This is a genomic window from Nocardioides lijunqiniae (assembly GCF_015024225.1).
Classification (GTDB): Bacteria; Actinomycetota; Actinomycetes; order Propionibacteriales; family Nocardioidaceae; genus Nocardioides; species Nocardioides lijunqiniae.
Map to the genome: position 1 here is coordinate 111,652 of NZ_JACJGM010000009.1, position 56,249 is coordinate 167,900.

52 protein-coding genes, 1 tRNA gene and 2 pseudogenes (2 of these 55 only partly in view) are annotated in these 56,249 nt (G+C 71.4%); 31 read left to right on the plus strand and 24 right to left on the minus strand.

What is annotated here, in order from left to right:
- The 3 genes from IRQ30_RS08155 to IRQ30_RS08165 all read left to right on the plus strand — a co-directional run.
- Positions 1–550, plus strand: partial view of a response regulator gene (locus tag IRQ30_RS08155; protein ID WP_193612431.1) — the 3' portion only. 2,198 nt of this gene lie to the left of the window's left edge; only the last 550 of its 2,748 coding nucleotides appear in the window; its start codon lies off the left edge, out of view; it ends in the stop codon at positions 548–550.
- Positions 551–579: 29 nt separating this feature from the next.
- A complete protein-coding gene (locus tag IRQ30_RS08160; RefSeq protein ID WP_193612432.1) occupies positions 580–1,386 on the plus strand; it encodes an SGNH/GDSL hydrolase family protein in 807 nt (268 codons plus the stop codon).
- A gap of 31 nt (positions 1,387–1,417) precedes the next feature.
- Positions 1,418–1,493 (plus strand) — tRNA-Gly (locus IRQ30_RS08165).
- A gap of 103 nt (positions 1,494–1,596) precedes the next feature.
- Here IRQ30_RS08165 and IRQ30_RS08170 read toward each other — a convergent pair.
- The 5 genes from IRQ30_RS08170 to IRQ30_RS08190 are packed head-to-tail and all read right to left on the minus strand — an operon-like array spanning position 1,597 to position 8,315.
- Complete coding sequence (locus tag IRQ30_RS08170) at positions 1,597–2,511, minus strand: hydroxymethylglutaryl-CoA lyase (RefSeq protein ID WP_193612433.1); 915 nt, start codon at positions 2,509–2,511, stop codon at positions 1,597–1,599.
- Positions 2,508–3,131, minus strand: coding sequence for an isochorismatase family protein (locus IRQ30_RS08175; RefSeq protein ID WP_338087865.1), 624 nt, complete (start codon positions 3,129–3,131; stop codon positions 2,508–2,510). Before IRQ30_RS08175 ends, IRQ30_RS08170 begins: the two co-directional genes overlap by 4 nt.
- 5 nt (positions 3,132–3,136) lie before the next feature.
- On the minus strand, positions 3,137–5,008 hold the full coding sequence (locus IRQ30_RS08180) for a hydantoinase B/oxoprolinase family protein (protein WP_193612434.1): 1,872 nt from the start codon (positions 5,006–5,008) through the stop codon (positions 3,137–3,139).
- A 1-nt stretch (position 5,009) separates the two neighbouring features.
- The gene (locus IRQ30_RS08185; protein WP_193612435.1) at positions 5,010–7,106 is read right to left on the minus strand and encodes a hydantoinase/oxoprolinase family protein; all 2,097 of its coding nucleotides are present in this window, start codon (positions 7,104–7,106) and stop codon (positions 5,010–5,012) included.
- Between the two features lie 9 nt (positions 7,107–7,115).
- On the minus strand, positions 7,116–8,315 hold the full coding sequence (locus IRQ30_RS08190; protein WP_193608625.1) for a CaiB/BaiF CoA transferase family protein: 1,200 nt from the start codon (positions 8,313–8,315) through the stop codon (positions 7,116–7,118).
- Positions 8,316–8,503: 188 nt separating this feature from the next.
- Here IRQ30_RS08190 and IRQ30_RS08195 point away from each other — a divergent pair, with 188 nt between their 5' ends.
- Positions 8,504–9,181, plus strand: a complete 678-nt coding sequence (locus IRQ30_RS08195) for a GntR family transcriptional regulator (RefSeq protein WP_193612436.1) — start codon at positions 8,504–8,506, stop codon at positions 9,179–9,181.
- A gap of 10 nt (positions 9,182–9,191) precedes the next feature.
- Positions 9,192–9,830, plus strand: coding sequence for a TIGR02453 family protein (locus IRQ30_RS08200; protein WP_193612437.1), 639 nt, complete (start codon positions 9,192–9,194; stop codon positions 9,828–9,830).
- Here the strand turns inward: IRQ30_RS08200 and IRQ30_RS08205 are convergent, their stop codons facing one another.
- The 3 genes from IRQ30_RS08205 to IRQ30_RS08215 form a co-directional block, all read right to left on the minus strand.
- A complete protein-coding gene (locus IRQ30_RS08205; RefSeq protein ID WP_193612438.1) occupies positions 9,831–10,601 on the minus strand; it encodes a hypothetical protein in 771 nt (256 codons plus the stop codon). It abuts the gene before it with no gap.
- Positions 10,598–11,092: a SigE family RNA polymerase sigma factor gene (locus tag IRQ30_RS08210; protein WP_193612439.1), complete on the minus strand. Its 495-nt coding sequence runs from the start codon at positions 11,090–11,092 to the stop codon at positions 10,598–10,600. Before IRQ30_RS08210 ends, IRQ30_RS08205 begins: the two co-directional genes overlap by 4 nt.
- Positions 11,093–11,314: 222 nt before the next feature.
- On the minus strand, positions 11,315–11,767 hold the full coding sequence (locus tag IRQ30_RS08215) for a nuclear transport factor 2 family protein (protein WP_193612440.1): 453 nt from the start codon (positions 11,765–11,767) through the stop codon (positions 11,315–11,317).
- Positions 11,768–11,883: 116 nt separating this feature from the next.
- Here IRQ30_RS08215 and IRQ30_RS08220 point away from each other — a divergent pair, with 116 nt between their 5' ends.
- On the plus strand, positions 11,884–12,735 hold the full coding sequence (locus tag IRQ30_RS08220) for a hypothetical protein (RefSeq protein ID WP_193612441.1): 852 nt from the start codon (positions 11,884–11,886) through the stop codon (positions 12,733–12,735).
- A gap of 238 nt (positions 12,736–12,973) precedes the next feature.
- On the opposite strand, the gene IRQ30_RS08225 is transcribed toward IRQ30_RS08220, so the two are convergent.
- Complete coding sequence (locus tag IRQ30_RS08225) at positions 12,974–13,432, minus strand: RrF2 family transcriptional regulator (RefSeq protein ID WP_193608632.1); 459 nt, start codon at positions 13,430–13,432, stop codon at positions 12,974–12,976.
- A gap of 193 nt (positions 13,433–13,625) precedes the next feature.
- Here IRQ30_RS08225 and IRQ30_RS08230 point away from each other — a divergent pair, with 193 nt between their 5' ends.
- The gene (locus IRQ30_RS08230; protein ID WP_193612442.1) at positions 13,626–15,485 is read left to right on the plus strand and encodes an acyl-CoA dehydrogenase C-terminal domain-containing protein; all 1,860 of its coding nucleotides are present in this window, start codon (positions 13,626–13,628) and stop codon (positions 15,483–15,485) included.
- A gap of 50 nt (positions 15,486–15,535) precedes the next feature.
- On the opposite strand, the gene IRQ30_RS08235 is transcribed toward IRQ30_RS08230, so the two are convergent.
- Positions 15,536–16,429, minus strand: coding sequence for a LysR family transcriptional regulator ArgP (locus tag IRQ30_RS08235; protein ID WP_193612443.1), 894 nt, complete (start codon positions 16,427–16,429; stop codon positions 15,536–15,538).
- Between the two features lie 84 nt (positions 16,430–16,513).
- Here IRQ30_RS08235 and IRQ30_RS08240 point away from each other — a divergent pair, with 84 nt between their 5' ends.
- The 5 genes from IRQ30_RS08240 to IRQ30_RS08260 all read left to right on the plus strand — a co-directional run bounded on the left by IRQ30_RS08240 (position 16,514) and on the right by IRQ30_RS08260 (position 22,290).
- Positions 16,514–17,113 carry a LysE family transporter gene (locus IRQ30_RS08240; RefSeq protein WP_193612444.1) on the plus strand — a complete coding sequence of 200 codons (600 nt, stop codon included), beginning with the start codon at positions 16,514–16,516 and terminating at the stop codon, positions 17,111–17,113.
- A 35-nt stretch (positions 17,114–17,148) separates the two neighbouring features.
- Positions 17,149–17,964 carry a maleylpyruvate isomerase family mycothiol-dependent enzyme gene (locus tag IRQ30_RS08245; protein ID WP_193612445.1) on the plus strand — a complete coding sequence of 272 codons (816 nt, stop codon included), beginning with the start codon at positions 17,149–17,151 and terminating at the stop codon, positions 17,962–17,964.
- On the plus strand, positions 17,961–18,887 hold the full coding sequence (locus IRQ30_RS08250; RefSeq protein ID WP_193612446.1) for an oxidoreductase: 927 nt from the start codon (positions 17,961–17,963) through the stop codon (positions 18,885–18,887). The genes IRQ30_RS08245 and IRQ30_RS08250 overlap by 4 nt, the downstream gene beginning before the upstream one ends.
- 168 nt (positions 18,888–19,055) lie before the next feature.
- Positions 19,056–21,488, plus strand: a complete 2,433-nt coding sequence (locus IRQ30_RS08255; protein WP_193612447.1) for an Ig-like domain-containing protein — start codon at positions 19,056–19,058, stop codon at positions 21,486–21,488.
- Between the two features lie 88 nt (positions 21,489–21,576).
- Positions 21,577–22,290, plus strand: a complete 714-nt coding sequence (locus IRQ30_RS08260; protein WP_193612448.1) for a hypothetical protein — start codon at positions 21,577–21,579, stop codon at positions 22,288–22,290.
- Here the strand turns inward: IRQ30_RS08260 and IRQ30_RS08265 are convergent.
- Entirely contained in the window at positions 22,287–23,885 is a 1,599-nt protein-coding gene (locus IRQ30_RS08265) for a PQQ-like beta-propeller repeat protein (RefSeq protein WP_193612449.1), read from the minus strand. The two genes, IRQ30_RS08260 and IRQ30_RS08265, sit on opposite strands and share 4 nt — an antisense overlap.
- A gap of 284 nt (positions 23,886–24,169) precedes the next feature.
- On the opposite strand from IRQ30_RS08265, the gene pgm reads away from it, so the two are divergent.
- The gene (gene pgm / locus IRQ30_RS08270) at positions 24,170–25,816 is read left to right on the plus strand and encodes a phosphoglucomutase (alpha-D-glucose-1,6-bisphosphate-dependent) (RefSeq protein WP_193612450.1); all 1,647 of its coding nucleotides are present in this window, start codon (positions 24,170–24,172) and stop codon (positions 25,814–25,816) included.
- Between the two features lie 349 nt (positions 25,817–26,165).
- Positions 26,166–27,986 carry an AAA family ATPase gene (locus IRQ30_RS08275; protein WP_193612451.1) on the plus strand — a complete coding sequence of 607 codons (1,821 nt, stop codon included), beginning with the start codon at positions 26,166–26,168 and terminating at the stop codon, positions 27,984–27,986.
- A 210-nt stretch (positions 27,987–28,196) separates the two neighbouring features.
- Here IRQ30_RS08275 and IRQ30_RS08280 read toward each other — a convergent pair whose 3' ends face one another.
- Positions 28,197–29,078 (minus strand): hypothetical protein, encoded by an 882-nt coding sequence (locus IRQ30_RS08280; protein ID WP_193612452.1) that lies wholly within the window; start codon positions 29,076–29,078, stop codon positions 28,197–28,199.
- Positions 29,079–29,421: 343 nt separating this feature from the next.
- Between IRQ30_RS08280 and IRQ30_RS23305 the strand changes: the two are divergent.
- A pseudogene (locus IRQ30_RS23305) lies at positions 29,422–29,761 on the plus strand (integrase core domain-containing protein); the annotation flags it as partial.
- Between the two features lie 145 nt (positions 29,762–29,906).
- Here the strand turns inward: IRQ30_RS23305 and IRQ30_RS08290 are convergent.
- Positions 29,907–30,185 carry a hypothetical protein gene (locus IRQ30_RS08290; protein ID WP_193612495.1) on the minus strand — a complete coding sequence of 93 codons (279 nt, stop codon included), beginning with the start codon at positions 30,183–30,185 and terminating at the stop codon, positions 29,907–29,909.
- A 181-nt stretch (positions 30,186–30,366) separates the two neighbouring features.
- On the opposite strand from IRQ30_RS08290, the gene IRQ30_RS08295 reads away from it, so the two are divergent.
- The 7 genes from IRQ30_RS08295 (at position 30,367) to IRQ30_RS08325 (ending at position 39,168) form a co-directional block, all read left to right on the plus strand.
- Positions 30,367–30,924, plus strand: coding sequence for a GIY-YIG nuclease family protein (locus tag IRQ30_RS08295; protein ID WP_193612454.1), 558 nt, complete (start codon positions 30,367–30,369; stop codon positions 30,922–30,924).
- Positions 30,925–31,088: 164 nt separating this feature from the next.
- Positions 31,089–32,381 (plus strand): SpoIIE family protein phosphatase, encoded by a 1,293-nt coding sequence (locus IRQ30_RS08300; protein ID WP_193612455.1) that lies wholly within the window; start codon positions 31,089–31,091, stop codon positions 32,379–32,381.
- Positions 32,382–32,478: 97 nt separating this feature from the next.
- Positions 32,479–33,459 (plus strand): SDR family oxidoreductase, encoded by a 981-nt coding sequence (locus tag IRQ30_RS08305; RefSeq protein WP_193612456.1) that lies wholly within the window; start codon positions 32,479–32,481, stop codon positions 33,457–33,459.
- A gap of 2 nt (positions 33,460–33,461) precedes the next feature.
- Positions 33,462–34,301, plus strand: a complete 840-nt coding sequence (locus IRQ30_RS08310; RefSeq protein ID WP_193612457.1) for a helix-turn-helix transcriptional regulator — start codon at positions 33,462–33,464, stop codon at positions 34,299–34,301.
- A gap of 106 nt (positions 34,302–34,407) precedes the next feature.
- A complete protein-coding gene (locus IRQ30_RS08315) occupies positions 34,408–36,591 on the plus strand; it encodes an MMPL family transporter (protein ID WP_193612458.1) in 2,184 nt (727 codons plus the stop codon).
- Between the two features lie 143 nt (positions 36,592–36,734).
- Positions 36,735–38,216, plus strand: coding sequence for an ATP-binding protein (locus IRQ30_RS08320; protein WP_193612459.1), 1,482 nt, complete (start codon positions 36,735–36,737; stop codon positions 38,214–38,216).
- Between the two features lie 34 nt (positions 38,217–38,250).
- Positions 38,251–39,168, plus strand: coding sequence for a TIGR01777 family oxidoreductase (locus IRQ30_RS08325; protein WP_193612460.1), 918 nt, complete (start codon positions 38,251–38,253; stop codon positions 39,166–39,168).
- Here IRQ30_RS08325 and IRQ30_RS08330 read toward each other — a convergent pair.
- From IRQ30_RS08330 to IRQ30_RS23310, 3 genes are all read right to left on the minus strand, one after another.
- Positions 39,150–39,968 (minus strand): endonuclease/exonuclease/phosphatase family protein, encoded by an 819-nt coding sequence (locus IRQ30_RS08330; protein ID WP_193612461.1) that lies wholly within the window; start codon positions 39,966–39,968, stop codon positions 39,150–39,152. The genes IRQ30_RS08325 and IRQ30_RS08330 overlap by 19 nt on opposite strands.
- 89 nt (positions 39,969–40,057) lie before the next feature.
- Positions 40,058–40,582, minus strand: coding sequence for an MmyB family transcriptional regulator (locus IRQ30_RS08335; protein WP_338089620.1), 525 nt, complete (start codon positions 40,580–40,582; stop codon positions 40,058–40,060).
- Positions 40,579–40,797, minus strand: coding sequence for a helix-turn-helix domain-containing protein (locus tag IRQ30_RS23310; protein ID WP_338089621.1), 219 nt, complete (start codon positions 40,795–40,797; stop codon positions 40,579–40,581). The genes IRQ30_RS08335 and IRQ30_RS23310 overlap by 4 nt, the downstream gene beginning before the upstream one ends.
- A gap of 101 nt (positions 40,798–40,898) precedes the next feature.
- Here IRQ30_RS23310 and IRQ30_RS08340 point away from each other — a divergent pair, with 101 nt between their 5' ends.
- Positions 40,899–41,771, plus strand: coding sequence for an aldo/keto reductase family oxidoreductase (locus tag IRQ30_RS08340; protein ID WP_193612462.1), 873 nt, complete (start codon positions 40,899–40,901; stop codon positions 41,769–41,771).
- Between the two features lie 24 nt (positions 41,772–41,795).
- Here the strand turns inward: IRQ30_RS08340 and IRQ30_RS08345 are convergent, their stop codons facing one another.
- Positions 41,796–42,527 carry a DinB family protein gene (locus tag IRQ30_RS08345; RefSeq protein WP_193612463.1) on the minus strand — a complete coding sequence of 244 codons (732 nt, stop codon included), beginning with the start codon at positions 42,525–42,527 and terminating at the stop codon, positions 41,796–41,798.
- 32 nt (positions 42,528–42,559) lie between these two features.
- Positions 42,560–43,273 (minus strand): DUF72 domain-containing protein, encoded by a 714-nt coding sequence (locus IRQ30_RS08350; RefSeq protein ID WP_193612464.1) that lies wholly within the window; start codon positions 43,271–43,273, stop codon positions 42,560–42,562.
- Positions 43,274–43,648: 375 nt separating this feature from the next.
- Between IRQ30_RS08350 and IRQ30_RS08355 the strand changes: the two genes are divergently transcribed.
- Complete coding sequence (locus IRQ30_RS08355; protein WP_193612465.1) at positions 43,649–44,296, plus strand: GIY-YIG nuclease family protein; 648 nt, start codon at positions 43,649–43,651, stop codon at positions 44,294–44,296.
- 153 nt (positions 44,297–44,449) lie between these two features.
- Positions 44,450–44,899: a hypothetical protein gene (locus tag IRQ30_RS08360; protein ID WP_193612466.1), complete on the plus strand. Its 450-nt coding sequence runs from the start codon at positions 44,450–44,452 to the stop codon at positions 44,897–44,899.
- Between the two features lie 85 nt (positions 44,900–44,984).
- Here the strand turns inward: IRQ30_RS08360 and IRQ30_RS08365 are convergent, their stop codons facing one another.
- The 4 genes and pseudogenes from IRQ30_RS08365 to IRQ30_RS08380 form a co-directional block, all read right to left on the minus strand.
- Positions 44,985–46,283, minus strand: coding sequence for an HNH endonuclease (locus IRQ30_RS08365; protein WP_193612467.1), 1,299 nt, complete (start codon positions 46,281–46,283; stop codon positions 44,985–44,987).
- Positions 46,284–46,399: 116 nt separating this feature from the next.
- Positions 46,400–47,521 carry an N-acetylglucosamine-6-phosphate deacetylase gene (gene nagA, locus IRQ30_RS08370; protein WP_193612468.1) on the minus strand — a complete coding sequence of 374 codons (1,122 nt, stop codon included), beginning with the start codon at positions 47,519–47,521 and terminating at the stop codon, positions 46,400–46,402.
- Positions 47,522–47,526: 5 nt separating this feature from the next.
- A pseudogene (locus IRQ30_RS08375) lies at positions 47,527–48,777 on the minus strand (PTS transporter subunit EIIC); the annotation flags it as partial.
- Positions 48,774–49,556 carry a GntR family transcriptional regulator gene (locus IRQ30_RS08380; protein WP_338089622.1) on the minus strand — a complete coding sequence of 261 codons (783 nt, stop codon included), beginning with the start codon at positions 49,554–49,556 and terminating at the stop codon, positions 48,774–48,776. The pseudogene IRQ30_RS08375 and the gene IRQ30_RS08380, both read right to left, overlap by 4 nt.
- A 104-nt stretch (positions 49,557–49,660) precedes the next feature.
- On the opposite strand from IRQ30_RS08380, the gene IRQ30_RS08385 reads away from it, so the two are divergent.
- From IRQ30_RS08385 to IRQ30_RS08400, 4 genes are read left to right on the plus strand one after another with little or no spacing between them, the layout of a single operon-like run.
- Positions 49,661–50,698, plus strand: a complete 1,038-nt coding sequence (locus IRQ30_RS08385) for an SIS domain-containing protein (RefSeq protein WP_193612470.1) — start codon at positions 49,661–49,663, stop codon at positions 50,696–50,698.
- Between the two features lie 31 nt (positions 50,699–50,729).
- Positions 50,730–50,963, plus strand: coding sequence for a PTS sugar transporter subunit IIB (locus IRQ30_RS08390; RefSeq protein ID WP_193612471.1), 234 nt, complete (start codon positions 50,730–50,732; stop codon positions 50,961–50,963).
- Positions 50,960–51,409, plus strand: a complete 450-nt coding sequence (locus IRQ30_RS08395) for a glucose PTS transporter subunit IIA (protein ID WP_193612472.1) — start codon at positions 50,960–50,962, stop codon at positions 51,407–51,409. Before IRQ30_RS08390 ends, IRQ30_RS08395 begins: the two co-directional genes overlap by 4 nt.
- Positions 51,406–52,041 carry an HAD-IA family hydrolase gene (locus IRQ30_RS08400; RefSeq protein ID WP_193612473.1) on the plus strand — a complete coding sequence of 212 codons (636 nt, stop codon included), beginning with the start codon at positions 51,406–51,408 and terminating at the stop codon, positions 52,039–52,041. The genes IRQ30_RS08395 and IRQ30_RS08400 overlap by 4 nt, the downstream gene beginning before the upstream one ends.
- A 4-nt stretch (positions 52,042–52,045) precedes the next feature.
- On the opposite strand, the gene IRQ30_RS08405 is transcribed toward IRQ30_RS08400, so the two are convergent.
- Together IRQ30_RS08405 and IRQ30_RS08410 are read right to left on the minus strand one after the other, a co-directional pair.
- Entirely contained in the window at positions 52,046–53,290 is a 1,245-nt protein-coding gene (locus IRQ30_RS08405) for a fatty acid desaturase family protein (protein ID WP_193612474.1), read from the minus strand.
- Positions 53,291–53,322: 32 nt separating this feature from the next.
- Positions 53,323–54,441: a ferredoxin reductase gene (locus IRQ30_RS08410; protein ID WP_193612475.1), complete on the minus strand. Its 1,119-nt coding sequence runs from the start codon at positions 54,439–54,441 to the stop codon at positions 53,323–53,325.
- 85 nt (positions 54,442–54,526) lie between these two features.
- Here IRQ30_RS08410 and IRQ30_RS08415 point away from each other — a divergent pair, with 85 nt between their 5' ends.
- Together IRQ30_RS08415 and IRQ30_RS08420 are read left to right on the plus strand one after the other, a co-directional pair.
- Positions 54,527–55,696, plus strand: a complete 1,170-nt coding sequence (locus IRQ30_RS08415; protein ID WP_193612476.1) for a PucR family transcriptional regulator — start codon at positions 54,527–54,529, stop codon at positions 55,694–55,696.
- A 50-nt stretch (positions 55,697–55,746) separates the two neighbouring features.
- A protein-coding gene (locus tag IRQ30_RS08420; RefSeq protein ID WP_193612477.1) for an SGNH/GDSL hydrolase family protein crosses the window boundary here: on the plus strand, positions 55,747–56,249 show its 5' portion. 502 nt of this gene lie beyond the right edge of the window; only the first 503 of its 1,005 coding nucleotides appear in the window; it begins with the start codon at positions 55,747–55,749; its stop codon lies off the right edge, out of view.

Genomic DNA, 56,249 nt, shown 5'->3' on the forward strand with positions numbered 1-56,249 from the left:
CGAGCTGCCGGCCGCCCGCCAGCCCCGCATCGTGGCGATGACCGCCAACGCGATGGTCGACGACCGCGACGCGAGCCTGGAGGCGGGGATGGACGACCACCTCGCCAAGCCCGTGCGCGCCGAGGACCTGGTCGCGGTGCTCGCCCGGGTACGCCGCGGCGCGGCCCCCGAGCCGGAGCCGCCGGCCGCTCCGGAGCCGACGCCGACGACGGGACCGGCGGTCGACCCCGCCGCCCTCGACACGCTCACCCAGCACCTCGGCGCGGCCGCCGACGACTTCCGCGAGTCGCTGGTGCACGCGTGGCGCCGCGAGTCGCGCCACCAGCTCGAGCTGCTCGACGTCGCCGCGACCGAGGGCGACCGCGCCGCGGTCGCCGCCATCCTCCACAGCCTGCGCTCCTCCAGCGCGGCCCTCGGCGCGGTGGCGCTCGCGGCGCAGTGCCAGTCGGTCGAGGACACCCTGCGCGCCGACGACCCGCTCGACCTGGTCGCGGCCGCCTCGCGCGTCCACCACGAGGTGGATCGGGCCGACGAGGCCTTCGGGGCCTGAGCGCCCACCCGCCGGGCAGGATGGGCGTCATGTCCCCGTCGTCCTTCCACCGCTACGTCGCCCTCGGCGACTCCTTCACCGAGGGGTACGGCGACCCCGACCCGGACCGCCCCAACGGGCTGCGCGGCTGGGCCGACCGGGTCGCCGAGGTCCTGGGCTCCCGGCAGGACGCGCGGGGCGAGGACTTCGGCTACGCCAACCTCGCGATCCGCGGCCGCAAGATGGACGCGGTGCTCGCCGAGCAGCTCGGCCCGGCGCTCGCGCTGGAGCCCGACCTCGTGACCGTCTACGCCGGCGCCAACGACATCCTGCGCCCCAGGGTCGACCTCGACGCGCTGGTCGCGCGCTACGACGCCGCGCTCGGCGACCTCGCCGCCACGGGCGCCCGGCTGCTGGTCTTCACGGCCTTCGACCCGGGCGGCTCGGCGACGTACAAGATGCTGCGCGGGCGCTTCGCGCTCTACAACGAGCTGGTGCGCGAGAGCGCCGACCGGCACGGCGCCGACATCGTCGACTTCTGGCGGCTGCGCGAGTACCGCGACTGGCGGCTGTGGGACGACGACCGCATGCACATGGGGCCGGCCGGCCACCAGCGCATGGCCATCGAGGTCCTCGACGTGCTGGGCGTCGAGCACGACCTGCAGCCCCTGTCGCTGCGGGAGCTGACGGTGCTCGCGCGCCGCGAGCAGCTGCGCGAGCACGCCGCCTGGGTCCGCACCTCCGCGGCGCCCTGGGTGCACCGCCGCCTCACCGGCCGCTCGTCGGGCGACACCGTCGAGCCACGCCACCCGACCCTCGGGCGGGTGGTCGCACCGGAGCGGCAGCCCTCGATATAGGCTGGCCCGCGATCCGGTCCGCCGGGTCAGTGCGGACGTAGCTCAGTTGGTAGAGCGCGACCTTCCCAAGGTCGATGTCGCGAGTTCGAGTCTCGTCGTCCGCTCCACAGCCGCCGTTGGTTGAGGAGGTCGCGCAGCGACCGTCTCGAAACCCGGTGAGCCGCACGACAGCCTCGGTTGAGGGGTTTCGAGACAGGACGTCGTCCTTCCTCAACCCCCGGTGGGGAACCCGCCGGCACGGAGCAGGGCGCCGGGCAGCCGCTTGCCGAGGCGGTCCTCGAGCCAGGTGACGGTGTCGACGGTGGTGGCCAGGTCGAGGCCGGTCTCGATGCCGGAGCGGGCGAAGAGGTAGGCGAGGTCCTCGGTCGCGACGTTCCCGGTCGCGTTGGGTGCGAACGGGCAGCCGCCCGCGCCGCCGATGCTCGCGTCGAGGGTCGTGACGCCGGCCGCGACGGCCGCGACGGCGTTGGCGACGCCGGTGTGGCGGGTGTCGTGCAGGTGCACGCGCAGCGGCAGGTCGGCCCCGGCGACCTGGCGAGCCAGGGCGAAGCGCTCGGTGAGGTCGCGCGGGACGGCGACGCCGATCGTGTCGGCCAGCGCCAGCTCGTCGGGGCCGGTGTCGACGACCCGGCTGACGACCTCGCGCAGCCGCGCGAGCGGCACCTCCCCCTCGAAGGGGCAGCCGAACGACGCCGCCACGGTCACGGTCGCGAAGACACCCGCCTCGCGGGCCTGCCCCACGAGCGACGCGGCGGTGACGCAGGCCTCGGCGGTGCTCATGCCCTGGTTGCGCCGGCAGAACGTGTCGGAGGCGACCACGACGACGTCGATCTCGTCGACCCCGCCGGCCAGGGCGCGGTCGAGCCCGCGCTGGTTCATCACCAGGCCGGCGTAGCGCACGCCGTCGGGGCGCGGCAGCGCCGCCATGAGCTCGTCGGCGTCCGCCATCTGCGGCACCCGCGACGGGTTCACGAAGCTGGTCACCTCGATGCGCCGGGCGCCCGCGCGCACCGCCCGCTCGACGAGCTCGAGCTTGTCGGCGGTGGAGAGCACCGTCGCCTCGTTCTGCAGCCCGTCGCGCGGCGACATCTCCACGATCTCGACGCGGGTGGGGCCGGTGCTCATCGCTGCTCCTGCAGGTAGGTGAGGGCGGACGCCTCGTCGACCACCTCGGCGTACTTGGCGGCGAGGTCGAAGAGGTTCGCCTCGTGCGGTCCCGGGTCGCGGTCGCCCACGGCGTCGGCGACGACGAGCGGGACGAAGCCGTGCTGGATGGCGTCGACCGCGCTCGCGCGCACGCACCCGCTGGTGCTGACGCCGACGATGACGACCGTGTCGACGCCCATCGCCTGCAGCGTCGGCGCGAGCGTGGTGCCGAAGAACGCCGAGGCGTACTGCTTGACCACCACGACCTCGTCGGCGCGGGGCGCGACGGGCTCCATCAGCTCGCCCATCGGCCCGTCGCCCACGAGGCTCGCGAGCGCCGGCACCTTGCGGAAGAAGACGCCGCCGTCGAGGCCCCCGGGCCCGAACGAGACCCGCGTGTGGATCACCGGCACGCCCGCCGCGCGCGCCGCCTCGACCACGCGGCCCGCGGAGTGCAGGCAGGCGTCGTCGGGCAGGCAGAGCGGGCTGTCGGCGTCGAAGTACGCGCGCATCAGGTCGATGGCGAGCACCACCGGGGTGGTGCCCGGCTGGAGCGCGGCGCCGAACGCCGCGCCCAGCCGGGGATCGGGGTGGGACACGGGCGTCACCTGACGATCGGGGGCCGCGGAGCGGGAAGCCCGGTCTCCTCCAGGCTCTTCTCCAGGATGGTCTCCAGCGAGGGTCCCATGTCGAACGTCGGCAGCGGCGAGGGCCGGTCGCGGCCCAGCTCCTCGCGCAGCGCCGTCGTCGCGTCGGCGTCGACCGTGCCGGCCTCGTCGCAGACCACGCCGTAGCGGCGCGAGCCCTCGGCGCTCACCAGCCCGCGGCGCACCTCCAGCGAGACCAGCTCGGGGTCGCGGGCCAGCGGGTCGCCCCAGCCGCCCCCGCCCCAGGTGACGAAGTGCAGGAGGTCGCCGGGCTGCACGGGCACGTCGTGCACCTTGCTGCCGAGCACCTCGCTGGTCCCGTCGGCCCGGTCGAGCCACTTGCGGCTGCGCGCGCCCGGCTCGCCGCCGTTGACGCCCCACGGGTAGGTCAGCCAGCGGTCGTCATGGATGGCGATCGTGCCGGCCTCGAGGAACCGGTAGGCGACCTCCACGGCGTTGCCGCCGCGGTGCAGGCCGGCGCCCCCGGTGTCCGTGACCGTCTCCCAGCGCTCGACGCGCAGCGGGTAGTAGGACTCGAGGTACTCGCAGGGGATGTTGACGAACGACGGCCACAGCGAGTGCCCGTCGGGCCCGTCGCCGATCGGGCGGCCGGGGATGCCGCCGAAGCCGATCGAGTAGAGCTGGAACCACTCGCCCTTGCGGTCGCCCTCGCCGTAGTTGCCGGAGTACATGAAGTGCGGCGAGGAGGAGAAGCCGGCGGCGTTGAGCAGGTCCGGGTTGGTCTGGCCGAGCAGCCCGCCGAAGAGGTCGAAGACCCGCCCGATGCCGTGGTTGCGCGCGTTGAGCGCGGCGGGGTACGTCGGCTTCCAGAACGAGTCGTCCGGGATCTCGACGTCCACGAGCGGGTAGAAGCCGTCGTTCCACAGGATCTGCGGGTCGGCGACGGTGATCATGTAGATCCCGAAGAACATTCGGACGAGGTTCTCGTTGATGTAGTAGTTGATCGGCCCCTGGGCCTGCGGACTGCTGCCGGTGAAGTCGAGCAGCACCTTGTCGCCGGTGCGGGTCAGGCTGAGCTTGAGCTCGTACGGCCCGTAGCCGAGGCCGTCGTCGCAGATGTAGTCGGTGAACTCCAGCGTCCGGCCCTCCTCGAACACCATCGCGAGGAGCACCTTCATCGCCCGGTAGTTGCGCTCGAGGAGCGCGTCGAGCGCGGAGTTGTAGGTGTCGACGCCGAAGCGCGCGCACAGCTCCTGCACCCGGCGGGCGGCGGTGCGGCAGGCCGCGACGATGCCGTTGAGGTCGGCGCGGTTCCAGTCGGGCTTGCGGACCTGGTTGAGGATGATCCGCAGCGCGTCGTCGTCGAGCACGCCGGCCTTGTAGAGCCGGAACGGCGGGATGACCACGCCCTCCTCGAAGATCGTGCGCGCGTCGGTCGGCATGGAGGCCGGGCTCTTGCCGCCCACGTCGGACATGTGCCCGAACATCGCCGACCAGCCGACGATGCGGCCCTCGAAGAAGATCGGGATGACCACGAGCCAGTCGTTGGCGTGGCTGATCGCGGCGCCGCACGAGTAGGGGTCGGACGTCAGCAGGACGTCACCCTCCTCGATCGTCCCGTCGAAGTTGTCGAGGAAGTCGGGGATGGACAGCCCGAACTGGCCGACCATCATCTTGCCCTCGTGGTTGGCGATCAGCGGGAACTCGTCGTGCTGCTCGCGGATCCCCGGTGACAGCGCGGTGCGGAACAGCACCTCGTCCATCTCGTAGCGCGCGTTGCGCAGCGCGTTCTCGACGAGGTCGAGGGTGACCACGTCGACGTCGACCGAGCGCATCGGCTCGGTGTTGGTCTCGATGAGCCGAGCCATGTCAGTTCTCCTTGCGGTCGTCGTGGCCGGGGGTGGGCGGGTCGGTGGGGCGGATGAGCAGGCTGCCGCTGGGGTGGACGGTGGCCGCGTGACCGGGCAGGACGAGCGTGGTGGAGTCCATCTCGGTGACGATCGCGGGACCGGCGACGACGTCGCCCGCGCGCAGGCGGGCCCGGTCGTAGATGCCGGCCTCGACCTCGGCGCCCTCGACCCACACGGCGCTGCGCTCGACGAGGGCGGCGGCGGGGTCCCCGTCGCCGTCCTCGAGCACGGGCGCCGCGACCTCGGGGCGGGGCCCGTTGGCGGTGGCCCGCACGGTGACGAGCTCGTGCTCGTTGTCCAGGACGAAGGAGAAGAGCCGCTCGTGCTCGACGTCGAACGCCGCACGCAGCGCGGCGATGCCGGCGCCGCTGCCGTCGAAGGAGTCGATGTCGATCGTCACCGGGATCTCGAAGCCCTGCCCGTGGTAGCGCAGGTCGGCGGAGTAGACGAGGCGCTGGTCGGCCTCGGCCACGCCCTCCTTGGCGAGCGTCTCGCGCGAGGCGGCACCGAGCTCCTGGAGGATCTCCAGCAGGCTGTCGTCGCTGAGCTCGTCGAAGCGGCGCACGAGGGTGCGCACCGACTCGTCGCGCAGGTTGGTGGTCGCGTCGCCGTAGGCGCACAGCACGCCGGGCGACGGCGGGATGATCACCGGCCAGGCCCCCGTCAGCCTGCCCAGCGCGTTGGCGTGCAGCGGCCCGGCGCCACCGAAGGCGACCAGCGCGAAGTCGCGCGGGTCGAAGCCCTGCTGGACCGAGACCAGGCGCAGCGCGCCGAACATGTTCTCGTTGACGATGTCGATCATCCCCGCGGCGGCGGCCTCCACCGAGCCGAGGGCGGTGGCGTCGGCGATCGACTTCACCGCGGCGCGCGCGGCCTCGCGGTCGAGCGTGATCTCGCCGCCGGCGAGGTCGGTCGGGAGGTAGCCGAGCACCACGTTGGCGTCGGTCACCGTGGGCTCGGTGCCGCCGGCGGCGTACGCCGCGGGGCCGGGCGACGCGCCCGCCGACTGGGGACCGACGCGCAGCGCCTGGGTCAGCTCGGGCACGTGGGCGATGGAGCCGCCGCCGGCCCCGACGGTGCGGACGTCGACGGAGGTGGCGCGGACCTTGAGGTCGCCCACCGTCGTCTCGCGTCCGACCCGCGGGGTCAGGTCCTGCACCAGGGCGACGTCCGTGGACGTGCCGCCCATGTCGAAGGTGAGGAAGTCGCGGAAGCCCGCTTGCTCGGCGACCCACGTGGCGCCGGTGACGCCGCCGGCCGGGCCGGAGAGCAGCAGGTTGACCGGGTTGTCGGAGGCGACGCCGGCGGAGACGAGGCCGCCGTCGCTGCGCAGGATGCAGAGCTTGCCGTCGACGCCGGCGTCGACGAGCTGCGACTCCAGGTTGGCGACGTACTTCTTGACCTGGGGCTGCACCGCGGCGTTGGCGACGGTGGTGATGGTGCGCTCGTACTCGCGCAGCTCCGGCAGCACCGACGACGACAGCGACACCGCGATGCCGGGCAGCAGCTCGGCGGCGATCTCGCCGACGCGGCGCTCGTGGTCGGGGTTGGCGTAGGCGTTGATGAGGCTGATGCTCAGCGCCTCGATGCCCTGGGTCGCGAGCACGCCCAGCTTGCGGCGTACGTCGTCCTCGTCGAGCTCGGTGACCACGGACCCGTCGGCGCCGATGCGGCCGACCACCTCGACGGTGTCCTCGAGCGCGGCGAGCGGCTCGGGCTTGGGCCAGATGATCCAGCCGGCCAGGCCGCCGGGCACGAAGGAGCGGGCGATCTGGAGCACCTGGCGGAAGCCGTCGGTGGTCACCAGGCCGACGCGGGCGCCCTTGCCCTCGAGGATCGCGTTGGTGGCGACCGTCGTGCCGTGGAAGACCTCCGAGATCTCGTCCATGGTGACGCCGGCGGCGGCGCAGGCGCGCTCGATGCCGCGCAGCACCCCGACGGACTGGTCCTCGGGGGTGGAGGAGGTCTTGGCGCGGTGGGTCTCGCCGGTCTCCTCGTCGATCAGGAGGATGTCGGTGAACGTGCCACCCACATCGACGCCGAGTCGGTAGGTCATGGTGCCTCCTCAGATCACGCCGGCCGAGCGCAACGACGACAGCATGTCGTCGTCGAGTCCCAGCAGGCCGCGGTAGATGTGGTCGTTGTGCTCGCCGAGCTCGGGTCCGACGTGGCGGACCCGACCGGGGCTCTCCGAGAGCTTGGGGGCGACGTTGTGCATCGCGAACTCGCCCAGGTCGGGGTGCGCGAGGCGCACGATGGCCTCGCGGGCGGCGAAGTGGGCGTCCTCGAACATGTCCTTGGCCCGGAAGATCCGGCCCGCGGGCACGCCCTGGGCGTGCAGCCGCTCGAGCAGGTCGTCCGCGGCGATGGTCGAGCTCCACTGGGCGATGACGCCGTCGAGCTGCTCCATCCACTGGCCGCGGGCGCTGTGGGTCGCGTAGCGCTCGTCCTCTGCCAGCTCGGGCTGCTCCATCGCGGCGACGAGCCGTTTGAAGACGGTGTCCTGGTTGGCCGCGATCAGCACCATCTCGCCGTCGGAGGTGGGGTAGACGTTGCTCGGCGAGACGTTCGGCAGCGTGGTGCCGGTGCGCTCGCGCTGGTAGCCGGCGACCTGCCACTCGGGCACCAGCGACTCCATCATCGCCAGCACCGCCTCGTAGATCGCGGAGTCCACGACCTGGCCGCGACCGGTGCGGCCGCGCTGGTGCAGGGCGACCAGGGTGCCGAGGCAGGCGAAGACGGCGGCGAGCGAGTCGCCCAGCGAGATGCCGGCCCGGGCGGGGGCGCGGTCGGGGTCGCCGGTGACGTAGCGGATGCCGCCCATCGCCTCACCGATGGAGCCGTAGCCGGCCCGCGAGGCGTAGGGCCCGGTCTGGCCGAAGCCGGTGACGCGGGTGATCACGAGGCCGGGGTTGGTCTCCCACAGGGTCTCGGGCGCCATGCCCCACCGCTCGAGCGTGCCCGGGCGGAAGTTCTCGATCAGCACGTCGGCCTCGGCGATGATCCGGCGGACCAGGTCCTGGCCGGCCTCGGTGCGCAGGTCGGCGGTCACCGAGAGCTTGTTGCGCGCGACGACCGGCCACCACAGCGACGTGCCGTAGGGCTTCTCGCGGCCCCACTGCCGCATCGGGTCGCCCTTGCCGGGGTCCTCGACCTTGATCACCTCCGCCCCGAAGTCGCCGAGCAGCTGGCCGCAGAAGGGGCCGGCCAGCAGCTGGCCGAGCTCGACGACCCGCAGGTCGTCCAGGGGAAGGGGCTGGTCCATGAAGGTCCTGTCTCGTGGGGGACGCGTCGTTGCATACAACTGTGAGGTGGGCTGGGTCACACCCCGCTCCACTTCGCCGAACCTAGGCCTGACCGTGCGCCGTGGTCAATGGTCTGTCTCAGAAGTTGCATACAATTAACTTCCGGGTCGGCGCTGTTGCGCCCCCGCGCTGATAGCCTCCCCGCACCATGACCGAGACCTCCCCGGCCGCCGAGGCGGGCACCGGCGCCGCCGCGGACCACGCGTACCGGCTGGTGCGCGAGCAGATCCTGTCCGGTCAGCGCGTCGGCGGTGAGTGGCTGCGCGAGGGCGACCTGGCCGACCACCTCGGCGTGAGCCGCACCCCCGTGCGCGAGGCGCTGCGCCGCCTCACCGCCGAGGGACTGGTGCGCTACGAGCGCAACCGCGGCGTGCAGGTGCAGGCCTGGAACGCCTCGGACCTCGACGAGATCTTCAGCCTGCGCTCGGTGCTCGAGCCGTGGGGCTGCCGGCTCGCGGCGACCAGCGGCCTGGCCGACCTGACCACGCTCGACGCCCTGGCTCACGAGATGGACGCGTGCGTCGCCGGCCGCTCCCCCGACCTCGACCGGCTGACCGAGCTCAACAACCGCTTCCACCGACTGGTGCTGGAGGGCTCGGGCAACTCGCGGCTGCCCGGGCTGATCGCGTCGGTCGTGCAGGTGCCGCTGGTGTGGCGCACGTTCTCCCGCTACCCGCCGGAGGCCCTGGCGCGCAGCCTGGCCCACCACCACGAGCTGGTCGCCGCGCTCACCGCCGGCGACGCCGACTGGGCCGAGTCGGTGATGTGCAGCCACGTGCGGGCCGCGTGGTCGTCCATCCGCGAGGGCGTGCAGGCCACGTCGTAGCCTCGTCGGCGTGGAGTTCACCGGTTTCCCCGTCGCGGCGTTCGACTTCTACGACGACCTGGAGGTCGACAACACCAAGTCCTACTGGGCCGCCCACAAGGGCGTCTACGAGGAGGCGGTCCTCGCGCCGATGAAGGCGCTGACCGCGGCGCTCGAGCCGGAGTTCGGCGCGGTCAAGATCTTCCGGCCCTACCGCGACGTGCGCTTCGCGAAGGACAAGACGCCCTACAAGACCCACCAGGGCGCGTTCGTCGCGTCGGGTCCGGCCACCGGCTGGTACGTCGAGATCGCGCCGCGGGGCATGCGGGTCGGCGCCGGCTTCTACGAGGCGTCCGGGCCGCGCCTGACCGCCGTACGCGAGGCGGTGGCGGACGACAAGACCGGGCCGGCGCTGAGGCGGACGCTCACCAAGCTGGAGAAGGCGGGCTTCGAGATCACCGGCCAGCAGCTCAAGACCACCCCGCGCGGCTACGACGCCGGTCACCCTCGCATCGACCTGCTGCGCCACAGGACGCTGACCGCGGGGAAGTCGTACGGCTTCGCCGACTTCATCCACACCGCCGAGCTGCTCGAGCACGTGCGCGAGGACTGGCGCGCGCTCAAGCCACTGGTCTCGTGGCTCGAGCGCGCGTTCGCCCGCGCCGACTGATCAGTCGAACCAGATGCCGCTCAGCGCCGCCTGCTTGAGCTGCGCCACGGTGAACGGCGGCTCGTCGGCGAGCAGCTCGGAGCCCTTGCTGGACGCCGCGTTGTGCGACACGACCATGACGTCCCAGCCGTCGGCCGTGTAGACGGTCACGAAGCGGGAGGAGACGCCGCCGTCGACGGCCGGGCCGGTGTTGACGTAGGTCGCGACCCAGGAGCCGTCCGGCCCGGGCACGCAGCCGCCGAGGCCACCGGTCCGGCAGCGCTTGCGCGGCCCACCGGCCGTGCCGATCTGCTCCCCCGTGTCGACGCTGTAGGGCAGGGAGTACTCCGCCGGGGTGATCCCGACGCGCACGCCGAAGCCGTTCCACCGGAAGTCGACGATCGGCGCCTCGTCGACGACCTCCTTCGCGGGCAGCTCGGTGACCTGCCCCGGGAACAGCTCGGCGAACGTCGCCGGCACCTGAGCCTGGGTCACCGCGAGCGGGCGGCGGGTCGGGGCGGTGGGCGTCGTGGGGTCGGGCGTGGGCGTCGGGGTGGGGTCCGAGGCGGCCGCGCCGCCGCGGGGCGAGGCGCCGCCGTCCAGGACCTGGGGAACCACCGCCACGCCGGCGGCGACCAGCCCCACCACGGCCGCGGCGGTGATCCCGCCACCGACCCGGCGGCGGCGGCGCAGGCGACGACCTCGCGCCGTACCGCCGGCGACGAGGCGGTCCACGTCGGGCTCGAGCCGCGACGCGGCCCGCTGCAGGGTGCTCGTGCTGTCGTCGTTCATGTGGTGCTCCTGTCCCGCGCACGGGCGAGCGCCCGCATGCTCCGGTTCTTCACGGCACCGGGAGTGATCCCGAGGTGGTGCGCGACCTCGTCGACGCCGAGGTCCTCGACGTACCTGAGGACGAGCACCGCGCGGTCGACGGCCGACAGCCCGCCGAGCAGCTCCTGCAGGTCCAGCCGCAGGTCCGCCCCGTCGCTCGCGTCGGCGAGCGGCGCGTCCGGCAGGTCGGCGTACGGCACCTCGCCGCTGCTGCGCCGCCGGCGCCCGCTGATGAACGTGCGCGTCAGCGTGGTCTGGGCGTACGCCGCCGGGTTGTCGATGCGACCGCCGAGCGGTCGCCGCCACCGGTCGTAGACCTTGGCCAGCGTCTCCTGGACGAGGTCCTCGGCGGTGTGGGCGTCGCCGCACAGCAGGTACGCCGAGCGGTACAGCTGCGCCGCACGCGACCGTGCGAACTCCTCGAACCCCGCGTGATCCGCGTCGCTGGCCATGTCACTCCTGGTCGGGCCCACGGTGGGCCCTCACCCTCTCCGACGCACAGGTCGGTCGCCAGGTCACACTCGACCTAGCGTTGCCTGGCCGCGTGAGTTTCACCGGGTACCCGGTGAAACTCATGCTTCCCGCATGAAGCTTCGTGCAGGAAGCGTGAGTTTCGCGACGGCGGTGTGACGGATGGGGCGAGCTGAGCGCCTCGCCACCGGGCGTCAGGCACGTCAGGCCTTCGTGAAGCTCGCCATCGTGCGGTCGGGCTCCCAGAACGCCTTCATGGAGGCGACCGTGCCGTCGTCGTGGACGACGTAGACCATGATCAGGTCGGTGGTGGTGTGGCTGCCGTCGGGGAACGCCGTGCGGATGGAGCCGATGTTGGCGCAGGTGTTGCTGCCGGGGTTGGCGAAGGAGTCGGTGATCGTGAACTCGAAGGTCGCGATCGGCGCGATCGCCTGCTCCCAGAACGCCCGGATCCCGTCGTGGCCGCGGTGCCCCTTGCCCTCGGGGTCGAACATCGACGGCCCCACCGGGTCCTCGAGCACGGCGTCGGCCGCGTAGACCGTCAGCCACTCCTCGAGGTCGCCCTTCGCCACGGCGGAGTAGGACCGCTGCGAGGCCGCGCGGGCGGGGTGGGGGTCGTTCGGGGCGTTCCAGATGATGGCGTCCGACGTGATCATGGGGGCATCGTAGGCGCGAACTGGAACACGTTCTAGTGTCCGACCTTCCGCCGCCCGCCCCACGGGCGTCACGTGCGGTTCACCTCGTGATCGCCGCGCCCGGTCACCCTGGCGGCATGGCCAAGCGCTCGGCATACCTGCACGTCGGCCTCGACGACCGCTCCGGCGACATCCTCGAGCCAGCCCTCCAGCGGCACGCGCACGCGCTCGCCGCGCTCGGCGTGCACGCGCCGGCCGCCTCCACCGACGAGATGTTCCGCGCCGCCCTCGAGGTCATGCGCTGCCACCGCACCTGGGGCTACCGCCGCGAGGAGGTCGAGGGCGCCTGGGCCAAGATCTGCCGCCGCGGCCTGCGCGGCACCGGCACCCTGGTCTTCTCCCAGCCGATGCTCGCCGACGCGACGACCGAGCAGATCGAGCTGCTGCTCGACGGCCTGCGCGGCTTCAAGCGCCACGTGGTGCTGACCGTCGCCGCCCCGGACACCTGGACGCCCGGCGACCTCGACCTGGGCCCGCTGCTGGACCGCTGGACCAAGGCCGTGGGCCGCCCCGAGCGCGTGCACGTGATCGTGTCGCCGCCCGTACGCCGCCCGGCGACCACCTGGAAGGCCTTCGGCAAGGTCGTCGGCTTCGGGACGGCGTCGCTGTCGCTGGACGGCGTCGAGGCCGCCACCGTCGCGCGCCCCCCGCGCCTGGTCTCCACCGAGCGTCACGAGGCGCTGCGCGACCTCGGCCGCCGCTGGGCCGGCCAGATCGTCAGCCGCGACCTCGACGTCCGCGGCGACCTGGCCGACCTGGTCCCCGAGGTCACGCCCGCCCCGGACCCGATCACCCTGATCGCCCCCACCGACCAGGCCCTCGCCGACGCCCTGCGACAGGTCGAGCGCCTCGAGCGCCGCAACCGCACCCTCGAGACGCAGGTCGGCGAGCTCCGTCAGCCCCGACGACGCTGGGGCCGCAGCGCCTGATCCGGTGGTTGAGGTGCGAGCGAAGCGAGCCTCGAAACCACCCACCGGTGGTCGAGCAGCGAGCGCCAGCGAGCGTCCGTCGAGACCCCGTCCGTCGAACGGCTCGCTCTCCGCGTCCCCTGCGTCGGCGTGCACCTCACTGGATTTCGACGCGCTCGCGCGACTTCGTTCCTCAGTCGCGTCGCTTGCTCAATCTCCCTGACCCCACGCCGCGCGTTCGTTCCTCACGCACGGCTGGTCAGTGAGGCTGCCAGGCGTCTTCGTCGGCGGTGCGGGAGGTGACGGCCTTGGGGAGCTTCTGGTCGGCGAGCTGCTGGATCGAGACCTGCTCGAAGACGTCGCGCAGCGAGCGGCGGGCGGCGATCCAGACGTGCTGGAGCACCTCGGCGGACTCGTTGTAGCTGACCGCCTCGGGACGCAGGCCGTAGACGGAGACCAGCGGGCCGTCGACGGCGCGGATCACGTCGGCGACCGAGACGTCGTTGGCCGGGCGGCCCATGCGCCAGCCGCCGGACTGGCCGCGCTGCGACATCACGATGCCGGCGCGACGGAGGTCGGCGAGGATGGCCTGGAGGAACCCGTGCGGGATCTCCTGGAGCTTGCCGAGCTCCTCGGCGCTGACCGCGCGCCCGTCGGCGCGCTGGGACATCTCGATCAGCGCTCGCAGGGCGTAGTCGGACTTGGCGGAGACGCGCATAGGGCGAGTGTGTCAGATATCCCTATCCGATCACTGCACCTACTGCCCCTCGACGGCCCGGGAGACGCCCGTCACCCGCACAGGCGCTCGCTTGCGCCACCCCGGCGCGCTGCCTATCATTATGTTACCGGTCAGTAGCGAACGCTGCCCTGCCCAGGGCCGGGCACCCCGAGATCACAGAAATGGTGGGCCAGTGAGCCACTACAAGAGCAACCTGCGCGACATCGAGTTCAACCTGTTCGAGGTCCTCGGCCGCGACGAGGTCCTGGGTCAGGGCCCGTTCGCCGAGCTCGACGGCGAGACCGCCCGCTCGATCCTCGTCGAGGTCGAGCGCCTCTCGCGCGAGGACCTCGCGGCGTCGTACGAGGACAGCGACCGCACGCCGCCGGTGTTCGACCCCGCGACCGGCACGGCCGACCTGCCCGAGTCGTTCAAGAAGAGCTACCAGGCCTGGATGGACGCCGAGTGGTGGCGCCTGCAGCTCATGGAGGAGCTCGGCGGCCAGCCCGCCCCCTCCAGCCTGCTCTGGGCCCTCGGCGAGATGGTGCTGGGCGCCAACGCGCCGGTGTGGATGTACGCCGCCGGCGCGCCCTTCGCCAACATCGTCTACCGCAACGGCAACGAGCGGGACAAGAAGATCGCGCAGTTCATGGTCGACCGGCAGTGGGGCTGCACCATGGTCCTCACCGAGCCCGACGCCGGCTCCGACGTCGGCGCCGGCCGCGCCAAGGCCACGCTCAACGACGACGGCTCCTGGAACATCGAGGGCGTCAAGCGCTTCATCACCTCGGCCGAGCACGACATGAGCGAGAACATCATGCACCTCGTGCTGGCCCGCCCCGTCGGCATCGACGGCGTCGGCGGCCCGGGCACCAAGGGGCTCAGCCTGTTCCTCGTGCCGAAGTTCCACTTCGACCACGAGACCGGCGAGCTGACCGGCGAGCGCAACGGCGCCTACGTCACCAACGTCGAGCACAAGATGGGCATCAAGGTCTCCAACACCTGCGAGGTCACGTTCGGCGACCCCGCCACCCACGGCGGCGAGCCCGCCAAGGGCTGGCTGCTCGGCGAGGTGCACAACGGCATCGCGCAGATGTTCCAGGTCATCGAGAACGCCCGGATGATGGTGGGCAGCAAGGCCATCGCCACGCTCTCCACCGGCTACCTCAACGCCCTCGACTACGCCAAGGAGCGCCGCCAGGGCGCCGACCTGACGCAGTCGGGCGACAAGACGGCCCCGCGCGTCACGATCACGCACCACCCCGACGTGCGCCGCTCGCTGATGACGCAGAAGGCGTTCGCCGAGGCGATGCGCTCGCTGGTGCTCTACACCGCCACCTGGCAGGACGAGGTGATGACGGCCGAGCACGCCGGCGAGCGAGACGAGCTGGCCGAGAAGGTCAACGACCTGCTGCTCCCGATCGTCAAGGGCTACGGCTCGGAGCGCTCGTGGGTCCTGCTGGGCACCGAGTCGCTGCAGACCTTCGGCGGCTCGGGCTTCCTGCAGGACTACCCCGTCGAGCAGTACGTGCGCGACGCCAAGATCGACACCCTCTACGAGGGCACGACCGCGATCCAGGGCCAGGACTTCTTCTTCCGCAAGATCGTCAAGGACCAGGGCAAGGCGCTGGGCCACCTGGCCGCCGAGATCCAGTCGTTCATCGACTCCGAGGCCGGCAACGGCCGCCTCAAGGTCGAGCGCGCGCTGCTCGCCACGGCCCTCGAGGACGCCAACGCCATCGTCGGTCACATGATCAACGACCTGATGTCGGCCGAGGGCGAGATCCGCAACATCTACAAGGTGGGCCTCAACACCACCCGTCTGCTGATGGCCCTCGGCGACGTCGTGTGCGGCTGGCTGCTGCTCAAGGGCGCCGAGGTGGCGCTCGAGAAGCTCGCCGGCGATCCGGGCAAGGACAAGGCGTTCTACGAGGGCAAGGTTGCGGCCGCGCAGTTCTTCGCGCAGACCAACCTGCCCCGCCTGACCGCCGAGCGCGCCATCGCCGAGAGCATCGACCTCTCGCTCATGGACCTGGACGAGTCCAGCTTCTGACCCACCTCCACTGATCCACCTCCACTGGCCCGCCAGGAGCTCCTGGCGGGTCAGTGGTGATTTCGGCGCAGCCCGCTCGCCGCGGCGGCGCGGACGGCGTCGGTGAGCCGGGCGAGCGCCGGGCTGTCGAGGCGCCACCGCTGCCAGTACAGCGGTACGTCGAGACGGCTGCGGGCCGACAGGGCCACGACGCGGCCTGCGGCCAGGTCGGGCGCCGACTGCGGCTCGGGGAGCATCCCCCAGCCGAGGCCGAGCCGGATCGCCTCGCGGAAGTCCGCCGAGGTCGGGACCCGGTGGACCACCGGCGGCGAGGCCGGCCCGCCGGTGCGCTCGACCAGGTGGTCGTGCTGCAGGGCGTCCTTCTCGTTGAACACCACGACCGGCATGGCGGCCCAGTCGAAGGAGCGCCCGCGCCGCCACCGCTCGGCGAACTCCGGCGACGCCACCGGCCGGTAGCGCAGCACGCCCAGCTGCTCGGACACGCAGCCCTGCACGGCCCTCGGCTCGGAGGTGACCACCGCGAGCACGTCGCCGGTGCGCAGCAGGTCCGCGGTGTGGGCCTGGTCGTCGACGTGCAGGGTGAGCATCGCGCCGGGCCACGTGGCCACCTCCCCCAGCACCGGGCGGAACCACGTGGCCAGCGAGTCGGCGTTGACCGCCACGGGGAGCGAGAGCCGCTCGCGGGCGCCCTCGTCGAGCGCGTCGCGCGCCTCGTCGTACAGGAGCCTCGTCTGGCGCGCGAGCCGCAGCAGCGCCTCTCCCGCCGCGGTGGGACGGCACGGCGTCGTGCGCTGCACCAGCACCTGGCCGGCCGCCGACTCCAGTGCCCGGATGCGCTGGCTGATCGCGCTGGGCGTCACGTGCAGGTGGCGGGCGGCGGCGTCGAACGTGCCCTGCTCGACGATCGCGACCAGGGCGGCCAGCTGGGCGGGGTGCGGCTCCATGAACCGATGCTGTCATAAGTGTTGCTAATGATCCGTGAGTTTCTTTCGCTGGCCTGAAGCCGCCCGACCACCTAGCGTCGTCGTGTGCTCGACTCCGCCGTCGCCGGCCTCGCCACCGGCCTGACCCTCATCATCGCCATCGGCGCGCAGAACGCGTTCGTGCTGCGCCAGGGCCTCGTGCGCGAGCACGTCGGACCGGTGGTCGCCGTCTGCGCGATCTCCGACCTGGTGCTGATCCTCGCCGGGGTGAGCGGCATCGGCAGCGTCGTCGAGGAGGCCTCGTGGGTGCTCGACGTGGTGACGTGGCTCGGCGTCGCCTTCCTCACCTGGTACGGCGTGAAGTCGCTGCAGCGCGCCCGGCGCCCGCAGACGCTGGCGGCGGCCCGGGCCGGCGCCCCGACGCTGCGGCGAGCGGTCGTCACCGCGGTGGCCCTCACCTGGCTCAACCCCCACGTCTACCTCGACACCGTGCTGCTGCTCGGCTCGATCGCGACCGCCGAGGGCGACGGCCGCTGGTGGTTCGCCCTGGGCGCCTGCACCGCGAGCGTGCTGTGGTTCACCTCGCTGGGCTACGGCTCCCGCTTCGCCGAGCGCCTGTTCTCCACCCCGCGGGCGTGGCGGGTGCTCGACGTCGTCATCGGCCTCACGATGCTCGCGATCGCGCTGCGCCTCGCCCTGGGCTGACCCGGCTGCGGGCGGCGTTCACTAGGCTGCGGCCCATGACCGACCAGGAACGTCTTGCCGGGTACGTCGAGGTGTGGTGGGAGGCCGTCCACGACCTCACCGCCGTGCTCGAGTCGCTGAGCCCCGAGGAGTGGGACCTCCCGACCGACCTGCCCGGCTGGGACGTCCGCGCGGTCGCCGCGCACGTCGCCCACCTCGAGGGCATCCTCGCCGGCGCCCCGGAGGAGACCGCCGAGGTCGGTGAGCCGGCCCACGTCACCGGGATGATGGGCCTCTACACCGAGATCGGCGTGGTCAACCGTCGCGACGCCGATCCCGACGCCCTCATCAACGAGATCCGCGAGGCCGCCACCACCCGCCACACCGCGCTCCTGCTCGACCCGCCCACCGACGGACAGGCCAAGCCGCCCGTGATCTTCGGCGGCGTCCCGTGGAGCTGGGAGACGCTCCTGCGCAACCGGCCGCTCGACGTGTGGATGCACGAGCAGGACGTACGCCGCGCGGTCGGCCGCCCCGGCGGCATGGACGGCGCGCCGGCCCGCCACACTGCGGAGTACCTCGCCGAGAGCATGGGCTACGTCCTGGCCAAGAAGGCCGCCGCGCCCGCCGGGTCCACGCTGGTGCTGGAGATGACCGGCAGCGAGCCGTTCGCGTTCGCCGTCAACGACGCCGGCCGCGGGGAGCGGCTGCCCGAGCCGCCCGCAACCCCCACCGCCTGCCTGCGCATGGACCGCGCGAGCTTCGTGGTCCTGGCCGGGGGCCGCCGGCCCGCCGAGGTCGGCGCGGTCGAGGTGCTCGGCGACACCGAGCTCGGCAGCCGCGTCGTCGGCGCGATGGCGACGACGCCATGAGCGCCTGGCGGCTCGACGACATCCCCGACCAGACCGGCCGCACCGTCCTGGTCACCGGCACGACGGTCGGCGGGCTGGGCCACCACACCGCCCTCGAGCTGGCCCGCCGCGGCGCCCGGGTGATCCTCTCGGGGCGCTCGGAGAGCAAGCTCGACGAGACCGAGAAGGAGGTCCGGGGCGAGGTGCCCGACGCGCTGCTCGAGCGGCTCACCGTCGACCTCTCCGACCTGTCGTCGGTGCGCGCGGCGGGCGAGCGCGCGCAGGACTTCGGGCCGATCGACGTACTGGTCAACAACGCCGGCGTCATGGGCACGCCCCACTCCCGCACCGCCGACGGCCTCGAGCTGCAGCTGGCCACCAACCACTTCGGGCCGTTCCTGCTCACCGGGCTGCTGCTGCCGCAGCTCGTCGCGAGCGGTGACGCCCGGGTGGTGAGCGTGGCCTCGGTGTTCCACCGCTTCGCCAAGGGCGCGCCCCTGGGCGACCCGCACCGGCAGGAGGGCCGCTACTCCAAGTGGCCGACGTACGGCGCCACCAAGCTGGCCAACCTGCTGTTCGCCTACGAGCTCGAGCGCCGCGCCTGTCAGGCCGAGCTGCCGCTGCACGCCTACGCCGCCCACCCGGGCTTCGCCGGCACGCACCTGGCGGCCAACGGCCAGTACGGACGCTCCTCGGGCGGCATCGCCACGATCCTGGACGCGACGATCCGCGCGGTCTCGCAGTCGGCGGCGGCCGGCGCCTGGCCGAGCCTGATGGCGGCGACCGCCGACCTGCCCGGCGGCACCTACGTCGGCCCGAGCGGTCTCGGGGAGATGGCCGGCGCGCCGCAGGTGGTCACGAGCAGCAAGGCGTCGCGCGACCTGGCATCGCAGCGGCGACTGTGGGAGATCAGCGAGGAGACGACGGGCATCTCCTACCCCTGAACGAGATCGCCTCAGGGTGTGGTGAACCCCTGCGGGACGGCCCGGGCAGCACCTAGCATGCCCGTGTCAGGCCCGACTCCTCGATGGCGTGGGCACCCCACCTCGTCGATGGAGCCGTTCGTGATGATTGCTTGGGGACGTCGGCACCTGCGTGTCAGTCGTCGTAGCGTGGTGCGTGCCTGCGTGGTGGTCGTCGCGCTGCTCGCCAGCGCGCTGGCGCTGCCGCCCGCGTCGGCTCAGGTGCCTCGGTCCCAGACCTTCACCCTGTCGGGGGCGACGTTCTCCGACGGCGGGACCGCGACGGGATCGTTCGTGCTGCGCGCGGCCAGCGAGTCCGACTCCGCCAGCACGATCGAGAGGTTCGACGTCACGGTGTCGGGAGGCTCCTTCGACGCGACGAACTACTCCTCGACCGCAGGTGACGCCGGGTACTGGACGCTGAGCAGGGGGGAGCTTCAGGTCAGCCTGTACAAGGCCGGGTCCTCGCGCACGCTCCGGTTCGCCGGAGCCGGCCTCGACGGCACGTCAGGCACCCGCACGGTTCCGCTGTCGGTCGCCTCCGCCTCCGGCAACGTCGAGTGCTACAACTGCTCGCCGTACCGCAGGTTCACGGCGGGAGAGCTGCAGGCCGCTCCCACCGCCCTCGTCGCGCAGTCGCTCGCGTTCACGTCCACGCCGCCCACCGCGCCGGGCCTCGGGTCGACCTACAGCCCCACGGCCACCGGGACGGGCCCGTCAGGTCCGGTCACGTTCTCGGTGGGCGCGGCATCGACTCCGGGGACGTGCACGATCTCCTCGGACGTGGTCACCTTCAGCCAGGCCGGGACCTGCGTCGTCGCAGCCGACAGGGCCGGCGACGCCGACTTCGCGGCCGCGCCGACGATCACCCAGTCGATCGTCGTCCCGGACACACAGACCATCGCCTTCCCCACCCTGCCGTCGCCCGTGCGGGGCGGGGACGAGCACGCGCTCACGGCCACGAGCTCCTCCGGTCTCCCGGTCAGCTACTCGGTGGCGTCGGGCACGACGAACGACGCCTGCCGCATCAGCGACGACGGCACGGCCGTCGTGTTCCGCGACAGCGGCACGTGCGCCGTCGCGGCCGATCAGCCCGGGAGCGCCACCGTCCGGCCGGCTCCGCGGGTGGTGAGGTCCACGACCGTCGACGCGAGTCGGCCGTCGGTGGCCCTGACGGCACCCCCGGGCCCGCTCTCGGGCACGTTCCCCGTGACCGTGACGTTCTCGGAGGCGGTAGCCGGACTGAGTGCCTCGGACTTCGTCGTCACCAACGGCATCGCGACCGACGTGGCCGGATCCGGTGACACGTACACGGTCGACCTCTCCGCCCTCACCTTCGGCGACGTCACCATCGGCCTGCCGGCCGCCTCCACCAACGACGTCGCAGGCAACCCCAACACCGCCGCCGACCCCCTGACCCGCACCGTGGTCAGGCCCACGTTCACGACCGGGCCGGACGCGACCATCAGCGGCACCCCCGTCGCCGGCGGCACGCTCACCGCCGCTCCGACCGACCTCGCGGCCACGACCCCAGCCGCAGCATCGTTCGCCTACGCGTGGGCAGCAGACGGCGAGCCCGTCCCGGGCGCCCGCGGGGCGACGCTGACCCTCACGGGAGCCGAGGTCGGCACGAGCATCACCGTGACCGTCACCGCGAAGCGGGACGACTACGTCGATGCCGCCGACACCTCCGACCCGACCGCGCCGGTGCTGGAGGCGTCGTTCGGCACCGGACCCACCGCGACAGTCACCGGGACCGCCCAGGTGGGTCAGACCCTGAGTGCCGGGACCGGGGCACCGGTCCCGGACCCCGAGTCCTACCGCTTCGCCTGGTACGCCGACGGCACCCCCGTCGCCGGTGCGACGTCGGCCACGCTGCTCCTGACCCCCGCCCATCGAGGCCGTCGGATCACGGTCGCCGTGACCGCGGTGCGGGCCGGGTACGCCGACGCCACCAGCACCTCGGCGCCCACCGCGGTGGTCGCGACCGACCGGGCTCCCGCGCTGCAGCTGCGACTGACCGTGCCGACGGGCTCACGAGACGCCGCCACGACGCCGGACGGCGAGCCCACCGTCCGCCGCGGAGCGAGCATCACCCTGCGCTGGACCTCCAGCGACGCCCAGCGCCTCACCGCCACCGGTGAGCTCGCCGACCTCCTCCGCGCCCGCTACGGCGACCGGCCCCTCCCCGCCACGGGAGCGCTCCGGGTGCGCATGGACCGGGCCGGGGCCCACCGCTACCGGCTGCGCGCGACCAACGAGACCGGCAACACCACCGCCACGGCCGGGGTCGTCGCGGTCCGCCGACCCACCCGCCTGACCGTCGAGGCCCCCGCCACCGCGCGCCCAGGCAGGACGATCCGGGTCCGGGTCACCGGCCTGGGCTACCGCGAGCGGTTCTACGTCACCCTCAGCGACGGCCGCACCACCACGCGGGTCCGCACCGGACGAGCCGACACCCACGGCAACCTCGTCCGACGCATCACCCTCCCCCGCACCCTCGACCGCGCGACGAGGGTCACGGTGAGGGTCACCGGACGCTCCACCAGGCGCACCGGGGCCACGGTCGTCCGACTGCCCTGACCTCGATCCCTGACCCCTGACCAAAGTCGCAGCGCCTCCGACCAGCGGTCGATGCGCCGACCCCGGGGCGCGACCTAGCGTCGTACCCATGCCCACCGACGCGCCCCTGCAGACCTGGGAGCTGCGTGTCGCCGGCCGCGCCCACCGCGTGGAGGTGCGTGGCTCGGTGTCGCGCCGCATCCAGTGGTGGGTCGACGGCGACCTCGTCCTGGACAAGAAGAGCGCCGACGACAAGCCGCGCCTGACCGCCCCCGACCGGCCCGAGCTCGGCGCGCTGTCGCTGCGCTTCAGCGGCCTGGGCAAGCCGCGCCGGGCCACCGTGACCCCGCAGGGGCAGCTGACCGGCATCGACCTGGACCCCGAGGAGGGCTCGCCGGCGGCGGCGCACGAGGACCGCGTGCGCGCCCACCCGCGCCGCTACGCGCTGGTGCAGACGGCGGGCGGCGTGGCCGCGGTCGTCGTACCGATCCTGGTGACGATCCTGCTCGCGCGGCTCGCGTTCTCCATCGACTGGCCCGACCTGGGGCTGCCGAGCATCCCCTGGCCCAACCTGCCGTCGCTGCCGTCGGTCCCGCTGCCCGACCTGCCGAGCCTGCCCAGCATCAGCCTGCCCGGGTGGCTGGAGTGGGTCCTGGACCGGGGCAACTACGTCTGGCCGGTGATCATCGCCTTCGTCGTCGCCCGCGGCGAGATCGCCCGGCGCCGCAAGCAGGACGAGCTGCGCGCCCAGGCCCGCGCCGAGGCGCAGGAGCTCGAGCAGGGCCGCGACCAGGACCGCGACCGCGACGAGGGGTCGGCCTAGCTGCGGTCGCGCACGCGCACGAGGCCGGCCAGCGTGGCGACGTACGCCGAGCCGTCGGGGGCCAGCGTCACCGCGGAGTAGTGGTTGTTGAACATCGAGCCGATGCCGACGCGTACCGACCAGACCGTGCGGCCGGTGCGGGCGTCGAGGGCGGTGAAGTACCACGCGTTGACGCCCAGCAGGCTGGAGCGCTTGGTGTAGGCGTAGACGAGTCCGGTCTCGAGCGAGACCTTGGCGACCGACGTGGGGGCGATCGCCTCCGACGTCCAGGCCTCCTCGCACTTGCCGCCGGCCACGTCGACCCGCGCGAACCCGCCTTCCGGCGTGAAGCCGAGCAGGGTGCTGAGCGGGTTGCGGTAGCCGTGGTTGTTCTCGACGATCACCCCGTCGCCCACGGATACCAGCGAGTTGTCGGTGGCGCTCGCGCCGTCGGCGAACACCGCGCGCTGGCAGACCAGGTCGCCGTCGGCGGTGTCGTAGACCTGCACCCGCATGCGCGGCTCGGCGTTGTCGGTGATGGCGACCAGCCCGCCGGGCAGGATCGTCGGCGTCGTGCCGCTGCCGCGGCTGAGCTGGCCGGGCTTGGTCCGGGTGCCGCGGTCGTACGGCGTGCGCCAGCGCACCGTGGGGCGACGCGCGCCGTCGACGCCGAGCCGGTAAAGCGCGTCGACGGTCACCGCGTAGACGCCGCCGTCGCGCCCGACGGCCAGCGAGTTGGCGATCTCCTCGCCGAGCTGGCGCACGGTGGCGCGGCCGGTGCCGTTGTCGACGAAGCCCACCCGGCCGTCCTCGGTCGCGTACCAGATCTTGCCCTCCCAGTCGGGCATCAGCGCGATCAGGCAGTCGTCCTCGGGCACCTGCTTGGTGAGGTCGTGCGTCGCCTGCACGGTCAGGTCGGGCTCGCCGTCGCCGTCGGCGGTGGTCAGCACCACGACGGTCCGATCGGTCGTGGCGACGACCGCGCGGTCCTGGTCGTCGAGGAAGAAGTAGGAGCCCCCGCAGAGGTCCTCCCACGGCCGCTGGCCGTTGCCGTTGTCGCGGCGGGCCGGCAGCTCGAAGGTGTCCTGCGGCCGCATCGACTCGGGGTCGATGACGTGGAGCACCGGCCCGGAGTAGCTCCCGCACAGCGCCACGAGCCGCTGCCGGGTGTCGAACGCGAGCGTGGCGCACTCCTTCACGCCGTACCAGGCGGTGTCGACCTCGGGGGACTCGCCGAGCGGCCCCGGACCGGCGTACGCATCGGAGGCCCAGCCGTCGTTGTGCATCGAGCTGCTCCCGTTGGCCGCGAGCCGCGGGTGCTGCGGGACGTCGAGCTCGATGGGGTTCGGCAGCGCGGGACGCCCGATGTAGCGCGGCGTCGTCATCGCCCCGATCCCCGGCGGCACGGGGAGATACCCGTCAGGGATGAGCACCACCACCCCGACCAGCGCCAGCACCGCCCCCGTCCAGATGGCCACGACCCGTCGCGAAGGCCGCAACCAGTCCCGCACCCGCGGGTGGAACAACGCGCCGAGCGCGAGCAACAGGAGCAGCGGCCCAAGCGCCCACACCAGCACCGCCACCGAGACCAGGAAGGCAGACCGCTTGAACCTCACCGCGACAGATGGGGCTGATGGGACATAAGTGAATAGTAGGGCCGCCGTTGGTTGAGGAGGGACGAAGTCCCGTCTCGAAACCAACCCTCACGGTGGTTGAGGTGCGAGGAGCGCCAGCGACGAGCCTCGAAACCACCCCGCCGCTACGGCACGTCGCAGCGCGAGCGCACGCCACGATCCCCGCACCCCAACCGGTGGTCGAGCAGCGAGCGCACGTCGAGACCCCCGCACCCAAGCGCCAACCGCAGGGCCCCAGCACGGCACGAGCAGGCATGATGTGCGCCATGGCCGACTCTCGCGCGGGCACGCCCGCCCAGCCGCAGGACCTCGTCGACGTCGCGCACCTCGTGACGGCGTACTACACCGAGGTCCCGGACCCCGACGACGTCGACCAGCAGGTCGCCTTCGGGACGAGCGGCCACCGCGGGACCAGCCTGCGGACCAGCTTCAACGAGACCCACATCCTCGCGACGACGCAGGCGATCTGCGACTACCGCAAGGACCAGGGCTACACCGGCCCGCTGTTCATCGGCCGCGACACCCACGGCCTGTCCGAGCCGGCGTGGGCGACCGCGCTGGAGGTGCTGGCGGCCAACGACGTCACCGTCCTGGTCGACGCCGACGACCGCTACACGCCGACCCCGGCCGTCAGCCACGCGATCATCCGCGCCAACCGTGGCAAGCCGCTGGACCAGCCCGCCGGCCTCGCCGACGGCATCGTGGTGACCCCGTCGCACAACCCGCCGAGCGACGGTGGCTTCAAGTACAACCCGCCGCACGGCGGCCCCGCCGACTCCGACGCGACCGCGGTCATCGCCAAGCGCGCCAACGAGCTGATCGCGGCCGGCCTCGACGGCGTACGCCGGATCCCGTTCGCCCGCGCCCGCGCCGCCGCGTCGTCGTACGACTTCCTCGGCACCTACGTCGACGACCTCCCGCAGGTCGTCGACCTCGCGGCGATCCGCGACGCCGGCGTACGCATCGGCGCCGACCCGCTCGGCGGTGCGAGCGTCGACTACTGGGGCGCGATCGCCGACCGGCACGGCCTCGACCTGACCGTGGTCAACCCGCTGGTCGACCCCACCTGGCGCTTCATGACGCTCGACTGGGACGAGAAGATCCGCATGGACTGCTCCTCCCCCAACGCGATGGCCTCGCTGATCGCGCGCAAGGACGAGTACGACATCGCGACCGGCAACGACGCCGACTCCGACCGTCACGGCATCGTCACCCCCGACGCCGGCCTAATGAACCCCAACCACTTCCTGGCCGTCGCGATCGGCTACCTCTTCGGCGGCGCCCGCCCCGGCTGGCCCGACAGCGCCCGCATCGGCAAGACGCTGGTGTCCTCCTCGATGATCGACCGCGTCGCCGCCTCCCTCGGCAAGCCGATGGTGGAGGTGCCGGTCGGCTTCAAGTGGTTCGTGCCCGGCCTGATCGACGGCTCGTTCGGCTTCGGCGGCGAGGAGTCGGCGGGCGCGTCGTTCCTGCGCACCGACGGCGGCCCCTGGACGACCGACAAGGACGGCATCATCCTGGCCCTGCTGGCCTCCGAGATCCTGGCCCGCACGGACCGCAGCCCCAGCCAGCACTACGCCGACCTGGTCTCCCAGCACGGCGACCCGGCGTACGCCCGCATCGACGCCCCCGCCGACCGCGCGCAGAAGGCCAAGCTCGCCGCCCTCGCCCCCGATGACGTCACCGCCACCTCACTGGCCGGCGAGGAGATCACCGCCAAGCTCACCGAGGCCCCCGGCAACGGCGCCAAGATCGGCGGCCTCAAGGTGACTACCGAGTCCGCGTGGTTCGCCGCGCGGCCTTCAGGCACCGAGGACGTCTACAAGATCTACGCCGAGTCGTTTCAAGGCCCTGAGCACCTCGCGCGCGTCCAGGAGGAGGCGCGAGAGGTCGTGTCCGCGGCGCTGGGCTGAGCCGGGCCCCCGAATCTTTGGGCGTGGGGCCGTCCAGTGAAGGCGGGCTTACGTTTGCCTCAACTGGGCGCCCGTACCGCCCAGAATAGGCCACAGCTTGACCTGTAGTGACCAGTCCTCATCTCGGGCGTCCCGGCATGCCCGTTCTGGCGGCGGATCGGCTGAGACGCGGCGTCGTGCGCGTACTCACAACGCGCAACTGCCGACATCAGTAAGTTCCATCAGGCAGTATCAGTCCCGAAGGTCGGGCCGCAGCACGCGTGGGGAGTTGGAAAGAGTGCGGGTAGTTAGAGTTGCTTTTCAGGGATACAAGCGATTAGTTGACACCTCGTGCAGTACCGCAGGAAAGATGATCGCGTTCCTCGGGCCCAATGAGGCTGGCAAGACCACAGTGCTGAAGGCTCTTGACTGGTACTCGCACGGCGGAGCTCTACCCGCTACTAGCGTCAACAAGTCGAATCCACCTTCCGACGGGACGGCCGTAGTCTCTGTGGATTACTGGCTAGAGGCTGAAGACCTTAAAGCTCTGGACGGGCTAGAACTCGCCCAAAAACCGGAGTTCTATCTCCGGTCGCGAACAGCTTCTGGCGGTCAGACAGGACGCTTGAAGCCTATGGTCCATCGAAAGGCCACCGCCTTTGACAAGATGAAGGGACGCTTCGTAGAAGCAGTGTCGCAGGAGGGGGACCCGCCAGACGAGGACGAATCCGAGCCACATCTCGCCAACTGGTCCGCCACCGTGTTGGAGGCGCTCGCCGATCCCAACGCCGGTTGGTCACAGGATTGGGATACTGACTTTGAGGCCGCGCTTTCAAGACTTGATGGCACCGGCCAAGAGGAGTTGGGTGATGACCTGCGGCGGACCCGAGTTCTGCTTCAGAGCGGCACGCCGGACGTAGCCGCACGCGCCGTCCTTCGAGAGCGGCTGCCTGAGTTTGCGATGTTCACTGAGAGCGACCGCGACCTGCAGTCTTCCTATGAACTGTCGGACGACGCGGTGCGCGCGAACCCGCCCAAGGCTCTGGCCAACCTAGCGTGGGTCGCCGAGCTTGATTTGGAAGACCTTTGGCGGGCAATCCAGTCGGACGATGCACGCGACGCGCGAACGAAGGAACGTCGAGCAAACGAACGGCTAAGCGCGCGGCTGAGCTCCCGCTGGAGCCAACGAGAACTAGATGTCGAGTTCAACGTTGACGGCACGCGACTCGAGATTCAAGTTTTCGAGAAGTCCGACGATGGTGCAGTGTCGCCCATCAGCGAGAGAAGTGACGGGCTGCAGACGTTTGTCGCCTTGGTTGCGTTCCTGGCCCGACATGACTTCACTGTGCCGCCCGTTCTCCTCGTGGACGAAGCGGAGACACACCTCCACTACGACGCGCAAGCTGATCTTGTCGAGGTGCTCACGCGGGACATAAGCGCGACGCAGGTTTTCTACACGACGCACTCGCCAGGATGTCTACCCCGTGACCTTGGTACGGGAATAAGGCTCGTGCGACCTTCCGTCAGTCGATCCGACGAGAGCAAACTCCGGAACGACTTCTGGACGAGTGATAGCCCCGGCTTCTCGCCCCTGCTCTTTGCCATGGGGGCCGGCGCGGCTGCGTTCTCCGCGTTTCGCAAGGCGGTGCTAACTGAAGGTGCTTCGGACATGATCTTGCTGCCCAGCCTCCTCAGGCTCGCAACGGGCGAATCAGACTTGGAATTTCAGGTGGCACCCGGGATTGCGAACTATCACGGGACGGGCCTCGAGCTCGAAGAGATTGCGGCCCGTGTCGTCTACCTTGTCGACGGCGACAAGGGCGGCGACGATCACCGAGCGCGACTAGTGGGCATGGGAATCCCGGACGAGCGCATCAAGCAGTTCCCGCAACCGACTGCGGTTGAAGATTACGTGCATCCGGATCGATACCTTGGGCTTGTGAACGATCTCCTCGCCGTGGCAGGCAACGAAGAGCCGATCCGCTTGGAGGAGTTGGATCGCAGCGTGTCAATCGGCAAGGCTGTTGAGACATGGTGCGAGGGCCGCGGGATCCGTTCCCCGGGAAAGACCGTCATAGCCGCACAACTGGTAGACGACCCTTCCACCTTGGTCCTCGCAGACGGAGCCAAGCCCAAGTTGGCATCGCTCCACGGCGAGTTGATGAAGGCTCTCAATCGCAAGTCAACGTAGGACGAAAACGGTCTCGCGAAGACCTCGCCGGGCGCCGATAGCCAAGGTCAAGGGACGCGAGCCGGCGGAACGTCGCCGCCAAGTCACAGTCACTCCGCCGCGTAGCGGGCAGCGCGATCACCCATTGACGTTCGACGAATCGCGTTCTGCGCAACCTACGGTCCGCTGCCGCTAGTGTTCGCGCGCCCGGGCCCGAAAAGGACGAGCGGCCTATGCCCTTTGCGAGCTCCTTGGAGTCGAACGTCGCAGAAGGGCGGGCAACAGACCGAGCACCACTCCAGCAAGGAGCAGGGACAAGTCAAGGACTGGCTGAATCCAGATCCGCTTCTGCGGATCGTCCAGTCGGTAGGTGATGTCTTCGCCGTCTAGGTCGTTCCCCGCTGCGCTCCCAAGACCGGTTCCGAGGCGCCAGGAACGGACGCCGGCGCTGCCGCCAGTTGGTTCGGGGAACGACTCGGAGAGTTCGACGGCGGCTGGAAGCTGCAGCTTGACCTCGACCGGGTGCCTCAGCATGTAGGTCAGTCCCTGCTCAGCCATGTCAGCGTCCGGCATCCACGAAGAGTCGAAGCGTAGGCCACCCTGCGCCCGTCCAAAACCAAACCTTTCCCAAACCGTGTCGTGGAATCGAACTCGTAGGTCGAAGGTGAGCTGCTGCATCTTCCCGACTGCCGGGACCTTGCAAATGAGCGCAACGGTTCCGTCATGCACCCTGTGAAAAACTGGATGCGCAACCTTTACATCCTTACCGTCGTACCAGGACGCACAGTTCAGTCCATTCGGCATGACGTCGCTACTCTTCGTGCCCCATTGAGCACCTTTCGGAAGGATTGCGACAATCGTCAAGGGCTTATCGATATTGATCTCATACAGAGGCCCGCCGCTCATCAATAGCAACGTAGCACGCATGTCCACCTCCGCCTCGGGGGCAAAGTCAATCGCCCAACGGATCTCAGGCGCAGTCGTATACGGACTCAGCATTCGATATTGCATTGCGACCGTCGTATTGATGTCGGCGTAGATCCCCAACTTCATCCGGTTGAGCGATTGGTCGTCAATCCTAGGATCGGACGCCTCAACGGTACGAACGGCCATCGTGATGCATACGAAGCACAGGGCGAGGACACAACCCGCCGCGAGCGGCCCCTGCCGCAAAAACCAGCGCAAGACTCTGCTCGAGCGAACCTTGGCCATTAGGCCGCGTCCGCCGGCACCTAGCTCCGATCTCGTCCACCGCCCGAGGCGCAGGGTAGCTGTCGAACAGCGACGAAGCGCTTTCAGGACGGAGGTGAAAGGCACCCGCGGGATACTACCGGCGTCTCACACCCTTCATGCTCGGATTCGAAGTGTTGGGTAAGTAATCCAAAACCGAACGTGTCGCCTAGGGCGCATGGATCCGTTCGTGTCGACATGGAGAGCCGTTTGCGCACATCGATTGGACGAGCAAGGCGCCAGCTGCGCCGCGTTCCTCTACCGCGCCATTGCCTACTCGCTGGGCACGGCATCAACCGCATTGAGCGGTGATCACCTACAACGCCTACAAACGATCCCTGCGCCATGTCCGGGCCGAGCACGGCATGAGACCGAAGTTCATCGAGCCTTGCTGCCCCGGACAGGACGGCAAGGTGGAGAGGCGCGACCGGACCGTCGCGACCGAGTGGGCTTACCGCCAAGTCTTCACCAGGCGACAAACGCAAGGCGCCCTTCCTCTCTGGATCGAGCACTCCAACACTCGACGCCACGGCGCACTCGAAGGACACGCACCGATCAGCCGCGTGTCCCAAGTGTCGGCCCGTTACAGCCAACGATGTTGCGAGCCTCCGAACCCCAAGTGTCCGCTCGAGCCTCGATCCGAGCGCAGGCGGCCGCGTCATTCCGCCGCAAGACGGGCTTATCCGCCGGTTCATCGGCGGGATCGCACTGCTACCAGTCGCCTCGACGAATGCGCTGATCCATCAGGATCGCCCACGTGTAAGCCGAACCCTGGCTCCTTTTGAGTTCGCTTGGTTTCGCGGCAGGCATCGATCGCGTCGCGTTTTCAAAGTTGGTTCGCGAGAGCGACCTATTGATCTCCCGTCCGTCCCTCTCGACCCGAAGGTAGTTCCCAGGCACGCGATAGGTGAACGGCAGGCCGGTGGACGTCGAGAAGGGCTCTCCTGCGCTTCGTCGAATGCGGTCCCAGATGTCGTCGAGCTCAGCCATCAAGCCAGTGTGGTGGGCCAGCCCCGACTTCGCCAGGGTGTCATGTCAGCGCGGCTGCGCCACTTTGCCGCAGGTGCCTCGCGCGCCTGCTGATTGCTTGCTGTACCGGCAGAGCGGGTCAGTCTAGCGTCGACCACGCGATCTGAAGACGCCCGAGGGTCTGGTGCGATAGACACACCTTGTGGTCGACGAAGATCAACTTTCAAAGCAGCAGCGAGCCAAGTCGGGATTCATTCGTGCTTACGGCATGTTCTGGTCACGCGACGAAGTTGACTGGTGGGGTGAACACGGCTCGCTAGAACTGCTCGGCCGAGTCAACAAGAACCGCGGCGCCCTACAGGTCGCAAACTTTTGGGACCAACGTGGCATCTATGTGCTCTACAACGACCATGGGCCGTACTACGTGGGCAAGACCTTCGAGCAAGCACTTGGCGTGAGGCTACGGCAGCATCAAAAGGACACCAGTCCGCACCGCGAACGTTGGAACCGGTTCTCGTGGTTCGGCTGGCGTCGAGTATTGAAGGGCACCGATGCCACCGGTTTTCAGCGTCTTGGTCAAGTGCCCGCCGGCGTACTCACCGACTCACGCAGTTCAGTAGCGGATATAGAAGCCCTCCTCATCGAGGCGCTGGGCACACGTTGGGTTGGGAATGCTCGCAGCGAGTCCTTCGCCGCAGCTGTTAGGTGGGAACAGGTGTTCTGGGGCGAGCACGCCGAGTATCTAGCGAAGATTCGCTAACAGCCACGCCCTCTCGCCGCCCATAGGCGTGCCACTGCGCAAAGCTCGGCCAAGGGGACGGCCCGCAGGCCGGGACTTCGTGGCAAGGATCGCGTGGCAAGACGTCGAATAGAGGGCGTTCGCGCCACACCCTGGCGCGACGGGACCTGCCCTATGCTTCGGAGGTGGCGCAGGGGGAGCTGAACGTCGGCCGACTCTTGCAGGCGGCTGAGGTCGCCTCGCCCGTGCGGGCTGCCGAGGAGGTGGCCCACGAGCTGGCGCTCGCCTTCGGGGCGACCGAGGTGTCGTTCCTAATCACCGACGCGTCCGGCAGGGCACTCGTCCGCCTGGCTCACATTCCCTCGGTCGGGGCGCGCTTCGGGGGCAGCCCGGACGACGACGAACGTCGGCATGACGAGGACTCAGCGACCCTGGTGGCCCTCGACGGCGGACCGGATGAGCAGGCGCTGCGGACGCAGACGGTGCAGGTGATTGGGCCCGAGGTCGCCACGACGCCGCCCGGCCGTCACCGGCTCCTCGCGCCGGTGACCGAGCGAGGCGAGTCCATCGGGCTGCTGGAGCTGTTCCTGCCGGAGAAGCCGGCCGACGAGACCGTGGCCGAGATCGCGCGGGTGGCTCACCTGCTGGCGTTCGTGGTGATCGCCAACCGGCGGCACACGGACCTGTACGAGTGGGGCCAGCGCACGGAGAACTACAGCCTGTCCGCGGAGATCCAGCAGCGTCTGCTGCCGGCCGCACGCACCTGCGAGGCGGCAGCCTTCACGCTCGCCGGGTGGCTCGAGCCGGCAGCGACGATCGGCGGCGACACGTTCGACTACAGCCTGGCGCGCGACTTCCTGCACCTGTCGCTCACGGACGCCATGGGGCACGGGGTCGAGGCCGCCCTGACCGCGAGCATGTGCCTGGCGGGTCTGCGTGGTGGCCGCCGAAGCGGGATGTCGCTCGTGGAGCAGGCCGAGTCGACCAACGCGGCGCTGTGCGATTACCCGCGGGGCACCGGCGAGGACTTCGTGACCGGGATCGTCGGACGACTCGCGCTGAAGAGCGGGGCGCTGGATCTGCTCAACGCCGGACACGTCGCGCCTTATCTCCTGCGCGACGGCGCGCTGACCTCTCTCGAGCTGCGCGTGGACCTGGCGCTCGGGATGTTCGAGGACACGACGTACGGCAGCACGCGCGTGCAGCTGCGACCCGGGGACCGGCTCGTCCTGCTCACCGACGGGATGCTCGACCGCAACGACATGGACGTCGCCGTCCATCGCGCGATCCTCGAGAGCCACGAGCTTCATCCGCGCGAGGTCGTGCGCGCGCTCGCCGACAGCGCCCTGGAGGCCACGGGCGGCACGCTGCGAGACGACGCGACCGTGCTCTGCCTGGACTGGCACGGGGAGCACCAGGGGTCGCGCGAGGTCGAGTTCGGCGCTGAGCCGGGTCGCGCCAGCGACCGGCTCGTCTGAGCCAGCACGAAGGGGGGATCGGCAGACCCTGAATAGCGCGGTGGATCTGCGCGACTGTGGAGGCACCAGTCCACCGTGGACCACTAGGAGTGACAACATGCCTCGCACCCAAATCGACCTCACCGTCCCGAGCCTGGCCGGCAAGCGCGCGGTCCTGTCCGGGGGCAGCGACGGCATCGGCCTCGAGATAGCCAAGCGCCTCGCCGCCGCCGGCGCGGAGCTCCTCCTGCCGGTGCGCAACCAGGGCAAGGGACAGGCGGCCGCCGCCGAGATCCGCGCCGCCGCACCCGGCGCGACCGTGCTCCTGCACGCGCTCGACCTGTCCTCGCTTGACTCCGTCGCCGCCCTCGGCGCGACGCTGCGCGCCGAGGGGGCGCCGATCCACCTCCTCATTAACAACGCCGGGGTGATGACGCCTCCGGAGCGACAGACGACCGCCGACGGCTACGAGCTGCAGATGGGCACCAACCACCTCGGCCACGTCGCGCTGGTCGCTCACCTGATGCCGCTGCTGCGGGCCGGGCGGGCCCGCATCACCTCCCAGATCAGCATCGCCGCCGCCAGTGGGAGCATCAACTGGGACGACCTGAACTGGGAACGCTCCTACCACGGCGGGAACGCCTACCGGCAGTCGAAGATCGCGTTCGGGCTCTTCGGCCTCGAGCTCGATCGCCGGAGCAAGGCATTGGGCTGGGGCATCACCAGCAACCTCTCCCACCCCGGCGTCGCCCCGACCAGCCTGCTCGCCGCCCGGGCCGAGCTCGGCCGCGACCGGGACACCGTCGGCGTACGCGTGATCCGCGCCCTCTCCAAGCGGGGTCTCCTCGCCGGCACCGTCCAGAGCGCCGCCCTTCCCGCGCTTCTCGCCGCCACCTCGCCTGACGCTGAGGGCGGTCTCCTCTACGGCCCACGAGGGTTCCAGCACCTGGGCGGAGCGCCCGCGGAGCAGCCGCTGTACAAGCCTCTGCGCGACGAGGAGGAGGCCAAGCGCATCTGGCTGGCCTCCGAGAAGCTCGCCGGAGTCAGCTTCGCGGACGCCGCGGGCGACCTTCCGTCGGTCGCCGGAGCAGGAGACTGATCATGATCGACCGGACGCAGCTGGCGGAGTTCCTGCGTCGTCGCCGTGAGGCACTGCAGCCCGAGGACGTCGGGATGCCGCGGGGACAGCGACGTCGAACCAGCGGCCTGCGGCGCGAGGAGGTCGCCGTGCTGTGCCACATGTCGACCGACTACTACTCACGCCTCGAGCAGGAGCGCGGCCCTCAGCCCTCCGAGCAGATGATCGCCTCGATCGCCCAAGGGCTTCACCTGACCGTCCCCGAGCGCGACCACCTCTTCCGCCTCGCCGGGCACCAGCCACCTGCCCGCGGACCCAGCAGCGAGCACGTCAGCCCGGGACTGCTGCGGATCCTCGACCGCCTCACGGACACCCCGGCCGAGATCGTGACCGAGCTGGGCGAGACGCTGCGCCAGACCCCGCCCCGGGTCGCCCTGGTCGGTGACTGGACCCGCTTCACCGGTCCCGCCCGGAGCAACGGCTTCCGGTGGTTCGCCGACCCGAGCACCCGCGACATCTACGTCGCCGAGGACCACGAGTTCCTCTCCCGTATGTACGCCGCCGGGCTGCGCGGGATCGCCGCCGTGCGCGGCCCGGGGTCGCGCGCAGTCGAGCTGGCCTACCTCCTGCTCGAGCAGAGCGAGGAGTTCCGCGCCCTGTGGGCCGACCACGAGATCGGGCTCGAGCCCGACGAGGTCAAGCGCTTCCAGCACCCCGAGGTCGGCCGGCTCGACCTCAACTGCCAGGTCCTGCTCGACCCCCACCAGTCGCACCGGCTCCTGGTCTACACCGCCGATCCCGGCACCCCGAGCTACGACAAGCTCCAGATGCTCACCGTCATCGGCGCCCAGGTCATGTCCTGACCGTGCCCCGCTCCTGACCCTGCCTCACTCCTGACCCGCCCTCCGGCGCGGCACGGCCTTGCCGTGCCGCGCCCTCCCCTGCCCTGACCAGCCCTGAGGACCGACCATGACCCGCTTGCTCTATCGACTCGGCCTGCGCACCGCGGGCCACCCGTGGCGCACCATCGCCGTCTGGCTGGGTGTCGCCGTCGTGGCGTTCCTGGCCGCCGGTGCCGTCGGCGGTACGCCGCAGGACGACTTCAACATCGACCGGGCCGCGGCCCAGACCGGTGTGGAGCAGCTGCGCGAGCACTTCCCCGAGTCCGCGGTGGCGGGCAGCTCGGCGCTGGTCGTGGTCCACGACCGAGCCGGCGACGCCGTGGACGACACGGCCGTCGCCGACCTCACGTCCCGTCTGTCCGAGCTCGACCACGCCACCTCGGTCAGCGCACCTCGCTGGTCGGCGGACCGGGACACCGCCGTGCTGACGGTGGTGTTCGACGTCCCCGTCACCCATCCCGACCTGACCGGCGGCGCCGGTGTCGAGGCGATGGAGGAGGCGGCAGCAGAGGTCGTCGGCGACGAGCTGCAGGTCGAGCTCGGTGGTGAGCTGCCGAACGCCGGCCCGGGCGAGGTGGAGGGCACCGGCGAGATCGCCGGGGTGGTGGTCGCGCTCATCCTGATGACCCTCGTGCTCGGCACCGTCGTGACTGCCGGTCTGCCGCTCCTCGTCGCCCTGGTCGGGCTCGCCGTCTCGGTGGCGGGGGTGACGCTGCTCGCCGGCGTGATGAGCGTGAGCACGTCCGCGCCCACCGTGGCGCTCATGGTGGGCCTCGGTGTGGGCATCGACTACGCCCTGCTGCTGATCACGCGCTTCCTGGAGCACCTGCGCAACGACGGCGTGACGGTCCCCGAGGCCGCCGGACGGGCCACTGCGACGGCGGGCCGCTCGGTCGTGTTCGCCTCGGCGATCGTGCTCGTCTCGCTCATGGGGCTGCCGCTGGCCGGGCTGCCGATCTACTCCTCGCTCGGACTCGCGACCGGCATCGCCGTGGTCGCCGTGGCTGCGACCGCGCTGACCCTCGTGCCGGCGCTGTGCGGCCTCTTCGGTCGGCGTCTCCTCCCGAAGCGGGAGCGCAGGGGGCTGCCGCCGCGCCGGACGCGACCGCGGCGCGAGCCTCTCGCAGCCCGTTGGGCGATGGGCGTCGGACGCCGACCGATGGTGTGGACCCTCGCCGCGACGCTGTTCCTGATCACCCTGGCCGCACCCACCCTCGCGATGCGGACCTGGCCCCGCGACGTCTCCGACAGTCCCGCCGAGTCCACGACCCGCCAGGCCTACGACATCATCGCCGCCGAGCTCGGCCCGGGCGCGAACGGGCCGTTGACGGTCGTGGTGGACCGGGCGGCGATCGGCGACGCCGGCGTCGCAGCCGCGACAGCGCAGCTGGCCGAGACCGACGGCATCGCCGCGGTGGGCGAGCCGTTGGTGTCGCCCGACGGCGAGGTGGCCGTCATCCAGGCAGAGCCCGCCTTCGGCCCCTCCGACGCCCGCACCCCTGACCTGGTCGAGCAGCTGCGAGACGACCTGGACGCCGCCGAGGTGACCGGCAGCACCGCCTTGTTCTCCGACATCTCGGGGCTGATGGCCGAGCGGATCTGGCTCGTGGTGGGCTTCGTCATCCTGCTGTCAGTCCTCCTCCTCGCCGCCATGTTCCGCTCGGTGGTCGTCCCGGTGAAGGCGGCGGTCCTCAACCTGTTGTCGATCGGGGCCGCCTACGGCGTCGTGACCGCGGTCTTCCAGTGGGGCTGGGGTGCGGGGCTGCTCGGGTTCGAGGAGACCGTGCCCGTGTCCAGCTTCCTCCCGATCCTGATGTTCGCGGTCCTCTTCGGGCTGTCCATGGACTACGAGGTCTTCCTGCTCTCCCGGATCCGTGAGGACTGGCTGCAGACCGGCGACGCGCGGGGCAGCGTCGTACGCGGCCTCGCCGCCACCGGGCGCGTCATCTCGACCGCCGCCGCCGTCATGGTCGCCGTCTTCCTGGGCTTCGCCACCGAGTCCGACCTCGTCGTCCAGCAGCTCGGTGTGGGGATGGCGGTGGCCATCCTGCTCGACGCCACCGTCGTCCGGATGGTGCTCGTGCCGGCCACCATGACCATGCTCGGTCACCGCAGCTGGTGGCTCCCGCGCTGGCTCGATCGGCTGCTGCCGGCTATCGAGGCGGAGAGCGGCGAGCGGCCCTGGGAGCGCGTCGTGGGCCGTGGGGCGGACGCGGCGCGGGACGAGACAGGCGTCTCTGTCCGGGGCTGACCCGGCCTGGCTCTGCCCCACGGGGCGTCAGAGGGCCGGGCTGACCTGCACGTTTGCGGTGAAGCGCGACGCGCGGCGCCCCGTTTCCCCTACGCTGTGCCTCGACCATCTGTGGGCGCATTTCTGAGGCGTGAGGGGTTCCGGTGCAGGGCTCCTCCGACGGCTCGGACCTGTGGAACCTCACCCTCCAGCACTCCCCCATCGGGATGGCGCTGGTCGCGCCCGACGGGCGCCTGCTGCGCGTGAACCCGGCGATGGGCGACATGCTCGGCTACGACGCCGAGCAGCTGGCCCAGGGCGGCTTCCAGGAGATCACCCACCCCAACGACCTCGCCGGCGACCTGGCGATGGTGCAGCGCTGCCTGGACGGCGACATCGACTCCTTCCGCCTGCGCAAGCGCTACCTGCACCGCGACGGCCACGTCGTGTGGGGCGACCTGTCGGCGGCGCTGGTGCGCGGGACGGACGGGCGCCCGCTGCACTTCATCTCCCAGATCCTCGACGTCACCGAGGCGGAGGAGCAGCGGGCGCGGCTCACGAGCACCAACGCCGAGCTCGAGCGGGAGCGCCAGGCCCTCGAGGCGATCTTCGAGACGGTGGGCGTGGGGCTGCTGCTGATCGGCCGCGACGGTCGCTACGAGCGGATGAACCGCCGCCACCACGAGACGATGCGGCAGCCCTTCCCCGACGGCCACGACGGCGTCGCGGGCCAGCTCGGGCACGTCTACCGACTCGACGGCCAGACGTTGATGACCCGCGATGAGATGCCGTCGTACCGGGCCGCCCAGGGCGAGGAGTTCGACGACTACGCCTACTGGGTCGGCGACGACCCGCTCACCCGGTCGGCGTACTCGACGTCGGCGCGGCAGGTGCGCAGCGCGTCGGGCGAGAAGCTGGGCGCCGCGCTGGCCTACCAGGACATCACCGACCTGATGCGGGCGATGCAGGTGAAGGACGAGTTCGTGTCGTCGGTGTCCCACGAGCTGCGGACGCCGCTCACCTCGGTGCTCGGCTACCTCGAGATCATCGGCGGCCGCGAGGACCTGCCGGCCGACGTCGCCGCCCAGCTGCGCGTCGTACGGCGCAACGCCTCGCGCCTCGAGACGCTGGTCTCCGACCTGCTGCACGTCGGCGAGCTCGGCGAGGGCCAGCTGCCGCTGCACCGCGACGCGGTGGACCTGGCGGCGCTGGTACGGCACGCGGTCGAGGCGGCGCGGGCGCTGGCCGCCAACGCCGACGTGACGCTCGAGCTCGACGCCCCCGAGCACCTCGGCGCCCTGCTCGACGAGCAGCGCGTGCGCCAGGTCGTGGACAACCTGCTGTCGAACGCCGTGAAGTACAGCCGGCCCGGCGGATCGGTCCACGTCACGCTGCGCCGGGTCGAGGAGACCGTGGAGCTCGAGGTGCGCGACACCGGCATCGGCATCGCGCCGGCGGAGGCCGCGCAGGTCTTCGAGCGGTTCTTCCGCGGCGGCGAGGCTCTCCAGAACCAGATCCCCGGCACCGGCCTGGGGCTCAACATCGTCAGCTCGATCGTCGCCGCCCACGGCGGTGAGGTGACGCTGGACAGCGAGGTCGGCCGGGGCAGCACGTTCCGGGTGACCCTGCCGCACCGGGACGGCTGACCCTCCACCGCGGCGATGGCCTACCTTCGCCACCATGAAGGTCGTCATCGCCGGAGGCTCCGGCGCGCTGGGACGGCGGCTCTGCGCCCACCTCGGGGCCGCCGGCCACGAGGTCGTGGTCCTGACCCGACGCGTGCGGCCGGGCCCCTTCCGCCAGGTCGAGTGGGACGGACGCAGGGTCGGCGCCTGGTCCGCCGAGCTCGCGGGCAGCGCGGTGATCAACCTCGCCGGCGAGCTGGTCGACCGCCGGCCCACCCCTGCGAACGTCGACCTGCTGACCCGGTCGCGGGTGGAGCCCACGCGCGCGCTGGTGGAGGCAAGTGCGTCCCTCGCCGATCCGGTGCCGGTGTGGGTGCAGGCGAGCACGCTGGCGATCTACGGCGACGCCGGCGACCGGGTCCTGGACGAGTCCGCCCCGCCGGCGAGCGAGCCACCGCAGATGACGAGCGTCGCGACGGCGTGGGAGGCAGCCGCGGTTGGAGCGAACGCCCGGCGGATGACCGTGCTGCGCACGGGCATCGTCCTGGACAACGACACCCCGGCCCTCGACCGGCTGCTGTCGCTCGCTCGTTGGGGCCTCGGCGGTCGCGTGGGGACGGGCGACCAGTGGGTGAGCTGGATCCACGTGGAGGACTGGCTCGCCGTCGTACGGCGCCTCCTCGACCCCGACGGCGAGCTGTCCGGGGTCGTCCACGCGACCGGGCCGCGCCCGGTGCGCAATACGGACCTGATGGCAGCCCTGCGGCACAGCCTCCACCGGCCCGCGGCGCCCCCGACACCGGCCGCGTTGGTCCGTCTCGGCGCCGTGCTGCTGCGGACCGATCCGGCGCTCGCGCTCACCGGTCGGCGTGCGGTGCCGTCCCGGCTGCTCGATGCGGGCTTCGACTTCCGCTTCCCCGACCTCGACGAGGCGCTCGCCGATCTGCTGGACCGTCAGCGCCGCGGCGTCTGAAGGACGCTCAGGTCGGCGACCACGCCGGCGTGGTCGCTGGCCCACACGTCGTCCTGGGGCGTGTCGAGGAGCAGCTCGCAGGAGTCGACCCGCAGGGTCGGGCCGTGCGGTCCGCAGCGCACCCAGACGTAGTCGATGCGCCGCCCCGTCTCCAACGGCCAGGTGCCGCTCGTGACGAGGGGGTTGGCGGGGCAGAAGGTGTGACCCGGCTCGCCGGGGTGGGCGGTCGCCCAGACGTCGCGGTAGGCGACGCTGGTGCCGCCCAGGGACTGAAGACCCGCCCAGAACCTCATGCTGGCTGACTCGGGCGTCGCGTCGAAGTCGCTGGCGAGCACGACGTGGCCGCCACGTTGGCGCACCAGCTCCTCGAGCCGGGTCGCCATCCCCACCGCCTGGAGCTCGCGCTCGCGCTCGTGGCCCAACCGGAACGACGGCTTCGGACTGGCGAACCACAGGGCGCCGTACGGCGACGGCGCCTCGACCCTCGCGGCCAGCAGCGAGCCGGGGAACTCCCGCGAGTCGACGCGTTCGGTGACCAGGAAGTCCTGCTCGACCACCTCGACGAGCGGCCACCGGCTGGCCAGGGACATGCCGGTCCCGTCGCTCTCGCGGCGCCACTGGTGGGCGACGTGCAGGTCATGGCCGAGCAGGTCGACGACCTGGTCGTAGTGGTCGGTGACCACGGTCTCCTGGAGCGCGACCAGGTCAGGTCGGAGCCCGGTCAACGTCTCGCGCAGGACCTCCCGGCGGGCGTCCCAGTCGCCGTGGCGCGCCCAGACGTTCATGGTCACGACTCGCATGCGGTCACCGTCTCCGTGGCTGTGCGCTCGACGACTCCTGCGGTCGCCTGCACCGTTCGGTACCCCTCCACGAGGCCCCGAAGCTCGGCTCAGGGGACCTCGAGGCCGGGCTGCGCACGTCCTCGGCGCTCGGTGGCGTCCGGTGCCGTGAGCGACCCGAGCAGCGCCAACCGCTCGGCGCCCACCGTGCCGTGCTCGGCGTGGTGGACGACGAGGAGCTGGCCGTCGGTGCCCTCGATCGCGAGCTTGGACAGGAGCAGGGTCAGCTCCCCGACCTGGGGATGGGTCATCCGGACGCTCTTGCTCTGCACCGGCCTGACGTCGTGGCGAGCCCACGCCTTGCGGAACTCCTCGCTCCCGAGCGACAGCTCGCCGACGAGCTGGACGACGCGAGGGTCGTCGATGGCGTCCCCGATCCGGCCGCGGAAGCCCGCGACCAGTCGCGGCACCATCCGGTCCCAGTCGGGGAAGCGCTCGCGCTCCGCGGGGTCGAGGAAGAGCGAGCGGATCCGGTTCTCGCCGACGCGTATGGCCGGCGAGAGCGCCCGGGCCAGCGGGTTGGTGGCGAGCACGTCGAGGTAGCGCCCCTCGACGTACGCCGGCAGCCCGATCACCTCCAGCAGCTGGGCACCTGGACCGACGGGTTGCGGTCGCGGCCCTGCTCGAGGCGCAGGTAGTAGTCGGAGCTGATCCCGGCGAGCATCGCGACCTCCTCGCGCCGCAGGCCGGCCACCCGGCGTACGCCGTGCACGGGCAGGCCGACGTCCTGCGGCGCCACGAGCTCGCGCCGCGCCCGCAGGTAGTCACCCAACCGGTTGTCCTGGCTCACGCCTCCACGGTAGCCGCGCGACGGCACCCGTCCCTGTCCCTGCCACTCCCAGGATCAGCAGGGGTCTGGGTGTCCGAGCCAGCCCGGACCACAGTGGCGGCATGACCACTTCAGACACCACCCTCCCCGGCGGCACCTTCGAGCTCGGCGACCTCACCGTCACCCGCGTGGGCTACGGCGCCATGCAGCTCGCCGGGCCCCACGTCTTCGGCCCGCCCGCCGACCGCGACGGCGCCGTCGCCGTGCTGCGCGAGGCCGTCGACCTCGGCATCACCCACATCGACACCAGCGACTTCTACGGCCCCCACGTCACCAACCAGATCATCCGCGAGGCGCTGCACCCCTACCCCGAGGACCTGCACCTGGTCACGAAGGTCGGCAACGTCCGCGACGCCGAGGGCGGCTGGCCGCCGGCGCGTACGCCGGACCAGCTGCGGCAGGCGGTCCACGACAACCTGACCAACCTGGGCCTCGAGGTCCTCGACGTCGTCAACGTGCGTCTCGGCGGGTTCGACTCCCCCGAGCCGGGCTCGCTAGCCGAGACGTTCGGGACGCTGGCCGAGCTGCGCGAGCAGGGCCTGATCCGTCACCTCGGCCTGAGCACCGTCACGGCCGAGCAGGTCGCCGAGGCGCAGCAGATCGCGCCGGTGGTGTGCGTGCAGAACCAGTACAACCTCGCGCACCGCGAGGACGACGACCTCGTGGACCGCCTGGCGGAGCAGGGGATCGCCTACGTGCCGTACTTCCCGCTCGGCGGCTTCTCGCCGCTCCAGTCGGCCGAGCTGACGGCGGTTGCCGACCGCCTCGGCGCCACCGCGATGTCGGTCGCCCTCGCGTGGCTGCTCCAGCGCTCGCCCAACATCCTGCTGATCCCTGGCACGTCGTCGGTCGCGCACCTGCGGGAGAACGTCGCCGGCGCCGGTCTCACCCTGTCCGCCGACGACCTCGCCGCGCTCGACCGCATCGGGGGCTGATCGCCGGGGTCACCAGCGCCTGACTCAGCGCAGCCGGGCGAGGTCGCGACGGACGTAGCGCAGGTGCGCCCACTCCTCCTCCAGGATGACCCGGATGCAGTCGCCGACGCTGGGGTGCCAGTCGTCTCCGCCCCACGGGTTGTCGCGTTCCTCCGCCAGCAGCTCCGGCGTCGCCGTGGCCAGGAAGTCCGTCACCAGCTGCTGTCGCTCGGCGCGCACCGCGAGGACCTCGTCGTAGGCCGGCGGCTCGGCGCGGAAGATCGACATGTCGAAGCCCATCTCCTCGGCACCCGTGAAGATCTGGCCGATCTCGTGGAACGGTTGCGGCATACGCAGGATGCCGCCGCGGAGCCATGCGTCCGTCGCCAGGACGAGGTGTCGCAGGGTCTGAACCAGGGACCACTCCTCCTCGACGTGCGCGTCCACCAGCTCGGGCGGCGTGCCCGCCACCGTCTCCTGCCACGCGGCCTGGACCGCGACCCACCCCTCGCGCAGTCCCTCGGGTGTCTCCGCCTTCTGCAGCTCACGGCCAGGGAACTGCCGGTTGAGCTCGGCGTCCACGAGCGGCACCACGTCCACCCCGTTGACGAACAGACTGCCGAAGAACAGGTCATGGCTGTCGATGTCGAGCCCGCCCACGTCGACGCTGCGCATCGTCACGCCGCTGACGTCGGAGAACCGCAGCGTCGCGCCCTTGAAGCTTGCCCTGACGAAGGTCGCGCCCTCGAACTCGTCGGTGCCTGAGTAGGTCGTCATCGCTCCATCATCACCGGAGGCGGGGACATGCCCTACGCAGACAGCAGAGCGCGGAACCGCTCCGCGTCGTCGGTGCGGGGCAGGTTGTTGAACATGACGTACGGCGACGGTCGGCCGCCGACCAGGTCCCGGAGCCGCCGCAGCTCGTCATCGGTGTGGACGTGTCGCGAGCCTGTGGTGCCGTGCAGCCGGTAGTAGGTCCGGTCCGGCGTGACCGTCTCGGTCTGCATCGGATCGACTACGTGGACCAGGTCCAGCTCGGCGCAGAGCTCGGTGAGCAGCTCCGTGGGCCATTCACCCCGGGGCTCCCACAGCAGGCGCCCGGCCGGCCGCTCCACCTGCGAGACGAACGTGCGGAGCCGGCCGAGGTTGTCAGCCGTCGGGCGAAAGCTCTTCGGGCACTGCAGCAGCACCGCGGTCGCCCGGAGGAGCCGGGCGCACTCGAGGGTCCGGTGCCAGCCGGCCAGCACCGGAGGAGTCGTGCGGAACGCCCCGACCTGTCCACGGGCGGAGTCCGGGAGAGGCCGCTTCATGCGCCGGTAGGTGGGGCTGTTGGACTCGTGGGTGACGATCTGCCACGCCTTGATCGTGAACTCGAAGTCGGCCGGCACCTGCGCACGCCAGCGCGCCAGCACCGCGTCGGCCGGCGGTTCGTAGAACGTGTGCTGCACCTCGACCACGGGGAAGCGCCGCACGTACGACGCCTGCGAGAACGTCCAGCCGCACAGTCCTACGCGGGCATCCATGACGCTGAGTCTCCCCGACGGGAGGGACGCGGAGAAGTCACCCATCGGAGTTGCGGGTCAGGCGATGTACTCGCCGGCCACTCGATCGGCGACCACCAAGAGTCTGCGACAGAGTTGCCACCTGAGAAGTTGGTGGAGACCAGGCCGGGAGGACTGACAGCGTCTTCGTTTCACAGGGGTGCCCGCCGTCGCTCGGCTGCGTGAGTTCGCGGCACCCTGGATGCGCGGCTCACCGCCGGCGCAGGCGCCTGACAGTGCAAATTCGGTCGGTCGCGCAACGACGGGTCGATGGCGCGTCCTTCCACCGTCTGTCGGCAAGGCCTGGAGCCAACGATCCGGGTCATCGCCAGGGGCCTCACGTCCGCTGAAGCCCTGATGGTCGAGACCACGCTCATCTGGAAGCTAGGTCGGACCCTGACCAACGTCGCTTCAGGTCACTACGTCGGTCGCTTCCGGCCGCCGGACACGTTCCACAAGAGACTGGCCCGCTTCGACTTCGAGAATGGCATCTACTACGTCAACGTCGGCGAGGGCGAGACCCGCAGTTGGGCTGATTGTCGGCGGCACGGATTCCTCGCCGCTGGCGGCCATCGAAAGTGGAGTGACGCCATCCGTCGACTCGAGCAGGGAGATGTAGTCATCGCTTACCTAAAGGGCGCTGGCTACGTCGGCGTTGGTGTCGTGCGCTCTGTCGCCGTTCCGTATGCCAACTACAGAAACAACATCGGTGTGGCGCTCGCACGGGACGAACTCGAAGAGCCGAACCTCGGGCACGACTCTGACGACCTATCGGTCTGCGAGTACATCGTCGCCGTGGAATGGAACGCCACCGTTGATCGAGCAAACGCCAAGTGGCTGCCACGAAGTGGTCTCTTCACATCGCAACTTGTCCGAGCGTCCCTCGACGGCCAGCCAGCCACGATGACGTTCGTCGAAGAGGCCTTCGGTGTTGATCTGGCCGCATTGGCTGATGGCCAGACGCCTAACCGGGATCGAGACATTCCCTCGCTTCTGGAGCAGTAGCCCGGCACCGCCCGTAGCCCCACCGTCGTTCGGGGCGGCGCAGAACGGGACCAATGACTCCGAGGTGCGTCTATCCGCCGCGTGTGGGCGCGGTGAATCGTCCGCTCATGCCCATGAGAGGTCACCCACGTAGCGACGGGATACGGTTCCGTCGTGTCTGACTCTGCGCTTGTGATCGAGGCGAACCCGACGGTCACCGAGCACACCTGCGATCACTGCTCGCAGCCGTTTCAACGAGTTCAGGGCTACGTGCATCGGGATGGCGATGCGCACGCGGTCTACATAGCCTCCTGCTACCACCACGACGGTCACGAGGTCTTCATCGATGCAGTGTTCAGCCCGACATGGGAGGACGCAGCGGACGATCACGTCACCTTCGGATGCCGGGTCGGCCAGGTCGCTGGGCAGTCCGATCCCGGAGCGTCGCTGACCACTGGCGCGACTGCGTTCACTGACAGTCCGTTCTTCGGACGGAAGTTGTCTCGTGAGGAAGCGATGGGTCATCCGCTCATCGATGACTTCTGGGCGCTCGTCGACCACATCCTCGTCCGCGACCCTGTCGTCCGTGACCACGTCTACGGACCGGGTGCGGAGTTCGCTTAGGACGTCCGCTCATGCCGCGATCCGCGCGGTTCAGAGTTGCGTCTTACCCCCGCGATAGATGCGGTTATCCCATGACCCCCGTCGGTCAGGCGGTCTCGTCGTCGGTCCACCGTTCGGCGAGTGTGGAGATGTCCGCATGGCCGGGTGGGGCGGGGGCGCGGGAGCGATATCGGTGGCCAGTGGGGCTGGTGGTCTCGACCGTGTGGCGGCCTGGGCCGGCGATGGGTAGCGCGGTCCAGCCGTGGGCCTGCTTGGCGAGGTTGCAGCGCTGGCACAAGCCCTGCAGGTTCGCCGCAGAAGTCCTGCCACCGGCCTCGAATGCCTGGACGTGGTCGATCTGAGCGACGGGGGCGCCGCACCAGGGGGTACGGCAGAGGTCCTGGTCGCGGGTGGAGACGAAGTCGGCGAGAGCCTTGGGGGCGAGGCGGGCGCGGGAGTCCATGCCCAGCAGCTTGCCCGTGCTGGGAGCGACGTAGAGGCGGCGGATGAACGCGCGCGCCTTGCCCATGGCGTCCTTGGCGAGCGCGCGCGCCCACGGGGCGGGCACCGGACCGTAGCCGGCCAGGTGGGCCGCGTCGTCGGTCAGCCCGAGCAGGGACTGGTCGGTCATCACGAGCTTGAGCTCGACCCGGGGTGTCTCCTCCGCCGGGGTGCCGGTGACCCGTTCGACGAGGGTGTCGGCCATGACCTGGCCCTTCGTCCGCTCGTCTCCCTGGGCGCGGGCGGTGTTGGCCGCGGCGATCAGGGAGGCGTGGACGCTCACCCCCTGCTTGACCGGCAGCAGCGCGGTGACCCAGCACATCGTGTCGGGGGCGGGGCGGATGCTGACGCGACGCTCGGCCTCGGCCTTGCGGGCGCGGGCGGTCACCGCGGCGGCGTCGAGCTCGCACGCGAGCTTCTTCGCGGCCTGGGCCAGGGCGGCGTCGCTCATCGCCGCGGCCTCGCCGCTGGCGCAGAGGCGGGCGTCGACCTCGACGCGGTCCTCGCGACTCAGGCAGGCGGTCTCGCGGGCGAGGATCGTGGCGCGCCACTCGTTGAGCAGGCCCTGCCGCATCAGCGCCAGGGTGTGCGGCATCTCTGTCTCGAGGACCTTCGCCAGGCCCAGGAACCGGGACGCCTTGTGGGGTGACTCGCGACGGGCGAGGCCGATCTGCTCGGCGACGCCCTCCCCCACCCGCTCGGCACGCACCCCCGCCGCGACCTGGTCGGCGCGCTGGGACTCGTCGAGGTCCACGGCGGTGATGGCCTGGGCGGCCGACCCGATGCACTTGAGGTCTTCGACCTTGCGCAGGAGCTCGATGCGTTGCGCGTCCGAGAGGTCACGCGGGCAGTCGGCGAGGGTGGAGGCCGCCTCGTCGAGCTGTCGCATGAGGGTGTCGAACATGAGGTCGACGCTATGCCTCGGCGGCGACACTCGTCGATCAGACAGCGGGCGCCTGTGGAGGGCCCGAGCGGCAACACCAGCCTGTGCACACCGAGCGGCTTACGAGACGAGGCAGGTCACGTCACCCAGCGGCCACGGTGCAGGACGCGCTGGACGTCGAGCTGCTCGTCGAGGACGACGAGGTCGGCGCGATGGCCGGGGACCAGGGAGCCGATCCCCTGGAGGCCGAGCATCTCGGCGGGCGTCGAGCTCGCGGCGCGGACGGCGTCGGCGAGGGACAGCCCGGCCACCTGGACGGCGTACCGGACGGCTGCGGCCAGGGTGAGCGTCGAGCCGGCGATCGCGCCGCCCTCGGCCAGCCGCGCCACCCCATCGCGGACGGTGACCGTCATCCGTCCGAGGCGGTAGTCACCGTCGGCCGCCGCGGCGGCGGCCATCGCGTCGGTCACGAGCACGATCCGGTCCGGCTTCGCCTCCGCGGCGAGCCGCAGGGCGGCAGGATGGACGTGGACGCCGTCGGCGATCAGCTCGACGTAGGCGTCCGGCCGCTCCAGCAGCGCCGCGATCGGACCCGGCTCGCGGTGGTGCAGCGGCCGCATCGCGTTGAAGAGGTGGGTGCCGACCCGGGCACCGGCGTCGAGCGCCGCCCGCGCCTCGTCGTACGTCGCCTCCGTGTGGCCGATCGCTGCCACGACTCCGGCCGCCACCAGCCGGCGCACCGCGTCCAGGCCCCCGGGCAGCTCGGGGGCGAGCGTGACCATCCGGACCTGGCCGCGCCCGGCCTCGAGCAGCGCCTCCAGCAGCGCCGGGTCGGGCTCGGTGAGCAGGGCCGGGTCGTGCGCGCCGGCGCGCTTCGGGCTCAGCCAGGGGCCCTCCAGGTGGAGCCCCGCGATCACGCCGTCCTCGGAGGCCGCGGCGAGCTCGGCCACGGAGGCCAGCAGCCGCTCGGGCGTCGCGGTGACCAGGCTGGCCAGCATCGTGGTCGTCCCGTGGGCCAGGTGCGCCCGGGTCACGGCGGCGGCGTCGTGCGCCGTCCCCGCGTCGAACGACGCTCCGCCGCCGCCGTGGACGTGCACGTCGACGAAGCCCGGCACGAGCGTCGCCTCGGGCAGGTCGACGTCGGCCGGCCGGCCGGGCGTGCCCTCGCCGACGTCGGCGACGCGGTCGCCCTCGACGAGCACCCATCCCGGCGCGAGGACCCGGGTGGGGGTGACCACCCGGGCCGCCGCGATGATCATGCTCAGACGCTAGCGTCCGCGGTCACGACGGACTCCTCGCCCTCGGCCTCGCGGCCGGGGGTGCGCAGGTTCCACCTGCGGATCACGAAGCGAAACAGGAAGTAGTAGATGGCGGCGTACCCCAACCCGATGGGGATCAGCAGCAGCGGATCGGTCGCGATGTTGAAGTTGAGCACGTAGTCGAACAGGCCGGCCGAGAACCCGAAGCCGTCCTTGATGCCGAGCGCGTTGACCAGTGCCATCGAGGACCCCGTCAGGAGCGCGTGGATCACGTACAGCGGCCACGCCACGAACATGAACGCGAACTCGAGCGGCTCCGTGACACCCGTCAGGAACGACGTCAGCGCGCCGGAGGCCATGATGCCGCCGACGACCTTCTTGTTCTCGGGCTTCGCCTCGTGCCAGATTGCCAGCGCCGCGGCGGGGAGCGCGAACATCATGATCGGGAAGAAGCCGGTCATGAAGGCGCCCGCCGACGGGTCGCCTGCGAGGAAGCGCGGGATGTCGCCGTTGACGACCTTCCCGGCGGAGTTCTCGTACTCGCCGAAGACGAACCACGGCGGGTTGTTGAGGATGTGGTGCAGGCCGAGCGGGATCAGCAGCCGGTTGAGCGTGCCGTAGACGAAGCCGCCGACCTCCTCGTTGTCGGTGACCGACTCGCCCAGGTTGGTGATGCCGTCGTCGAAGGCCGGGTAGACGAGGTTCATCAGCACCGAGATCCCGACCGCCGCGAACGACGTGATGATCGGGACGAACCGCCGCCCACCGAAGAAGGCGAGGTACTCCGGCAGCTTGATCCGGTGGTAGCGCTGCCAGAGCCACGCGGAGACGAGCCCGATCACGATGCCGCCAAGGACGCCGTAGTTGATCAGTGCCTGCTCCGCACCCTCGGCGGGAAGGCCCAGGACGAACGGGGACATCGCGTCGCCCACGGCCTTGAAGACCAGGTAGCCGACGACGGCGGCCAGCGCCGTGGACCCGTCGGACTTCCTGGCCATGCCGATGGCCACCCCCACCGCGAAGAGCAGGGGGAGGTTGGCGAACAGCGCGTTGCCGGCGGCTCCGATGACCGCGGCCACCCTGTCCCAGCCGAGGCCGTCGGCGCCGAGCACGTCGGCCTGACCGAAGCGCAGCAGCAGCGCCGCCACGGGCAGGGCCGCGATCGGGAGCATCAGGCTGCGCCCGAACTTCTGGAGCGGCCCGAGGTTCAGGCGCCGCTTCTCTCCTGCGCCCGCGGACGCGTCTGCTGTGCTCATCGCTTGGTGTTCCTCTCGGGTGCGGTGCGGCGGTGGCCCAGGTCGTCACGACCCAGGGACATGTGGAGCTGGTAGCGGTCGCCCCGGTAGCGGGAGACCACGTGCTCGAGGGGGCGCCCGGCGCTGGAGGACACGCGCCGGAACACCAGCAGCGGGGTGTTGACCGGCGCGTCCAGACGACGCGCGGTGGCGGCGTCGGCCGTCTCGCCCCACAGGGTCTGCTCGGCCGCGTCGATCGGGGCGTCGAAGACGTCGGCGAAGAGCTCGTAGAGGGAGCCGCCCAGGTCGTGGCGGTCGAGCCCGGGGAGCAGGGCGCGGGGGTACCAGCCGTGCTCGAGCGCGATCGGCTCGCCGTCCGCGAGCCGGACCCGGTCGACGCGCCAGGCGCTGGCGCCGGGGTCGAGCGCCAGGGCCTTGGCGACCTCGCTCGGCGGCTCGTCCGGCTCGACCGACAGCAGCCGGGTCGAGGGCTCCAGGCCGCGGCGGCGCATGTCCTGGCTGAACGACGCCAGGTGCAGCCGGCTCTCGAGTCGCGGCGTCGCCACGAACGTGCCCTTGCCGTGCACCCGGTGCAGCAGCCCGTCCGAGACCAGCACGTCGATCGCCTTGCGCACGGTCGCGCGGGAGACGCCGTACGTCGCCATCAGCTCGCGCTCCGACGGGATGGCCGCCTCCGGCCCGAGCTCCTTGACCGCCATCTCGGCGAGCGCGTCGCTGAGCTGCGCGTGCTTGGTGCGCGGACCGGCGGTGACGGTCCGGGCGGGACGGCTGGTGGCCACTTCGACCTCTCGACGGAGTTCCGTGTCACTGGTACGGTCTGGTACGTACCAGTTGGGAGTGTGGGCCCGGTGCCCTGCGCCTGTCAAGGACCACGAGGAGCGCGATGACCACCCAGATGGCGCGTGAGATCGCCGAGCAGCCCGACGCCGTACGGCGCACGCTCGCCGCCCTGCGTCCCCGGCGCGACGCGGTCCGGGAGCTGGTGGCGGGGCGGCGGGTGCTGTTCGCGGCGCGCGGCTCCTCCGACAACGCCGCGATCTACGGGCGCTACCTGCTGGAGACGCAGGCCGGCGTGGCGGGCGGCCTGGTCTCGCCCAGCGTCGCCACGCACTACCGCTCACGGCTCGACCTGTCTGACGCGGTCGTGGTGAGCGTGTCGCAGTCGGGGGCGACCGAGGAGATCGTCACGACGCAGGCCTGGGCGCGTGGGTGCGGCGCCGCGACCCTGGCCGTCACCAACGTCGAGGACTCACCGTTGGTGAGCGCCGCCGACCTGGCGCTCGTGACGCAGGCCGGCCCGGAGGTCGCGGTGCCGGCGACCAAGACCTACCTCACCCAGCTCGTCGCGATGGCCGAGCTCGCCGCCGCGCTGGTGGACGACACGGCCGCCCTCGACGCCGAGCTCGACCGGGTGCCGGGCGAGATCGAGCGGCTCCTCGACGTCGACGTCGCCGAGGCGGTCCAGGCCCTGCGGTCGGCCGACTACACGGTGGTGTCGGGGCGCGGCCTGATGATGGGCACCGCGCTGGAGACGGCGCTGAAGCTCGAGGAGACCTGCCTGCGCCCGGTGCGCGGCTACTCCTACGCCGACCTGCGCCACGGGCCGATCTCGGTGGTCACCCAGGGCATGACCGCGCTGCTGGTCGCGGCCCCCGACGGTCCACTCGTGGGGCCGCTGGCCGACCTCGCCGCCGACCTCGCGGGCCGCGGGGCGCGGGTCGTCGGCCTCGGCGGGGACCCGGCGTTCGCGCGAGCCTGCGCGGTCCACGTGCCCGGACCCGACCTGACCGAGGCCGTGGCCCCGCTGGGCGCGATCGTGCCCGGACAGCGGATCGTCGAGGGGCTCGCCCTCGCGCTCGGCCTGGACCCCGACAACCCCCGGGGCCTGGCCAAGGTCACCTCCACCGACCCACACTCGTGACCCCACGAACGACCCCACCGAAGGAGCACCGATGAGCACCAAGGCCGAGCAGATCCTCGCCGGGCTGGGCGGCGCCGGCAACGTCGTCGAGATCGAGCCCTGCATCACCCGCCTGCGCACGGAGGTCAAGGACGGCGGGCTCGTCGACGAGAAGGCGCTGCGCGCCGCCGGCGCGCACGGCGTCATGCAGTCGGGCACGGTCGTGCAGGTCGTCGTCGGGCCCGAGGCCGACAACCTCGCCGACGACATCGAGGACCTGATGTGACCGAGGTCCGCGCGCCCCTGCCGGGCCGGGTCGTGGCGATGGGCGACGTGCCGGACCCCGTCTTCTCCTCGGAGATGGTCGGGCCGGGCATCGCCATCGAGCCCGACCCGGGCGAGGTCACCGTCGTCTCCCCCGTGGCCGGCACGGTCGTCAAGGTGCACCCGCACGCGTTCATCGTGCTGGCGTCCGACGGCGTGGGCGTCCTGGTCCACCTCGGGATCGACACGGTCAAGCTGGACGGTCGCGGCTTCGAGGTGCTCGTCACCCAGGGCAGCACGGTCGAGGCCGGCACGCCGATGGTCCGCTGGGACCCGGCGACGCTCGAGGACGGGATGTCGCCGCTGGTGCCGGTCGTGGCCATGGACCGGCCGAAGGGGTCGGTGCCCGCGCCCTCCGACGGCACCCGTGCCGCCGCCGGCGACCTCCTCTTCACCGTGGCTCCGTGAGGCCCGCCGCCCTGCTGCTCGACCTGGACGGGACCCTGGTCGACTCCGAGCCGCTGCACCGCGCCGCCTACGAGGCCTACTTCGCCTCGCGCGGCTGGGACGTCGCCGACCTCAGCGTCTTCACCGGCCGCCGGGCCGCCGACGTCTTCGCCACCACCGCCGGCCCCTGGGGCGACGAGGACCCGCAGGCCGTGTCGCAGGCGGTCGTCTCCCAGATCCCTGCGGACGTCGACCCCGAGGAGGTGGCCGGCGCACGCGACCTCGTCCTGGCGGCGGTCGCCGCAGGCACCCGGGTCGCGATCGTCACCTCGGCCGCCGCCGACTGGGTGACCCGGTCGCTGGGTCCCATGGGCGTCCTGGACCACCTCGACGTCGTCGTCACGTCCGCCGACGTCACCGACGGCAAGCCGCACCCCGCCGGCTACCGGCTCGCCGCAGAGCGCCTCGGAATCGCCCCCGCCGACTGCCTGGCCGCCGAGGACTCGCCCGCCGGCGTACGCGCGGCGGTGGCTGCCGGCGTCGGCGAGGTCGTCGGCGTCACCACCACCCACGACGACGCCGTCCTGCTCGAGGCGGGCGCCGCGTCCGTCAGCCCGGACTTGCGGGAGCTGGCGGCGCGGCTGCGCCGGTGACGTTTCAGGCCGCGGCGGCCACCTTCGCGCGACGCGCCTGCTGGGTCAGCCGGGCCTGGGCGGCGCGGCGGACCTTGGGGCCCTTGGTCGTCATGGCGAAGAGGACCTTGAGCTGGCTGGGCAGGTTCTTGGCGTTGGTGGTCGCCAGGAAGTCGTTGGGCAGCGAGAGCCGCACGACCTTGTGCCAGGCGCTCGCGACCTGCTGCGGCAGCGGCGCCATGTGGTAGCTCAGGCCGTAGCGCTGGAAGACGTCCTGCACCTGCGGGGCGATCTCGGCGTACCGGTTGCTGGGCAGGTCGGGGAACAGGTGGTGCTCGATCTGGTGCGACAGGTTGCCGGTCATGAAGTGCATGGCCTTGCTGCCGGAGATGTTGGCCGAGCCGAGCATCTGGCGCAGGTACCACTCGCCGCGGGTCTCGCCCTCGATCGAGGTGCGCTCGAAGGTCTCGACGCCCTCGGGGAAGTGGCCGCACATGATGACCGAGTGCGTCCACAGGTTGCGGACCAGGTTGGCGGTGAAGTTGGCGGCCAGCGTCGGCACGAACGAGCCGGTCGGCAGGGACATCAGCGGGTGCACGACGTAGTCCTTGCGGACCTGGTTGCGGATCTTCTTCAGCGTCTGCTTGGCGCGGGCCTTGAACTCCGGGGCCTGGCGGCGCTTCTCGCTCGAGAGGTTCTTGCCGAGCTCGAGGTCGTAGGCCGCGATGCCGTACTCGAAGAAGCAGGCGTTGATGAAGTTCCACAGCGGCTGCGCCAGGTAGAGCGGGTACCAGCGCTGGTCCTCGTCGACGCGCATGATGCCGTAGCCGAGGTCGTTGTCCTTGCCGACGACGTTCGTGTAGGTGTGGTGCAGCTCGTTGTGCGAGTGCTTCCACTGGTCCGACGGCGAGGCGTTGTCCCACTCCCAGGTGGTGGAGTGGATCTTCGGGTCACGCATCCAGTCCCACTGGCCGTGCATGACGTTGTGGCCGATCTCCATGTTCTCGATGATCTTGGCGACGCTGAGGCCGGCGGTGCCGATGACCCAGGCCGGCGGGAACGCGCTGGCGAGCAGCACGGCGCGGCTGGCGAGCTCGAGCTTGCGCTGGGCGTCGATGACCGTGCGGATGTACGCCGAGTCGCGCTCGCCGCGGCTGTCGAGGATCGACTGGCGGATGGCGTCGAGCTCGACGCCGAGGCGCTCGATCTCCTCGTCGCTGAGGTGCGCGATGGGGTTCGTGCTCTCAGTCTTCTTCTGAAGGACGGTCATGTCGATCTCCTCTTGCTGGTCAGGTCGATCGGTCAGTGGTCGATGTCGCAGGGGCCGGCGGCCGCGTTGATGCAGGTCTGGATGATCACGCCGTCGCCGGGCGCGGCGACGGTGACCTCGCCGTTGCGCAGGTCGCGCACGGCGCCCGAGCGCAGCGGCAGCACGCAGCCGAAGCAGACGCCCATCCGGCAGCCGCTCGGCATCAGGACGCCGCCGGACTCGCCGACGTCGAGGATCGGGGTGGCACCGTCGCCGTCGACGATGATCCCGCTCCGGCCGAAGGTGACGGTGCCGCCCTCGCCGTCGGTCGCGACGACCGCCGTGCGGAACCGCTCGATGTGCAGCGGCAGGCCGCGGGCGGTGTGGTGCTCCTCGAGCGCGTCGAGCAGGCCGACGGGCCCGCAGGCGTACGTCGTGCGCTCGGCGAGGTCGGGGACGATCGAGTCGAGGTCGTGCACGTCGAGCATCCCGTGGACGTCGGTGTGCATCTCGACGAGGCGGACGCGGCCCTCGGCGGCGTAGGCGCGCAGCTCGCGGCCGAAGATGACCTCGGAGCGCGACAGCGCGGAGTGCAGCAGCACGATGTCGGAGTCGAGCGGCTCGGCGCGCGAGAAGAGGTTGCGCAGCATGCCGATCACCGGCGTGACGCCGGAGCCGGCGGTCACGAGCAGCAGCTTCTCGGGGCGCGGGTCGGGCAGGACGAAGTCGCCCTCGGCCTGGCCGAGCTGGATCATCTGGCCGGCGCGGGCGCGGCGCACGAGGTGGTTGGACACCGCGCCGTCGGGGATCGCCTTGACGGTGATGCTGATGTGGCCGTCGGCGCGGGGGCCGTGGGTCAGCGAGTAGGTGCGCCACAGGCGGACGCCGTCGACGTCGACGCCCACGCGGACGTACTGGCCCGGCACGTGGCCGGCCCAGTCCTTGCCCGGCTTGAGCACGATCGTGGCGGCGTCGGCGGTCTCGGGGACGATCGAGACGATCCGCGCGCGCAGGTCGGCGCCGGAGCGCAGCGGGTGGAAGATGTCCAGGACGTCGGCCGGCACGAGCGGGGTCACGGCCGCCTCGGCGACGCGCATCAGCCGGTCCCGGAGCGCGAGCGAGCGCACGGCGGGCTCGCCGTTCGCGGTGCGCATCAGGCCTACGGAGGTCATACCTCTACTGTGCCCGTCTCCCGAGGTAAAGTCATGACCAGACGACGTGAAGACCTACGTCACATTTGTTCGCAGGAGACAAAAAATGACCTCTCGCTCCCGCCCGACCCCCGCTCAGGGCCTGCTCATCCCCGTCGAGGCGGTCGCGGAGATCCGCGCGCACCTGCCCGCGGTGGCCGACGACGTGGTCGCCGCGATCATCGAGGAGGTGCCCAGCTACGCCGACGCGTTCGGCGGCCGCATGGGCGAGACCATCCGCAACGCCGTGCGGCTGGCGCTGGGCGGCTTCCTGTCGCTCGCCGGCGGCACCCCCGGCGCCGACCCCCGCACCCCGGCCGCGCCCGCGGTCGACGGCGCCTACCAGCTCGGGCGCGGCGAGGCGCGCAGCGGCCGCACCACCGACGCGCTGCTGGCGGCGTACCGCATCGGGGCGCGGGTCTCCTGGCGGGAGATGTCCATGTACGCCGTCGACGCGGGGCTGTCCGCGGAGACGCTGGTGTCGTTCGCGGAGCTGGTGTTCGCCTACATCGACGAGCTGTCCGCGGCCAGCGTCGCGGGGCACACCGACGAGCTGGCGACCACGGGGCGGGTGCGCCAGCGGCTGCTGGAGCGGATCGCGCACCACCTGCTGGTCGGCTCCCCCGCCGAGACCGTCACCAGCGCCGCCGAGCGGGCGGGGTGGGAGCAGCCGGAGACGCTGACCGCGGTCATCGTGCCGGAGTCGCAGGTGCGCCCGGTGCTCTCCGAGATCTCCCCCCAGACCCTGCAGACCGAGGTGCCCGACCTCGACGACGTCGCGCTGCTGCTCGTGCCCGACGCCCACGGCAGGGCCCGCGCCGCCCTCTTGCGCACGCTCGCCGACCGCGGCTGCGTGGCCGGGCCCTCCCGGCCGTGGCTGGAGGTGCGGGCCTCCCTCGACCGCGCCGTGCGGGCGCGCAGCGCGGGCCTGGACGGCGACACGGACCGGCACCTCGTCCAGCTGGTGCTGACCGCCGACGCCTCGGCGCTGGCCGACCTGCGCGCCGACGTGCTCGCCCCGATGGCCGAGCTGCGACCGGGCGTCGCCGACAAGCTCACCGACACGCTGCGCGCCTGGCTGCTGCACCAGGGACGGCGCGACGACGTCGCCGGGGCGCTGTTCGTGCACCCGCAGACCGTGCGCTACCGCATGGGCCAGATCCGCGACCTGTACGGCGACCGGCTCGACGACCCGGACACCGTGCTGGCGCTCACGATCGCCCTCGGCGCGGGCTAGCGCGGCCCGGCGCCGGGCCGCGCCCACCCGGTGGCTCGTACCGTGGGCGCATGTCGTCTCCCTGGGGCCACCGCCGCGCACGTCGCGCCCGTCGCGCCCGCCTGCTCGTCGGCGTGGTCGCGCCCACGCTCCTGCTGCTCGCCGCCTGCGGCTCCGACGACGACCCGCCGCTGGACACCACCCCGTCCTCCGAGTCGTCGTCCGAGGCCTCCGACGAGACGCCGTCACCCTCGGCGGACTCCTCGGGCGACCCCTCGGGCGGCACCGCGCCGCCCGCCGGTGAGGCCGGGACCTACGTCGCGCTCGGCGACTCGTTCGCGTCGGCTCCGCTGGTGCCCGAGACCGACCCGGCCGACGGCTGCCAGCGCTCGACCGGCAACTACCCGCACCTGGTCGCGGAGGCGGCCGGCTACGAGCTCACCGACGTCACCTGCATCGCGGCCTCGACCACGTCGATGGTCGGGGTGCAGATCACCGGTGAGACGCAGAACCTCCCGCAGTTCGAGGCGCTCGACGAGGACGTCGACCTGGTGACGATGACGGTCGGCGGCAA

Bases quoted from the DNA above. Each gene is read 5' to 3' on its own strand.
- IRQ30_RS08220 (WP_193612441.1), top strand. From the start codon at position 11,884: ATGGCCAAGCGCTCGGCATACCTGCACGTCGGCCTCGACGACCGCTCC.
- IRQ30_RS08340 (WP_193612462.1), top strand. From the start codon at position 40,899: ATGACCACTTCAGACACCACCCTCCCCGGCGGCACCTTCGAGCTCGGC.
- IRQ30_RS08195 (WP_193612436.1), top strand. From the start codon at position 8,504: ATGACCGAGACCTCCCCGGCCGCCGAGGCGGGCACCGGCGCCGCCGCG.
- IRQ30_RS08160 (WP_193612432.1), top strand. From the start codon at position 580: ATGTCCCCGTCGTCCTTCCACCGCTACGTCGCCCTCGGCGACTCCTTC.
- IRQ30_RS08365 (WP_193612467.1), bottom strand. From the start codon at position 46,283: ATGTTCGACACCCTCATGCGACAGCTCGACGAGGCGGCCTCCACCCTC.
- IRQ30_RS08215 (WP_193612440.1), bottom strand. From the start codon at position 11,767: ATGATCACGTCGGACGCCATCATCTGGAACGCCCCGAACGACCCCCAC.
- IRQ30_RS08275 (WP_193612451.1), top strand. From the start codon at position 26,166: ATGATCGCGTTCCTCGGGCCCAATGAGGCTGGCAAGACCACAGTGCTG.
- IRQ30_RS08180 (WP_193612434.1), bottom strand. From the start codon at position 5,008: ATGGCTCGGCTCATCGAGACCAACACCGAGCCGATGCGCTCGGTCGAC.
- IRQ30_RS08410 (WP_193612475.1), bottom strand. From the start codon at position 54,441: ATGACCTCCGTAGGCCTGATGCGCACCGCGAACGGCGAGCCCGCCGTG.
- IRQ30_RS08305 (WP_193612456.1), top strand. From the start codon at position 32,479: ATGCCTCGCACCCAAATCGACCTCACCGTCCCGAGCCTGGCCGGCAAG.
- IRQ30_RS08325 (WP_193612460.1), top strand. From the start codon at position 38,251: ATGAAGGTCGTCATCGCCGGAGGCTCCGGCGCGCTGGGACGGCGGCTC.
- IRQ30_RS08190 (WP_193608625.1), bottom strand. From the start codon at position 8,315: ATGGACCAGCCCCTTCCCCTGGACGACCTGCGGGTCGTCGAGCTCGGC.
- IRQ30_RS08415 (WP_193612476.1), top strand. From the start codon at position 54,527: ATGACCTCTCGCTCCCGCCCGACCCCCGCTCAGGGCCTGCTCATCCCC.
- IRQ30_RS08405 (WP_193612474.1), bottom strand. From the start codon at position 53,290: ATGACCGTCCTTCAGAAGAAGACTGAGAGCACGAACCCCATCGCGCAC.
- IRQ30_RS08355 (WP_193612465.1), top strand. From the start codon at position 43,649: ATGGTCGAGACCACGCTCATCTGGAAGCTAGGTCGGACCCTGACCAAC.
- IRQ30_RS08170 (WP_193612433.1), bottom strand. From the start codon at position 2,511: ATGAGCACCGGCCCCACCCGCGTCGAGATCGTGGAGATGTCGCCGCGC.
- IRQ30_RS08280 (WP_193612452.1), bottom strand. From the start codon at position 29,078: ATGGCCGTTCGTACCGTTGAGGCGTCCGATCCTAGGATTGACGACCAA.
- IRQ30_RS08310 (WP_193612457.1), top strand. From the start codon at position 33,462: ATGATCGACCGGACGCAGCTGGCGGAGTTCCTGCGTCGTCGCCGTGAG.
- IRQ30_RS08330 (WP_193612461.1), bottom strand. From the start codon at position 39,968: ATGCGAGTCGTGACCATGAACGTCTGGGCGCGCCACGGCGACTGGGAC.
- IRQ30_RS08260 (WP_193612448.1), top strand. From the start codon at position 21,577: ATGCCCACCGACGCGCCCCTGCAGACCTGGGAGCTGCGTGTCGCCGGC.
- IRQ30_RS08350 (WP_193612464.1), bottom strand. From the start codon at position 43,273: ATGGATGCCCGCGTAGGACTGTGCGGCTGGACGTTCTCGCAGGCGTCG.
- IRQ30_RS08385 (WP_193612470.1), top strand. From the start codon at position 49,661: ATGACCACCCAGATGGCGCGTGAGATCGCCGAGCAGCCCGACGCCGTA.
- IRQ30_RS08235 (WP_193612443.1), bottom strand. From the start codon at position 16,429: ATGGAGCCGCACCCCGCCCAGCTGGCCGCCCTGGTCGCGATCGTCGAG.
- IRQ30_RS08315 (WP_193612458.1), top strand. From the start codon at position 34,408: ATGACCCGCTTGCTCTATCGACTCGGCCTGCGCACCGCGGGCCACCCG.
- IRQ30_RS08205 (WP_193612438.1), bottom strand. From the start codon at position 10,601: ATGAACGACGACAGCACGAGCACCCTGCAGCGGGCCGCGTCGCGGCTC.
- pgm (WP_193612450.1), top strand. From the start codon at position 24,170: ATGGCCGACTCTCGCGCGGGCACGCCCGCCCAGCCGCAGGACCTCGTC.
- IRQ30_RS08245 (WP_193612445.1), top strand. From the start codon at position 17,149: ATGACCGACCAGGAACGTCTTGCCGGGTACGTCGAGGTGTGGTGGGAG.
- IRQ30_RS08250 (WP_193612446.1), top strand. From the start codon at position 17,961: ATGAGCGCCTGGCGGCTCGACGACATCCCCGACCAGACCGGCCGCACC.
- IRQ30_RS08390 (WP_193612471.1), top strand. From the start codon at position 50,730: ATGAGCACCAAGGCCGAGCAGATCCTCGCCGGGCTGGGCGGCGCCGGC.
- IRQ30_RS08225 (WP_193608632.1), bottom strand. From the start codon at position 13,432: ATGCGCGTCTCCGCCAAGTCCGACTACGCCCTGCGAGCGCTGATCGAG.
- IRQ30_RS08185 (WP_193612435.1), bottom strand. From the start codon at position 7,106: ATGACCTACCGACTCGGCGTCGATGTGGGTGGCACGTTCACCGACATC.
- IRQ30_RS08210 (WP_193612439.1), bottom strand. From the start codon at position 11,092: ATGGCCAGCGACGCGGATCACGCGGGGTTCGAGGAGTTCGCACGGTCG.
- IRQ30_RS08345 (WP_193612463.1), bottom strand. From the start codon at position 42,527: ATGACGACCTACTCAGGCACCGACGAGTTCGAGGGCGCGACCTTCGTC.
- IRQ30_RS08290 (WP_193612495.1), bottom strand. From the start codon at position 30,185: ATGGCTGAGCTCGACGACATCTGGGACCGCATTCGACGAAGCGCAGGA.
- nagA (WP_193612468.1), bottom strand. From the start codon at position 47,521: ATGATCATCGCGGCGGCCCGGGTGGTCACCCCCACCCGGGTCCTCGCG.